Origin of the sequence: Xanthomonas euroxanthea (assembly GCF_900476395.1) — a bacterium.
Classification (GTDB): domain Bacteria; phylum Pseudomonadota; class Gammaproteobacteria; order Xanthomonadales; family Xanthomonadaceae; genus Xanthomonas; species Xanthomonas euroxanthea.
Window position 1 is genome coordinate 57,113 of record NZ_UIHB01000003.1, and the last position, 57,318, is coordinate 114,430.

Consider the following 57,318-nt stretch of genomic DNA (forward strand, 5'->3'; position numbering starts at 1 on the left):
GCCAGCACCAAAGGTCGTCCGCGGACCCATGCCCCATCCTGTCGCCGCGCCCGCGTTTTCGTCCGCTCCCGTGTCCCGTCTTCGCCTCGCCGAGCGTCTGCAGCAAGGTCTGTGGACCTTGACCGGGCTGTATTTGCTGGTCGGCGTGATCTGGCTGCTGCTGGGCAACCGGCTGCTGCACCTGGCCGGCGCCGCCATGCCGGAGCGCTGGTCGGACGCGAGCTTTCTGCTGCTGTCCAGCGTGGTGATCCATCTGGTGCTGCGCCGTTTCGTGGCGCTGATCGTGGAAGAGCACGCACAACTGGCGCAGTCGGAGGCAGTGCTGCAGGCCAAGTTCCTGGCCTTGCCCAGCCCGGCCCTGGTCTACGACCTGGCCACGCTGCGCATCCTGGATGCCAACCCGGCGGCGCTGGAGTTCTTCGGCTGGGAACGCGACGAATTTCTGCAGCAGACGCTGCAGGCGATCTGGCCCAACGCCGATGGCGCGCGCCTGGAGGAAATCATCACCCAGATCCGCGCCAAGGGCGACGCCACCTGCACCTTGCACGAGGATCTGCTGACCCGCAGCGGCTCGCGCCATGTCGAGATCCGCAGCAACCAGCTGCATCTGGCCAGCGGCCCCGCCCGCCTGGTGGTCACCGTGGACCGTAGCGAAGAACGCCAGGCGCAGCATTTGCGCGACGAGGCGCTGCAGCGGTTGGAAGAAGCGCAAGGCATCGCGCGGCTGGGCTCGTGGCAGCTGGATTGCGCGACCGGGTTGGGACGCTACTCGCCGGCGGTGTATCGCCTGCTCGGCCGCAGCGTGCCGATGCATCGGCGCGACCACCGGCTGGAAGAACTGTTGACCGCCTCGGACACCGCCACCCAGACGCGGATCGAACGCATGATCGAGGACATGTGCACCGGCGGCGAAGTGCAGATCGATGTGCTGCTACCGCTGACCGGCGGCGATTCGCAGCCGCGCACCGTCCATCTGCGCGCCGAAAGCGTGGCCAGCCCGAACGGCACCCGGCATATCCATGGCACGCTGCAGGACGTCAGCGAACGCGAGCAATCGCGCCGGTTGCTGCGCGAGCGCGAGGAGCAGTTCCGCGAGCTGGTCAGGGTGCTGCCGGATGGCGTGCTGATCCTGGCCGACGAGCACGTGATGTATGCCAATGCCGCCGGGTCGGTGCAGTTCGGTTTCCAGGGCGAAACCATCCTGGGCGAACCGCTGCAGACCCTGGTGAGCGACAGCGACCTGCCGGTGGTGCGCGAGTACCTGCGCGCGGGCAGCGATCGCAACGAGCCGGTGTCCAGCGCACGGGCGATGCGCCGTCGCGATGGCAGCACCTTCTATGCCGGCCTCTCGGCCGGTGACATCCGCTATGGCGGCCGCAGCTGCAAGTTGCTGGTGGTGCGCGACCTGAGCGAACCCGAACGCATGCGCGATGCGCTGGCCGAGAGCAATGCCGAGCTGCAGGCGATGGCCAAGCGCCTGTTTTCGCTGCAGGAGGACGAACGCCGCGCGATCTCGCGCGACCTGCATGACGACATCGGCCAAGCCATCACCGCGATGAAGCTGTCCGCTCATGCCGCACTGGACGAACCGGACCCGGACGCGCGCCGCGAGGACCTGCTGGAAGTGGTGTCGCTGGCCGACAGCACCGTGACCAAGCTGCGCAACCTTTCGATGCTGTTGCGTCCGCCGCAGCTGGATGCGCTAGGTCTGGAAGCGGCTTTGCGCTGGCAGGCCTCGATGTTGTTTCGCGCATCGCCGGTGCGCTTGGAGCTGGACATCCAGGCACTGGACGTGCGGCCGGGCAACGAGATCGAGCAAGCGTGTTTCCGGATTGCGCAGGAAAGCCTGACCAATGCGCTGCGGCACGCCTGCGCGGGCGAAGTGCGCATGCGCCTGCACTCGATCGACAGCGAGAGCTTTCGCCTGGAAGTCAGCGATGACGGCGATGGCTTCGAACCGGAAGGCCCGCGCGGGCTCGGGCTGATCGTGATGCGTGAGCGTGCGCAAACCGTCGGCGGTGCGCTCGCGATAGAATCAGCCCCCGGAGCAGGCACGCGCGTGACGTTGCGCCTGCCCTATCACCCGGTCGGCGAGTCCGTCCACGACGATGGTGGACGTTAAGTCATGTGGAGCCCCGTAATCCCGCCCGGCCTGGAAATCGTCAAGCCCACCCGCCTGGGCGCGGGCAACCCCGAACTGCTGCATCTGGTGGACGCTGCCGCCTCCGGCGGTCCGCCGTTGATGGTGTTCCATATCGATATCGACCACTTCGCCTCGATCAACGAGAACATGAGCGCCGAGGTCGGCGATCAGGCGCTGACGCTGGTCGCGCGCCGGCTGCAGGACTTCCTCGGCGCGCGTGGCAAGTTGTGGCGCCACGGCAGCGATGAGATGGTGGTGGTGGCGGTGCGGCGCGAAGACACCCCGCTGCCGGAAGATTTTGCCGAAGAAATCCGCCAGCAACTGGAACTGCCGTTGTCGGTGCTGCCGTACACCTTGTTCATGACCGGCAAGGTCGGCATCAGCCTGTGCCCGGAACACTCCACCTCGCTGTCGATCCTGCTCGACTACGCCGAGGAAGCCAGCTACCAGGCCGCACGCGAAGGCGGCAATACGGTGCGGCTGTATACCCGCAACTCGACCACCAACGCGCATAGCGAAAGCATCATCGCGCGCCAGATCGTCGATGCGATCCCGCATGGCGAACTGCGCCTGCGCTACCAGCCGCTGGTGAGCGCGCGCGATGGCCGCATCGTCGGCATGGAGGCGCTGCTGCGCTGGCAATCGCCCACCCTGGGCATGCTGGTGCCGGAACGCTTCATGCGCACCGCCGAGCGGTTGGGCGTGATCGTGCAGATCGGCGAATGGGTGCTGCAGAACGCGGTGCGTCAGGCGCGGCTCTGGCGCGACCAGGGCTTCGACGATTTCAGCATCGCGGTGAACGTGTCCACGCTGCAGTTGCTGCGGCCGGGCTTCTTCAACGAAGTGATGGCGATGCTGCAGACCGCCGGCGTGCCGGCGCAGTTCGTGACGCTGGAGATCAACGAAAGCGCGTTGACCAACAACGTCAACTTCGTCCACGAGACGATGGCCAACCTGCGCAACGAAGGCATCAGCCTGAGCCTGGACAACTTCGGCACCGGCGATTCCAGCCTGAGTGCGCTGGTGCGCTATCCGGTGGACCGGCTGAAGATCGACCGCAGCTTCATCAAGAGCGCGCCGGCCGGCAGCCGCGAGGCGGCGATCGCGCGCGCGATCATCGCGATGGGTCATCAGTTGGGCATGACGGTGATCGCCAATGGCGTGGAATCGCAGGCGCAACTGGGCTTTTTGCGTCGCAACGATTGCGACATCTTCCAGGGTTATCTGTTTGGCGAACCGATGTCGGCCGAGTCGGCCGGCATGGCGCTACGCCGCCGCTATCTGCGCCCGGAATCGTTCGCCGAAAGCCGCCCCGACCGTACGCTGCTGCTGCTGGACGACGAAGAAAACGTGTTGCGCTCGCTGGTGCGCCTGTTCCGCCGCGATGGCTACCGCATCCTGGCCGCCGGCAACGTGCGCGACGCCTTCGACCTGCTCGCCACCAATGACGTGCAGGTGATCCTGTCGGACCAGCGCATGAGCGACATGAGCGGCACCGAGTTCCTGGGCCGGGTCAAGATGCTCTACCCCGACACCGTGCGCCTGGTGCTGTCCGGCTATACCGACCTGGCCACCGTCACCGAAGCGATCAACCGCGGCGCGATCTACCGCTTCCTGACCAAGCCCTGGAACGACGACGAGCTGCGCGAGCACATTCGCCAGGCCTTCCGGACGCACGATGAGCTGCGTAACGGCCGGGAATAGGGAATAGGGAGTGGGGAATCGGTACGGCAGCGCACTGGCTCTGCACGTTTCCCAAGATTTTCACCGCCCGCGTCAAGCGCAAATCACAAGCAAACCCCACTCTACCGATTCCCGATTCCCGATTCCCTACTCCCGATTCCCAGCGCGCCAGCGCTACCGCGGCTGCCGCACCGGCAATACGATCCTGAAACTGGCCCCCTGCCCCGGGACGCTTTCGACATCGATGCGGCCGTGGTGCTTGTTGATGATGCCGTAGGAAATCGACAGGCCCAGGCCGGTGCCGCTGCCGACCGGCTTGGTAGTGAAGAACGGGTCGAAGATGCGTTGCAGCAGGTCCGGGGCGATCCCGGCGCCGCTGTCCTGGAACTGGATCCAGACGTTTTCGGCCTCGTCGCGCCCGGTGGTGACGGTGATCGTGCCGCGCTCGACGATTGCCTGGCCGGCGTTGAGCAGCATGTTCATGTAGACCTGGTTGAGCTCGGACGGCAGGCATTCCACCAATGGCAGCTCGGCGTAGTTGCGCTCCAGCGTCACCTTGTATTTGAGCTCGTTCCAGATGATGTTGATCGTGGATTCGAGCCCGGCATGCAGGTCGACCATCTTCCACGACTCGGAACGGTCCGAATACGAGAAGTCCTTGAGGTCGCGCACGATGCGGGTGACCCGCTCGATGCCTTCGCGCGACTCGGCCATCAACTGCGGCAGGTCGCGGCTGATGAAGTCGATGTCGGCGCGATTGCGGATCTCGTCGATCTCCGGGATCAACGCCTTCGGATCCGGCGCCTGCAGCGCGCGCTCGTAGGCTTCGATCAGCGTGAACAGGCTGCGCAGGTATTCCTGCAGGCTGCCCAGATTGGAGTGCACGTAACCGATCGGGTTGTTGATTTCGTGCGCCACGCCGGCGGCCAGCTGGCCGATGGAGGCCATCTTTTCCGATTGCAGCAGCTTGTCCTGGGCACCGTTCAGACGTAGATAGGCCTGGCGCAGTTCTGCGTGGCGCTGCTGCAGCTCGCGCTCGTAATCCTGCTGGCCTTCGATGTTGTGGAATAGCGCCAGAAAGTGCCCGACGCCCTGTTCTTCGTTGTAGTACAGATGCGCAATGACCACACGATCGGCGACCGGCAGGCTGCCGGTCCAGCTGCCCTTGCTGCGCGCCTGATTCAGCGCATCCGACGGCAGCACCTGCGAGATCCGCTCGCCGAGATTGCGGTCGTCGGCGGGATCTTCCCTGCACAGGCTCTGGCGTGCGATGGCGTTGGCCAGGATCAGCTGCCCGTCTGCGCGGAACAGCAACACGCCCTCAAGCATCTGGTCGCCGAAAGCGCGCAGCATGGCCGAGGACGGTAATAAGGCTTGATTGAGAAAAAACTTGGCAGTCACGGGACAGGGCGGCGTAGAGGACGCTTCAATATACGCCGAACCGCCCAGGCCCCGTATTGCGCGGCGCCACGCTCCTGCACACCGGGCCCGTCAAGGCTCCACCACCACGCCGCCCGCGCGGCCTGTGCGTGCGCTCGGGCACGCTGTGGCGCGTCAGGCCACGGCCAGCGAACGACCGCCGCGCAGCACGCTCGACTGGCCCTTGGCATCGTAGGACGGCGCACTCTCGGTGCGGCCCAGATGGCGCAACGCCCAGTTCACCTCGCGACGCCGGCGTGCCAGCAGCGCGCCGTTGGCGCGGTTGGCTTCGGCCAGTTCGCGCAGCCGCTCTTCTTCGCCCTGGGGCATTGCCGCTTCCAGCGCGCGCAGCGCCGACAGCTTGTCCTGCGTGTGCCGCATCAACCCATCGATGTCGTTCTCGAGTAATGCCTGGCGTTCGCCGGCCAGCGCATCGCTGAGACGTTGCAGGAACTCGTTCACATTCATCCTTTGGGTCGGGAATTAACCCGCCAGTTGCTGATTCAGATCCATCATGCGGCTGGCGATGGCATCCGGATTGATGGAATAGCTGCCGTTCTGCAACGCATCCTTCACGGCCTGGACGCGACCGGTGTCGATCGCCGAGGACTGCGACAGCGTGCGCTGCAAGTTCTGCAGGTTGGTCGCCTCACCAGTCAGCTTGACGCTGTCGGTCGGCGGCAATGCGGCGATCGGGGACGCGCGGTCTTCACCGGCCGAAGCGATCTTGCTGCTCGTGGCCGCGGTGCGAAGGGTGGCAGCGGTCGGTAGATTGCCTTCGATTTTCTGTGTCATGTCAGGAACTCCTCTACAGGTCGTAGGGGATAACGGCATGCCCAAAAAAAACTTTATAGCGAATTTCTATCTGGAGACCAAAACGGTCCCGCTCGCTTCGACAATCCCCTGCACCACCCGGCGCGACGAGGAATTTTCCACCGACACACGCTCGTTCTCACCGGCATCGGACAGCGCGCGACCACTCATGCGCACCTCCAGACCGCCGTTGCGCGACACCAGCGGGACCGTGTCGCCGCGCCGGACCAGCCGCTGCGTCACCAGATCGTTGGCCGAGAGCAGCGAACCGGCTGGCAGGATGCGCCGGGCGCTCTTGCCCACTGCGGCCACCGGATCGGCCAGCACCGCGCCAACGATGCGTGCGGCGTCACGCTTCTCGATACTGATATCGGCCAGCGAAATGACTTCTCCAGCGCTGATGCCGCGTCGCAGCACCAACACGTCCTGATTGCGGCGCACCTTCAGCGGCACGAACAGGCGCCAGCCAGCCGGCTGCGGACAGGCCACTTCCACCGTATTGGTGCCGGTCGGCTGCGCCTGCAGCGCAATCGGGCAGGCCGGCATGCGCAAGCCCGGATCGAGCGTGGCCTCGGCCTCGGCATCCGGGCCAACGGTGGCCAGTGCCGCAGCGCGGATGGAATCGACAGACTGATAGCTCTGGGCCCAGGCCGGAGCGGCAGCCAACAAGATGACAAGCAGGAGCAGGCGCATGGGACCAGATCCGGAGGAAGACGGAATAGGCAGTGCAAGTGGCGTGCCTGTTTTTTGCCGGGATTGGGGAGTCGGGATTGGGGATTGGTAAAAGCGGCTTGGCGGGTGATTCATTTATCCCGTTGGCGATGCCCTTTCACCCGCATCCATCCAGCCAACTGTCGCTGAAGCTTTCATGCACGCAGAGGTAGCTGCAGCGGCCTGACCAACTCGCTCCTGCACCTTTGAGCCAATCCCCAATCCCAGTTCCCCCGATCCCGGCGCTTCTGCGAATCCCCAATCCCGAATCCCAAATCCCGACAGCGCCCCCCCGACCAACCATAAAGCCCTCAAGTTTCCAGCCGGCGCTGTCGATATCTGCCCCATGACCCACGATCTGCTCAACCGCATCGACCAGCGCACGCGTCTGGCTGGCCACAACCGACTGGCACTGCTGCTGTTCCGGCTGGGCGGGCGCCAGCTTTTTGGCGTGAATGTCTTCAAGGTGCAGGAAGTGCTGCGCCGCCCGGAGTTGTTCCAGGTGCCCGGCCTGCCGACCGAGTTCGCCGGCGTTGCCGACGTGCGCGGGCGCTCGGTGCCGGTGCTGGACCTGGGCCTGGCGATCGGCCACCCGGAGCGCGATGCGCACTCGGAGAACGGCCCCGGCTACCTGGTGGTGGCCGAATTCAACCGCTCGGTCCAGGGCTTTCTGGTCAGCGGCGTGGAGCGCATCGTCAATATCGCGGTGGAAGATATCCATCCGCCGCCGGAGCTGGGCGCCGAAGCCACTTATTTGACGGCGGTGACGCGGTTCCAGGGCGAGCTGATCCAGGTCATCGACGTGGAGAGCGTGCTTGCCGACATCGCCAAGGTCAGCAAGGACGTGCAGCTGGATCCTTCGCTGCAGCTGGTCGCCTATGACCGGCAGTTCCAGGTGCTGGTGGTGGACGACTCGCGCGTGGCGCGTCAGCAGATCCGCAGCGTGCTCGACCAGCTCGGCGTGGCGGCAACCTTGTTGTCCGACGGTCGCCAGGCGCTGGACCACCTCTTGCAGGTGGCAGCATCAGGCGAGAATCCGGCCGACCGCTATGCGATGGTCATCTCCGACATCGAGATGCCGGCCATGGACGGCTACACGCTGACGACGGAAATCCGGCGCACGCCGGGGTTGCAGGGCCTCTACGTGCTGCTGCACACCTCCTTGTCGGGCGTGTTCAACAACGCCATGGTCGAACAGGTCGGCGCCAATGCCTTCGTGGCCAAGTACAGCGCGCACGAACTGGCCGATTACGTGCTGGCCCGCCTGAAAGTGGTCGCCGAAGCAGCCTGAGCAGGCCACAAAGCGGCTGCCGGGTCGGAGCCGACAATAGCGATGGGCGCCGCGCTGCAAAGGTGCGGCGTCATGGAAGATCGCGCGGCTGGGGTCGGTGGGTCGACACCTTTTGAGATGACACCCCCGACTTGAAGTGACACCCCGACGCCGGGCTGCGCTTAGGGTCATGCGGGGCCTTCCAGCCTGGCGCGCCTGAGTAAAGCCAACGCTGCGACTTACACAGGTCCACCCTGTATCCCGGACGGCCAAGCTGCCGTTCGTCGGCGGCGCCGATCACCTTCCGAGTTCTCTGACCCGCACCACCCCGATTGGCACAAACATTGCTTTCTCCCTGGCAACACTTCGCGGGAGAGCACCGTGTCCAATTCCATCTCGTCCTTTCTAGGCATCCACGGCGATGCCCTGCCGCTGCGCGAGCAGCGCATGAAGCTCATTGCCAGCAACCTGAGCAATGTGGACACCCCTGGCTACAAAGCCAAGGACATGGACTTCGAGGCCGCGCTGAAATCGGCCGAAGGCGTGCGCGACGGCACCCTGCTGCAGACCACCGACGCCAAGCATTTCGAGATCGGCAGCAGCGGCGGGCTCAACCCGTTCCAGATCACCCGCGAATCCGACCAGCCCAGCCTGGACGGCAATACCGTCGATCCCGATGCCGAACGTGCTGCCTACGGCCGCGCCGCGCTGGAATACCGCGCCTCGCTGAGCTTCCTCGAATCCAAGGTGCGCTCGATGCTCACCGCGATCACCGGCCAATAAGTCATGAGCAATCTTCCCATCTTCGATGTGGCCGGCTCGGCGCTGCACGCGCAGTCGGTCCGCCTGAGCACCATCGCCTCCAACCTGGCCAATGCGGACTCGGTCGCCGGCTCGGCCGAGGCGACCTACAAGCCGATCGAGCCGATCTTCCAGGCCCAGCAAAGTCGCCAGGACCCCAGCCTGACCTCGGTGAACGTCAAGGAGATCACCACCACCAACGCGCCGCCGATCCGTCGCTACGAGCCCGGCCATCCGCTGGCCGATGCCGACGGCTACGTGTTCTCGCCCGACGTGGATCCGGTCTCGCAGATGGTCAACATGATCTCGGCCTCGCGCAACTACCAGGCCGGCGTAGAAATGCTCAACACCGCCAAGGAACTGGCGCTCGCCACCCTGACCATGGGTCGCTGACCCGCCTAGCTGACCCTTCCCTTACGGACCTTTTCACATGAGCACGATCGGTAGTGACCTCTACACCAGCCTCGGGCTGAGCTCCAGCAGCGCCACAGCGACCAAGAAGAAGGAGGAATCGCTCGGCCAGGCCGACTTCCTCAAGTTGATGACCGAGCAGCTGCAGCACCAGGACCCGCTCAAACCGATGGAAAACAGCGCGTTTCTGGGCCAGTTGGCGCAGTTCTCCACCGTGCAGGGCATTGGTGACCTCAATACCAAGGTCAGCAGCTTCTCCGCAGCACAGAGCAGCGATCAGGTGCTGAAGGGCGCCTCGCTGGTCGGGCACAACGTGCTGGTGCCCTCCGCGCAACTGGCCATCGATGCCACCAACTCGGCCAAGGGCGTGGTTGCGGCAACCTCGGCCGGCACCGTCAATTTCGAAATCACCGATGCCAACGGCGCGTTCGTCAAGCAGCTCAGCGTGCCGGCCAGCGCCGCCGGCGAGGTGTCGTTCGCCTGGGACGGCACCGATGCCAACGGCAACCGCATGGCCGCCGGCAAGTACGGCGTGACCGCCACCCAGACCGACACCGCCGGTGCCAAAAGCAAGTTGTCCACCTATGTCGACGCACCGGTGGACAGCGTCACGATCGGCTCGGACGGCCTGTATCTCAACCTGACCGGGCTAGGCACTTCCCCGCTCGCCAACGTGCTCCGCGTCAGCTGAGCCGGCAACCGACACTCAAAGGACCTCATCCATGGCTTTCAATACCTCGTTGTCCGGCATCAACGCAGCCAATGCCGATCTGAACGTCACCTCCAACAACATCGCCAACGTCAACACGACCGGGTTCAAGGAATCGCGCGCCGAGTTTGCCGACATGTTCCAGAGCACCAGCTATGGCCTGTCGCGCAATGCGGTGGGTTCGGGCGTGCGCGTCAGTAACGTGGCGCAGCAGTTCTCGCAGGGCAACATCGATCCGACCGGGCGCAGCCTGGACCTGGCGGTCTCCGGCGAAGGCTTTTTCACCGTGTCCTCCAACGGCGCCAAGATGTATACCCGTGCCGGCAACTTCCAGACCGACGCCAACGGCTATGTGATCAATCCACAGGGCGCGCGCCTGCAGGTCTTCGCCCCCAACCCGAGCGGCAACGGCTTCGACGTCGGTCGCCTGTCGGACCTGCAGCTGCTGACCACCGACAGCCCGCCCAAGTCGACCTCCACGGTCAACCTGGCCTTCACCCTGCCCGGCAACGCCACCGCGCCGGTGGTGACCCCGTTCAGCCCGGCCGACGACAAGACCTACAGCCACTCCACCGGCGGCATCAACGTCTACGATTCGCTGGGCGTCAGCCATGTGCAGACCTCCTACTTCGTCAAGACCGCCAACCCGAACGAATGGCAGGTGCACAACTACGTGGACGGTGCCGCGGTCGGCGCGCCGACCACGCTGCAGTTCTCCGATACCGGCGCACTGACCACCCCGGCCAACGGCATCATCACGATGGACCCGTTCACCCCGAGCACCGGCGCCGGCGTGCTGAGCATGCAGCTCAACGTCAGCGGCTCGACCCAGTACGGCGAGGCCTTCGCGCTGCGCGACACCCGCCAGGACGGCTATGCCAGCGGCAAGCTCAACGAGATCAGCATCGACACCAGTGGTGTGGTGTTCGCCCGTTATTCCAACGGTGCCGACAAGCCGCTGGGCCAGGTCGCGCTGAGCAGCTTCGTCAATCCGCAGGGCCTGCAGTCGCAGGGCAACAACATGTGGGCCGAAAGCTACACCTCCGGCGCCGCCCGCACCGGCGCACCGGACACCTCGGACCTGGGCCAGATCGAATCCGGCTCGCTGGAATCCTCCACGGTGGACCTGACCGAGCAGCTGGTGAACATGATCGTGGCCCAGCGCAACTTCCAGGCCAACTCGCAGATGATCTCGACCCAGGATCAGGTCACCCAGACGATCATCAATATCCGTTAACGGCTGGGAATCGGGATTGGGGAATAGGGAATCGTAAGAGCTGGCATTGCGTGTAGCGGTGCCAGCCTTACCTCTTACTCCCCAGCCCCCCGCAATCCCGCTTTTGCGATTCCCGATTCCCGATTCTCCATTCCCGATTCCCGGTGCCTCATGGACAAAGCTCTCTACGTTGCGATGACCGGCGCCCGCGCCTCCCTGCAGGCGCAGGGCACCGTGTCGCACAATCTCGCCAACGTCGATACGGTGGGGTTCAAGGCTGCGCTGGCCAATACCGAGGCGTTCAAGATCCAGGGCAAGGGTTATCCGTCGCGGATCGATGCGCTGCATGTGGACCAGGGCTTCGACCGCAGCCAGGGCCACCAGAAGGTCACCGGCAACCCGCTGGACGTGTCGCTGCAGCAGGACCGCTGGCTGGCGGTGCAGTCGCCCGACGGCAGCGAGGCCTACACCCGCAACGGCGAGCTGGCGCTCACTGCCAATGGCCAGCTGGTCACCGCCAATGGCCATGCGGTGCTGGATGAGGGCGGCAATCCGATGACGATCCCGCCGCACCAGGCGATGGAGATCGGCAGCGACGGCAGCATCTCGATCATTCCGCAGGGCGAAGGCCCGCAGACCATGGCCATCGTCGGCAAGATGAAGGTGGTCGACGCCCCCGCCGACCGTTTGACGCGGCGCCCGGACGGGCTGATGCGCAACACCAGCACCGACCCGGCGCAGGCGTTTGCGGTGGCCACCGGCAAGACCATCAACAGCGGCATGCTGGAGGGCAGCAACGTGGACGCCGCCGGCGCACTGGTGGAGATGATCCAGCTGCAGCGCCAGTTCGAAATGCAGGTCAAGATCATCAAGAACGGCGACGACAACGCGCAATCGGCCAATTCGCTGCTGCGGGTCAGTGGCTAAGCGCCACTGACGCCCACTGCCGCAGCGCCGGTCGGTTTGCCGCGCTGCCGAGCAGCTGGATGGCGACCGCCCGGGTTCGCTGCAGAGCGGCTGGTTTGTGACTTGGCTGCAGGGCCCTTGCCCGCCCACCCTCGCAGGACACGCCGCAAGTACGTCCGTATAGGCTCTTTCGCGGCATCCATGCCGCGTAAGGTCCTGCGACGGTGGGCGGGCAAGGACCTGTCGAGATGGTCGGCGTGCATGGTGCAAACAATGCCTGACGTGGATTGCTTGGATAACGGCGCGTCCAATGATCTTCTCAATGCAAGCCGAGCAATGGACAAGCTTTAAGAAAGCGACCTTCAAACTCTCTGGTGCGGTGGCCTCGCCGATTGCGGGACCGTGTGGCGGCATGGATGCCGCCACCGAGCCCCCAGGGATGGGTTCACGGCGTGTCCCGCGAGCGGTGAGGCCACCGCGCGCTCGACCAACCAGCCTGTTGACTGCGTCGCAATGCCAGCCGGCAAATCCCGAGAACCCTTCCGCAGGCAGCGCCAAGGGTTCACACGTCGTCGAACACATCGCTGACCGGCGACCGATCTAGCGCGCCTGATCTGCCGCGCAGGTTTCCACCGCTCAGGCCGTCGCGCCCGCTTCGCGTGATCCAGTGCACAGCCGGCAAAAATCCGGCGCGGGTTTGGCACGGCACGTGCATATACCCACCCGTACCCGGAACACATTCCCGGGTCTAACGAGGAATCGGGTCATGAATCAGGCTTTGTGGGTCGCCAAAACCGGACTGGATGCGCAGCAGACGCGCATGTCGGTCATTTCCAACAACCTGGCCAATACCAATACCACCGGCTTCAAGCGCGATCGTGCGGCGTTCGAAGACCTGTTGTATCAACAGGTGCGTGCGCCGGGCGGCTCCACCTCCGCGCAGACGCAGCTGCCGACCGGCCTGCAGCTGGGTACCGGCGTGCGGGTGGTCTCCACCTTCAAGGGCTTCGACCAGGGCAGCCAGCAGCAGACCGGCCGCGCGCTCGACGTGATGGTCAACGGCCGCGGCTTCTTCGAAGTGCAGATGCCTGACGGCACCTCGGCCTATACCCGCGACGGCACCTTCCAGATCAATGCGCAGGGCGAGCTGGTCACCAACAGCGGCTACCCGCTGCAGCCGGGCATCCAGATCCCCGAAGGCGCGCAGTCGCTGACCATCGGCAACGACGGCACCATCAGCGTGACGCTGGCCGGCCAGGCCGCCGCGCAGGAAATCGGTGCCTTGACGCTGACCGACTTCATCAATCCCTCGGGCCTGCAGTCCAAGGGCGAGAACCTGTTCGTCGAAACCACCGCCTCCGGCCCCGCGCAGAACGGCACCCCTGGCCTCAACGGCCTGGGCAACACCGTGCAGGGCGCGCTGGAAGGCAGCAACGTCAATACGGTGGAAGAACTGGTGAGCATGATCGAGACCCAGCGCGCCTATGAAATGAATGCCAAGGCGATCTCCACCACCGACTCGATGCTCGGCTACTTGAACAACAACGTCTGATCGGCCCGCCGGTCGCTGCCCTCTCAGGAACCCACGCCATGTCACGCCTGCCTTCCCTTTCCTCCCTGTGCCTCGCCATCGCCTGCAGCGCGCTGCTGGGCGGCTGCGTGGCGGCCGGCGATGTGCGGCCGTTCGCCGAACTGGCGCCGATCGTGCCGGTGGTCGCGCCGGTGGCGCAGCCCACCGCCGGGGCGATCTACGCCGCCGGCCCGAGCCTGAATCTGTACGGTGACCGCCGCGCCCGCGATGTCGGCGATCTGCTGACGGTGAACCTGGTGGAAAGCACCACCGCCTCGTCCACCGCCAACACCAGCGTCAGCAAGGCCGACACCGTGGACATGAGCACGCCCACGCTGCTCGGCGTTCCGCTCACCGTCAACGGCACCGATGTGCTGCGCAACTCCACCAGCGGCGACCGCACGTTTGCCGGCAAGGGCAACACCGCGCAGAGCAATCGCATGCAGGGCAGCGTGACCGTCACCGTGATGCAGCGCCTGCCCAACGGCAATCTGGTGATCCAGGGGCAGAAGAACCTGCGCCTGACCCAGGGCGACGAATTGGTACAGGTGCAGGGCATCGTGCGCGCCGCCGACATCGGCCCGGACAACACCGTGCCTTCGAGCAAGGTGGCCGACGCCCGCATCGCCTACGGCGGCCGCGGCGCGATCGCGCAGTCCAACGCGATGGGCTGGCTGAGCCGCTTCTTCAATTCCCGTCTGTCGCCCTACTGAGCCTGCGACCATGAATCTGTCTTCCCTGCCCTTCCGTCTGCTGGCTGCCGCTGTGGCGGTCTGCGCGATCGCCGCGCCGGCCTCGGCCGAGCGCATCAAGGATCTTGCCCAGGTCGGCGGCGTGCGCGGCAACGCGCTGGTCGGTTACGGCCTGGTGGTCGGCCTGGACGGCAGCGGCGACCGCACCAGCCAGGCGCCCTTCACCGTGCAGAGCCTGAAGAACCTGCTCGGCGAGCTGGGCGTCAATGTTCCGGCGAACGTCAATCCGCAGCTGAAGAACGTTGCGGCCGTGGCCATCCATGCCGAACTGCCGCCGTTCGCCAAGCCCGGCCAGCCGATCGACATCACCGTGTCCTCGATCGCCAACGCGGTGTCGCTGCGTGGCGGCTCGCTGCTGATGGCACCGCTGAAAGGCGCCGACGGCCAGGTCTATGCGATGGCGCAGGGCAACCTGGTGGTCGGTGGCTTCGGCGCGCAGGGCAAGGACGGCTCGCGGGTGTCGGTCAATATTCCCAGCGTCGGTCGCATCCCCAACGGCGCCACCGTCGAACGCGCCTTGCCGGACGTGTTTGCCGGCAGCGGCGAGATCACCCTCAACCTGCACCAGAACGACTTCACCACCGTCTCGCGCATGGTCGCGGCGATCGATAGCAGCTTCGGTGCCGGGACCGCGCGTGCGGTGGACGGCGTGACCGTGGCAGTGCGCTCGCCGACCGATCCCGGCGCGCGTATCGGCCTGCTGGCGCGGCTGGAAAATGTCGAACTCTCTCCGGGCGATGCACCAGCCAAGGTGGTGGTCAACGCACGCACCGGCACGGTGGTGATCGGCCAGCTGGTGCGGGTGATGCCGGCGGCGATCGCGCATGGCTCGCTCACCGTGACCATCAGCGAGAATACCAATGTCAGCCAGCCGGGCGCCTTCAGCGGCGGCCGCACCGCGGTGACCCCGCAATCGACGATCACGGCCACCTCCGAAGGCAGCCGCATGTTCAAGTTCGAAGGCGGCACCACGCTCGATCAGATCGTACGCGCGGTCAACGAAGTGGGCGCCGCTCCCGGCGACCTGGTGGCCATCCTGGAAGCGCTCAAGCAAGCCGGTGCGCTCACGGCGGAGCTGGAGGTGATCTGACATGCGTATCGCAGCCTCGCCCATTGATCTCAACCCGAGCACCAAGGCCGATCCCGCCAAGATCGACAAGGTCTCACGTCAGCTCGAGGGACAGTTCGCGCAGATGCTGGTCAAGAGCATGCGCGATGCGAGCTCCGGCGACCCGATGTTTCCGGGCGAAAACCAGATGTTCCGCGAGATGTACGACCAGCAGATGGCCAAGTCGCTGACCGACGGCAAGGGGCTGGGCCTGTCGGCGATGATCTCCAAGCAGCTGAGCGGCGACACCAGTGGCCCGGCGTTGAATACCTCGCTCAGCACCGCCGATGCCGCCAAGGCCTATGCGCTGGTGGCCGGCAAGCGCGACGCCTCGTTGCCGCTGCCGGCCCGTGATGGGGCTGCGGGCAGCGTCGGTGCAGGCATTGGCAGCGCGGCAGGCATCGGCGCAGGCGGCCTGGGCGGCATCGGCATGAGCCAGGTGCTGGATCTGATCGCCGGGCGTACCGGCAGCAGCGAAGCCGGCAGCGACGATGCGGCCGCGCTGAGCTGGCCCTCGGCCAACGATCGCTGGGCCGACGTGGCCGCCAGCGACGCCGCCGATGCCAACGCCGCGGTCAATGCGAGCGCGGCGAGCAGCGCCGCTGCGAGCCTGGGCGAGCGCACCCCGGAAGGCTTCGTGGCCAAGATCTGGACGCATGCGCAGAAGGCCGCGCGCGAACTGGGCGTGGATCCGCGTGCACTGGTGGCGCAGGCAGCGCTGGAAACCGGCTGGGGCCGGCGCGGTATCGGCAATGCCGGCAGCTCCAACAACCTGTTCGGCATCAAGGCCACCGGCTGGAGCGGCGACAAGGTCACCACCGGCACCCACGAATACGTCAATGGCGTCAAAACCACCGAAACCGCCGATTTCCGTGCCTACGGCTCGGCCGAGGAAAGCTTTGCCGACTACGTGCGGCTGCTGAAGAACAACAGTCGTTACCAGCCCGCGCTGCAGGCCGGCACCGATATCAAGGGTTTTGCACGCGGCTTGCAACAGGCTGGATACGCCACCGATCCGGGCTACGCAGCCAAGATCGCGGCGATCGCCAACGGTCCGACCATCGACCGTGCGGTAGCCGCGATCGGCAACGCGGCGGCCGACCTGTCCAACCGCTATGCCAGCACCGCCGAGCCTGCCGGGCTCGGCACCGTCCGTCGTTGAGGTAAACGCCCATGTCCATCATGTCCACCGGGACCAGTGCGCTGATCGCCTTCCAACGGGCGTTGTCGACCGTTAGCCATAACGTCGCCAACATCAATACCGAAGGCTACAGCCGCCAACGTGTGGAATTTGCAACGCGCACGCCTACCGACATGGGCTACGCGTTCGTGGGCAATGGCGCCAAGATCACCGACGTCAGCCGGGTGGCCGACCAGCTGGCCACCTCGCGCCTGCTCGACAGCGGCGGCGAGCTCTCGCGGCTGCAGCAGCTGTCCTCGCTGTCCAACCGCGTCGACAGCCTGTACTCCAACACCGCCACCAATGTGGCCGGGCTGTGGTCGAACTTCTTCGATTCCACCAGCGCGGTGTCGTCCAATGCCTCGTCCACGGCCGAGCGGCAGAGCATGCTCGACAGCGGCAACTCGCTGGCCACGCGTTTCAAGCAGCTCAACGGGCAGATGGACAGCCTCAGCAACGAGGTCAACAGCGGCCTGACCTCCTCGGTGGACGAAGTCAATCGCCTGACCCAGCAGATCGCCAAGATCAACGGCACCATCGGTAGCAGCATCGACAGCGCCTCGCCCGACATGCTCGACCAGCGCGACGCGCTGGTGTCCAAGCTGGTCGGCTACACCGGCGGCACCGCGGTGATGCAGGACGGCGGCTTCATGAATGTTTTCACCGCCGGCGGCCAGGCCCTGGTGGTGGGAACCACCTCGTCCAAGCTGACCACCGTCGCCGACCCGTATCAGCCGACCAAGCTGCAGGTGGCGATGCAGACCCAGGGCCAGAATGTCAGCCTCAGCACCAGCTCGCTGGGCGGGCAGATCGGCGGCCTGCTGGAGTTCCGGACCAGCGTGCTGGAACCGACCCAGGCCGAACTCGGTCGCCTGGCCGTGGGCATGGCCAGCACCTTCAACGCCGGTCACGCGCAAGGCATGGACCTGTACGGCGCGATGGGCGGCAACTTCTTCAACATCGGCACGCCCACCACTGCCGCCAATCCCAGCAATACCGGCAGCGCGTCGCTGAGCGCCAGCTTCAGCAACATGTCGGCGGTGGATGGGCAGAACGTCACGCTCAGCTTCGACGGCACTGCGTGGAAGGCCACCAACGCCAGCACCGGGTCGGCGGTGCCGATCAGCGGCGCCGGCACCCCGGCCAATCCGCTGGTGCTCAACGGCGTCAGCCTGGTGGTGGGCGGCACGCCGGCCAACGGCGACAAGTTCCTGCTGCAGCCCACCGCAGGGTTGGCCGGCAGCCTGTCGGTGGCCATCACCGACCCCTCGCGGATTGCCGCGGCCACCCCGGTCAAGGCGACCGCCACGCTCGCCAACCTGGGCACCGGCAAGATCAGCGACGTCAAGGTCACCAACGCGCAGAACCCGGCGCTGCTGACCCCGGCCTCGGTGGAGTTCATCGACGCCAACCAGTACACCATCGATGGCAGCGGCCCGTTCGCCTACACCGCCGGCCAGACCATCAGCGCCAATGGCTGGAGCTTTGCGCTGGACGGCGCGCCCAAGGCCGGCGACACCTTCGGGGTCGGCCCCACCGGCGCCGGTTCCAGCGACAACGGCAACGTCAAGCTGCTGGCCAAGATCGACGACGCCAAGGCGCTCAGCGGCGGCACGGTCACGCTCAACGGCGCGCTGTCGGGCCTGACCACCTCGGTCGGCTCGGCTGCGCGCGCGGCCAGCTACGCCTCGGATGCGCAGAAGGTCATCAACGACCAGGCGCAGGCCAGCCGCGACTCGATTTCCGGCGTCAACCTCGATGAGGAAGCCGCCAACATGCTGAAGCTGCAGCAGGCCTACCAGGCCGCCGCACAGATGATTTCCACCGCCGACACCATCTTCCAAGCCATCCTGGGCGCCGTACGCTGATGACCGACCGTATCTCCACCAGCATGATGTACAGCCAGTCGGTGTCGTCGATGACGGCCAAGCAGTCCCGGCTGAGCCAGATCCAGGCCCAGCTCGCCAGCGGGCAGCGCCTGGTCACCGCCAAGGACGACCCGGTCGCCGCCGGCACCGCGGTCGGCCTGGATCGCGCGCTGGCGGCGATCACGCGCTTTGGCGAGAACGCCAACAACGTGCAGAACCGGCTCGGCCTGCAGGAAAACGCCCTGTCGCAGGCCGGCGACAAAATGGCGCGCGTCACCGAATTGGCGGTGCAGGCCAACAATTCCTCGCTCAGCCCCGACGACCGCAAGGCGATCGCCTCGGAACTGACCGCGCTGCGCGACAGCATGGTCAGCCTGGCCAACAGCACCGACGGCACCGGGCGCTATCTGTTCGGCGGCAGCGCCGATGGCAGCGCACCGTTCATCAAGAGCAATGGCGGCGTCACCTACAACGGCGACCAGACCCAGAAACAGGTCGAGGTGGCGCCGGACACCTTTGTCAGCGACACCCTGCCCGGCAGCGAAATCTTCATGCGTATCCGCACCGGCGACGGCACCGTGGATGCACACCCCGACAACGCCAATACCGGCACCGGCCTGCTGCTGGATTTCAGCCGTGATGCCAGCACCGGCAGCTGGAACGGCGGCAGCTACAGCGTGCAGTTCACCGCCGCAGACACCTACGAGGTGCGCGACAGCACCAATACGGTGGTCGGGACCGGCACCTACAAGGATGGCGAAGACATCAACGCGGCCGGCGTGCGCATGCGCATCAGCGGTGCACCGGCGGTGGGCGACAGTTTCCAGATCGGCGCCTCCACCACCAAGGACGTGTTCTCCACCATCGACGACCTGGTCGGCGCGCTCAATTCCGACACCCAGACCCCGCCGCAGAAGGCGGCGATGATCAACACGCTGCAGTCGTCGATGCGCGACATCGCACAGGCCTCGTCGAAGATGATCGATGCGCGCGCCTCCGGCGGCGCGCAGCTGTCGGCGATCGATAACGCCAACTCGCTGCTCGAATCCAACGAGGTCACCCTCAAGACCACCCTGTCGTCGATCCGCGACCTGGATTTCGCCTCGGCGCTCGGGCAATACGAACTGGAGAAGGCCTCGTTGCAGGCCGCCCAAACGATTTTTCAGCAGATGCAGTCGTCGTCGTTGTTTAACCTGATCCGCTGATTTTCCGCAGAAAACCCACATTTTCTGCACGCCTGCGCGCGCGCACCTGCGCAGGCCGACGGAGTTTATTCGTCAAAAGTTATACCAACGCTAAAGATCGACGGGGTGCTGCCGAATAAACCAAACCCCTTGCTACACAACGCTTCCGTATTTCGTCCTGCAGCAGAAAGACAGCAAAAAAACACTGGATTTCGCTAAAGGTTCCCGACGCAACGCCGTTATTCATCTCAGCAGCGGCAACGGCCAACTTGATGGCCCCCCTGCGGAGGCTCCGGGCAAGTCCCCCTTGCCGGAAAAATCGCTTAGGAGAAATCAAAATGGCACAGGTAATCAACACCAACGTAATGTCGCTGAACGCTCAGCGTAACCTCAACACCAGCAGCGCGAGCATGTCGACGAGCATCCAGCGTCTGTCCTCGGGTCTGCGCATCAACAGCGCCAAGGACGACGCCGCAGGTCTGGCGATCTCCGAGCGCTTCACCACGCAGATCCGCGGCCTGGACGTTGCCTCGCGCAACGCCAACGACGGTATCTCGCTGGCCCAGACCGCCGAAGGCGCGATGGTCGAAATCGGCAGCAACCTGCAGCGTATCCGCGAGCTGTCGGTGCAGTCGTCCAACGCCACCAACTCGCCGACCGACCGTGACGCGCTGAACTCCGAAGTCAAGCAGCTCACCGCCGAAATCGACCGCGTCGCCAACCAGACCAACTTCAACGGCACCAAGCTGTTGAACGGCGACTTCTCCGGCGCGCTGTTCCAGGTCGGCGCCGACGCCGGCCAGACCATCGGCATCAACAGCATCGTCGACGCCAACGTCGATTCGCTGGGCAAGGCCAACTTCGCTGCCGCCGTTTCCGGCGCTGGCGTGAGCGGCACCTCCACCGCCTCCGGCTCGATCAGCGGCATGAGCCTGTCGTTCAAGGACGCCAGCGGTGCGGCCAAGAGCGTCACCATCGCGGACGTCAAGGTCGGCGTCGGCGAGAGCGCTGCCGACGTCAACAAGAAGGTGGCTGCCGCGATCAACGACAAGCTCGACCAGACCGGCATGTACGCCTCGATCAAGACCGACGGTACGGTGCAGATCGAATCGCTGAAGGCTGGCCAGGACTTCACCTCGCTGACCGCCGGTACCTCCAGCGCCGCAGGCATCACCGTCGGCGCCGGCATCACCACCGCCTCGGCCGCTTCCGGCTCCACCGCTTCGACCCTGAGCACCCTGGACATCTCCACGTTCTCCGGCGCACAGAAGGCCCTGGAAATCGTCGACAAGGCGCTGACCGCGGTCAACTCCTCGCGCGCCGACATGGGTGCGGTGCAGAACCGCTTCACCTCCACCATCGCCAACCTGAGCGCAACCTCGGAAAACCTGTCGGCCTCGCGTAGCCGTATCCGCGACACCGACTACGCCAAGGAAACCGCCGAGCTGACCCGCACGCAGATCCTGCAGCAGGCCGGTACCGCGATGCTGGCCCAGGCCAAGTCGGTTCCGCAGAACGTGCTGAGCCTGCTGCAGTAACCGGCAGCGCGTCGCAGCAGGTCCAAAGCCCCTCTCCGGAGGGGCTTTTTTGTGGTCGCAGATATTTACAGCCGCAGGGATTCGACACGATCGCGCAGCACGGGTTTCTGGCGCGGGTTTCTTGACGCATCGTCGGCATGGAAATTGCATCACCCAACCTCGTGAGCGAGACGGGCTCGCCGCCGCTAAAGTCCTCGCCGAGGCGGCCGATACCCGTCTCGTAATCCCATGCGTCCATCCTTGCTTGGACGCCCAGACGAGGAATGCAACATGGCATCGGTGATCAGCACTTCCGGCTCCGGTCTGGACATCCCCACCGTGGTGTCCACCCTGGTTTCCCGGCAGAAAGACCCGGAGCAGGCGCGCATCAACAAGGCCGGAGCCGCTGCGACGACGCAGCTGTCGGCGATCAGCCAGATCAAGAGCAGCATGACCACGCTCAAGTCTGCGCTGGACAAGGTCATCAGCAGCGCCGACACCAATGCCTACAAGGCAACGGTGCCCACCGATGCCGGCTTCACCGCCACCACCACCAGCTCGGCCGCGCCGGGCAACTACTCGGTGGAAGTGGTCTCGCTCGCCAGCGCGCAGAAGCTCGCCTCCGGCGCGTTCGTCGCCGATGCCACTGTCGGCAGCGGCACGCTGACGATCGGGTATGGCGACAAGAAGATCACCGTTGACATCAGCGGCACCGACAAGCTCACCGACATCGCTGCGGCCATCAACAAGGCGGCCGGCGGCAAGGGCGTCAACGCCAGCGTGGTGACCGCCAACGACGGCCAGCACCTGGTGTTCAACGCGGTCGACTCCGGGACCAAGGGCGCGCTGACCGTCAGTGCCAGCGACCCGAGCCTGAGCAGCCTCACCTACGGCCCCGGCGTCAGCGGCGGCCTGACCCAGTCCGTGGCCGCAACCGATGCGTTGGTGCGCGTGGACGGCTTCGAACGCACCTCCAGCTCCAACACCGTCACCGACATCGTGCCGGGGGTGGTGCTCAACCTCACCAAGGCCGCCGAAGGCACCAAGGTCACGTTGGGCGTTGCGGCCGACACCAGCAGCCTCAAGGCCAATCTGACTGCGTACGCCGCCGCCTACAACACCGCCAACACCTTGCTGGCCAAGAGCAGCGCCTACGACGCCACCACCAAGACGGCCGCGGCACTCACCGGCGACTCGCTGGTGCGCGGCCTGCAGCAGCAGCTGCGCGGCCAGGTCAGCGGCAACCTCATCGAACTCAAGGGGCTCGGCCTGACCATCGACAAGGATGGCGTGATGAGCTTCGATGGCGGCAAGTTCGATACCGCCATCGCCGAGGACGGTGGTGCCGCCGCCGAGGTGTTCGGCAAGGACAGCAAGTTCGGCTCGGCCATGACCAAGCTGCTCGACAGCAACGTCAACGCCAACGACGGCACCCTGACCATGCGCTCGGACAGCCTGAACAAGCAGATCAAGGGCTACGAGTCTGACCTGGACGACCTCGACGCGCGCATGACCAAGCTCAGCGATCGCTACACCGCGCAGTTCACCGCGATGGAAACCATGATCAGCAAGCTGCAGAGCAGCACCAGTTCGCTCAGCAGCCTGCTGACAGGCTGATTTTCGTGATCACGATCCTCAAGTCCCGCAATGGTCTTGCCGATACAAGAAGGGCCTATCGTGATATCGGCCTTGCCTTCCGGCAGGAGCGTCGTCGCCCGAGCGCAGCGCTCCGGGACCCGCGAAGGTCAGCCCATTGAGGAGTCATCCATGTACGGTTCCAATCGTCAGTATGCCGAGCAATACCGCAAGGTCGGCGTGTCCACCAGCGTGACCGAAGCCGACCCGCACAAGCTGGTGTCGCTGCTGTTCGCCGGCGCCTGCCAGCGCATCCGCCTGGCCCAGGCCTGCCTGGCGCAGGGCGACCAGGCGCGCAAGGGCAAGGCCATCGGCGAAGCCTGCGCGATCGTCGGTCACTTGAACGGTTCGCTCGATCACGAAGCCGGTGGCGAGATCGCTGGTAACCTGTCGGCGCTCTACGACTACGTGATGCAGCGGCTGACTGCCGCCAACCTGCACAACGACGAAACCGCGTTGACCGAAGCGCTGGAGTTGCTCAGCGAAATCGACTCGGCGTGGAATTCCATCCCCCTCGATCAACGCGGCCTTTCTGCCGTTTCGTGAGCCAGACCATGCATAGCGCGCAGAGCCTTCAGGCCGAAATCGCCGACATCCGCCTGGCCATGGCGCAGGAGGAATTCGAGGTGATGCCGTTCATGCTGGACACCCACGATCTGCACCTGCGCGAGTACGCGCAACAGGCGGACCTAGACCAGGACCGCGAAGCACTGCAGGCGCTGCAGGCCATGCAGCAGGATCTGATGCGGATGATGCTCGAGCGCCGACGCAAGTTGCTGGACCTGATCCGCGCGCAGCGGACGTCCTCCTCGGCCAGCCGCGCCTACGCCCGGGTCGGGCGGATCTGATGCCCCCGCTCGGCACACTCGCGCCATCGGCCGATGCCGCGCTGTTCGCCGACACGCTCAGCTGCGAAGTGCGTCTGCCGGCCGGCTTCCGCGCCGGCAGCGATGCCGGCCCGCACGGCGCTGCGGAAACCCTGCTGCGCAGCCTGGGCCAGGTGGAAGACCTGCGCAGCGAAGACACCAGCGAAGACCGTGGCGAGCTGCCGCTGCTGGTGCAGCGCATGGACGCCAAGCTCGACCTGATGCTGGCCCTGATCGGCCGTCTGGTGCAGCAGGGCGACAGCGGACTGATCCAGGCGAACGTGCAGTGGTCGGTGCGCGGAATCCGCCTGAGCTGCGCAAGCAGCCATCCGCCGGGCACGTTGGGGAGTGTTTGCCTGCAACCGTCCGACTGGCTTCCTGAACTGGTACAGCTTCCTGCCGAGGTCCTGGCAAGCGCAAGTGATGGTCACGACCATTGGCTTTGGCTGCGGTTTGCGCCGCTTTCGCCAGGCTTGCAGGAGGCGCTGGAACGTCATCTGTTCCGTCTGCATCGCCGTCAGATCGCCGACGCCCGCCGCCAGCGCTGATACCACCTGTTGGCGCGGGGCGCCGGGTCGGCTAAGGTGCCCTTTACTGAAAAAGGTCTCTTCTGCGCCGTGCGAGTCATCATCGTCGACGATCACACCCTTGTCCGTGCCGGCTTGTCCAGGCTGCTGCAAACCTTCGCCGGCATCGATGTCGTGGGTGAGGCCAGCAACGCACAGCAAGCCCTGGACATGACATCCCTGCACCGGCCTGATCTGGTGTTGATGGATCTGTCCCTGCCCGGCCGCAGCGGCCTGGATGCCATGACCGATGTGTTGCGCGCTGCGCCGCGTACGCACGTGGTGATGATGTCGATGCACGACGACCCGGTGCACGTGCGCGATGCGCTGGATCGCGGCGCGGTCGGCTTCGTGGTCAAGGATGCCGCGCCGCTGGAGCTGGAGCTGGCACTGCGTGCAGCAGCGGCCGGCCAAGTGTTCCTGAGCCCGCAGATTTCGTCCAAGATGATCGCGCCGATGCTGGGCCGCGAAAAACCGGTCGGCATTGCCGCCTTGTCGCCGCGCCAGCGCGAGATCCTGCGCGAGATCGGCCGCGGCCAGAGCAACAAGGAAATCGCCGCCGACCTCGGCATCAGCGTCAAGACGGTGGAGACCCACCGCGCGCGCATGATGGAATCGCTCGGTTGCCGGCGTGCCAACGATCTGGTGTTGCTGGCGGCCAAGCATCACAACGAACTGGTCTGAGGGCCGGCCGCCGGGCGATGACCGGAGGCGGCCGCCAGCGACCAAAACAGTGACGGGATTCCGGCGAGCACGCTTGGGTCCGTCTTGTACGTCAGGGAATTCCCCACGCGCTGTCAGGAAAATCACGAATTGCCTCACGCGATTCCCTGATTAGAAACCCGTCGCCTTGTCCTGCAAGATGCGTTCCATCGCTGCCACGTGCGGCGCCTTCCGGAAGCGCTTCGATGAAGACGACCATTTCCGCCCAGCTTGGCCAGCAACTGCACCTGACCCCGCAGTTGCTGCAGTCGATCCGTCTGTTGCAGTTGGACGGCATGCAGTTGGAACTGGAAATCCGTCGCGCGCTGGAAACCAATCCACTGCTGGAGCTGGAAGAGCTGGCCGACAGCGACGCCGTCGCGAGCAGCGACGATGGCGCCTCCGACGTCGCCGCCTTCGACGAACTGCCGGAAAGCACGATGTGGGACGTGCCGAGCAGCAGCTGGAACGATGGCGACGACGACCGCATGCAGCGCGTGGCAGCCGGCGAATCCACCGACCCGCACGTGCGCATCCTGCGCGAGCTGGCACTGGACCTGGACGAGGCCGCATTGGGGGCCGCCGCGTTCTGGCTGGAGCAGACCGACGACGCCGGCTATCTGACCGAGGCCCTGGCGACGCTGCAGCAGCTCGGCGCGACCCGTCTTGGTATGACCGTGCAGGCAGTGGAAGCGGTCCGTCAGCGCCTGCTGCACGGCGACCCGGCCGGCCTGGCCGCCTGCGACCTGCGCGAGTGCCTGCAGGCCCAGCTGGGCGCCCTGCCCGGCCGCGTGCCGGCGCGTCATCTGGCCGCGCGCATCCTTGCCGGCGACCTGGACCTGCTGGCCAGCCACGACTATCCGCTGCTGGCGCGCGCGCACGATGCCGAAGTGGACGATGCACGCGAGGCGGTCCGGCTGATCCTGTCGCTGCAACCGCGCCCCGGCGATGACCTGCTGCAGGAAAGCAACGCCAGCGTGATTCCGGACGTGCTCGCCTGGCATGCCGACGGCAGCTGGCGGGTGGCATTGAACCCGGCCACAACCCATCGGGTGAGCATCAACCCCGTGCATGAGCGTGCACTGGCCGAGGCCGGCGACGCCACCCAGCCGCTGCGCGACATGCTGCAGGAAGCGCGCTGGCTGACCCGCGGGCTGTCGATGCGCTACGAGACCCTGCTGCGTGCCACGCGCGCCATCGTCGAGCGCCAAGCCACGTTCCTGGTGCGCGGTGAGGAAGCGATGGCACCGCTGACGCTGAAGGAAATCGCCGATGAGATCGGCATGCACGAATCGACGATTTCGCGCATTACCACCGGCAAATACATCCAGACCCCGCGCGGCACCTTCGAGCTCAAGCACTTCTTTGCGGTGCGCCTGGAAGGCGCCAGCGTTTCCGGTCAGGCGGTCAAGGCGATGGTGCGCCGGCTGATCGAAAGCGAGCCGGCCGGCCGGCCGCTGGCCGACGAAGCCATCGCCGGGCTGTTGTCGCGCCAGGGCGTTAACATTGCCCGTCGCACTGTGGCCAAGTACCGCGAACAACTCGACATCGCCCCGGCACGCGAGCGCCGCCGCACCAACAAACCGCCGCTTGCCCGGGCAGGATAAGGATTACTATGAGCAAACTCACCGTGCTGCTGGTCGACGACCACGAGGGCTTCATCAACGCTGCGATGCGTCATTTTCGCAAAGTGGAGTGGCTCGATATCGTGGGCAGTGCCGCCAATGGACTGGAAGCGATCGAGCGCTCTGAGTCGCTGCGCCCCAATGTCGTGCTGATGGACCTGGCCATGCCGGAGATGGGCGGGCTGCAGGCAACGCGTCTGATCAAGACGCAGGACGATCCGCCGTATATTGTCATCGCGAGCCACTTCGACGATGCAGAGCATCGTGAACACGCTCTTCGCGCGGGTGCTGACAATTTTGTTAGCAAGCTGTCCTATATCCAGGAAGTCATGCCAATCCTGGAGGGCCTGACGGTAAGGAGCCAGGAATGAGTGAGTCCCGCATTCTGTTGATCGACAGCGATGCCGTGCGCGCCGAGCGCACCGTCTCGTTGCTCGAGTTCATGGACTTCAATCCACGCTGGGTCACCGACGGCGCCGACATCAATCCTGGCCGCCATCGCCATGACGAGTGGATGGCGGTGATGGTGGGCTCGGCGCAGGATGCCGCACAGGCCGACAAGTTCTTCGACTGGCTGGCCGATGCCAAGCTGCCGCCACCGGTGTTGCTGATGGAAGGCAGCCCGAGCGCGTTTGCGCAGGCCCACGGCCTGCACGAAGCCAATGTCTGGACGCTGGACACGCCGCTGCGGCATACACAGCTGGAAGCCTTGCTGCGCCGTGCCAGCCTCAAGCGCCTGGATGCCGAGCACCAGGCCGGCGTGCAGCAGGACACCGGCCCAACCGGCAACAGCGAGGCGGTGACCCGCTTGCGCCGCCTGATCGACCAGGTGGCCGCCTTCGACACCACGGTGCTGGTGCTGGGCGAATCGGGGACCGGCAAGGAGGTCGTGGCACGCGCCATCCACCAGCATTCGCCACGGCGCGACGGACCGTTCGTGGCGATCAACTGCGGTGCGATCCCGCCGGATCTGCTGGAAAGCGAGCTGTTCGGCCACGAAAAAGGCGCCTTCACCGGCGCGCTGAGCACCCGCAAGGGCCGCTTCGAAATGGCCGAGGGCGGCACCCTGCTGCTGGACGAGATCGGCGACATGAGCCTGCCGATGCAGGTCAAGCTGCTGCGCGTGCTGCAGGAGCGCAGCTTCGAGCGCGTCGGCGGGGGCCAGACCATCCGTTGCAACGTGCGCGTGATCGCCGCGACCCACCGCAACCTGGAAACCCGCATCAGCGACGGCCAGTTCCGCGAGGACCTGTTCTATCGCCTCAACGTGTTCCCGATCGAGATGCCGGCGCTGCGCGAACGCGTCGACGACCTGGCCATGCTGGTGCAGACCATCGCCGGGCAACTGGCACGCACCGGACGCGGCGAAGTGCGCTTTGCCGACGAGGCCCTGCAGGCGCTGCGCAGCTACGACTGGCCGGGCAACGTACGCGAGCTGACCAATCTGGTGGAGCGCCTGGCGGTGCTGCATCCAGGCGGTTTGGTACGCGTGCAGGACTTGCCGGCACGCTACCGCGGTGATTTTGCCTCGGCCATTGCGGTCGAGCCCGTGCCGGAGCCGGCACTGGTTGCCGCCCCCGTCGAAGCCGTCGCGCTGCCGGGCAATGTCGTGACCCTGCAGCCTGCGACTGCCGATGCCGAGCCGGCGACCAGCTCCAGCCTGCCCGACGATGGCATCGACCTGCGGGGCCACATGGCCAACATCGAGCTGGCGCTGATCAACGAGGCGCTGGAACGCACCCAGGGCGTGGTGGCGCATGCAGCGCAGCTGCTCGGCCTGCGCCGCACCACGCTGGTGGAAAAGCTGCGCAAGTACGGCATCGATCGCGAGCAGACCGAGCTGGCGAACTGAGCGGGGCGCATTCCTGGCCCCGCTTGCTGGCACGGCACTTGCTTCAGCAGGATCACACCGTCCGCAGCCGTCGGCTGCGGCGCAATCCCGACATTCACCAGCACCTGCCGAGGCATTGATGCCCATCCCCGTCACCAGCCCGCTGCTGCCGCCGCTGGAAGAATTTCTGCCCTACCTGGAGCAGATCTGGGACAGCCGCATTGTCAGCAATGGGGGTGACATGCATCGCGCCTTCGAACGCGCGTTGTGCGAGTACCTGGGCGTGCCGCACCTGGCCCTGCTGACCAACGGTACCACCGCGTTGATCACCGCCCTGCAGGCGCTGCGCATCACGGGGGAGGTGATCACCACGCCCTACTCGTTCGTGGCCACTGCGCATTCGCTGTTGTGGAAAGGCATCACGCCGGTGTTCGTGGATATCGACCCGGTGACGCTCAACATGGATCCGTCCAAGATCGAGGCGGCCATCACCCCCCAGACCACCGCCATCATGCCGGTGCACTGCTACGGCACTGCCTGCGACACCACCGCCATCACCCGCATCGCCGACATCTACAACCTCAAGGTGATCTACGACGCGGCGCATGCGTTCGGGGTGCGCGACGAGGGTGGCTCGATCCTGCGCCACGGCGACCTGAGCGCGTTGAGCTTCCACGCCACCAAGGTATTCAATACCTTCGAAGGTGGCGCCATCGTCTGCCCAGACGAACGCACCTACCAGCGCATCGGGCATCTGAAGAATTTCGGCTTCGTCGATGAGACCACGGTGGTGGCACCCGGCATCAACGGCAAGATGAATGAGATCAGCGCGGCCTTCGGCCTGCTGCAGCTCAAGCACATCGACCATGCCATCGCCCAGCGCAGCGCCATCGACGCGCAGTATCGGCAGCGCCTGAGCGATATCCGCGGCGTGCGCTGCGTGGCGCGGCCAGATCATGCCAGTGCCAACTACGCGTACTTTCCGATCCTGGTGCAGGACGACTACCCGTTGTCGCGCGATGCGCTGTATCAGTTGATGCGCGAGCACGGCATCCTGGTACGGCGCTATTTCTATCCGTTGATCAGCGATTTTCCGATGTATCGCGCCCTGCCCTCCTCGGCGCCGGCACGGCTGCCGGTCGCGCGCTCGGTGGCCGCACAGGTACTGTGCCTGCCGATCTTTCCTGGCCTGACCCGCGACCAGGTCGATACCATTGCCGATCTGATCGCCAGGCAACAGGCGACATGACGGCAACCCGCTGCACGCTTTTTTCAGACTCCCGCATCTTCAACAGGCAACCAGGCGAGATCGCATGACCCAGGCAACGTTTATCGAGAACTTCATCGCCGCCACCGACTTCCAGGAGCCGGTCGAGGTCACCGCCGACACCGTGCTACTCGAACTCCCGGAATGGGATTCGCTGGCCGCACTGGGCGTGATCGTGATGTTCGACATGGAGTACGGCAAGACCATCACCGGCGAGGACCTGACCGCCGCCGTCACCGTCGGCGATCTCTACAAACTGACCGAGGCGTAAGCAGCATGCCGACCTCCACGCTGCACAACGTCCGCTTCGCCGGCATGGCGACCTGCGTGCCGAAGCGGGTCGTGTCCAATCTCACCGATTGCCGGCCGCAGATCCGCTCCGAGCGCGAGCGGCTGGTGCGCAACATCGGCATCGAGACGCGCCGCATGGCGTCGGAGTGGCAGTGCTTTTCCGACATGGCCTTCGATGCGACCGAGGTGCTGCTGGAAAAGCTGCAGTGGAAGCGCGAAGAGATCGATGCGTTGATCGTGGTGACCCAGTCGCCGGATTATCCGATCCCGGCCACCGCGATCATCCTGCAGGACCGGCTGGGGCTGTCGCACGCCACGGTTGCCTTCGACGTCAACCTGGGCTGCTCGGCCTACCCGTTCGGCATCAACCTGCTCGGCTCGATGATCGCCGCCGGCGGCGCCAAGAAGGGCCTGCTGCTGGTCGGTGACCGCAGTGCCACGCTGGAAGATCCAATCTTCTCGGATTCCGGCACCGCCACCGCGCTGGAGTTCAGCGCCGACGCGCCGCCGATGCATTTCGACCTCAACAGCGATGGGAGCGGCTACAGGGCGATCATCCTGCCGGTGGGCGGCCACCGTGAACCGGTCGGCATCCAGCACTTGGTGCCGTACCGCGACGAGGCGGATGGTGCCTGGAAGCGTGGCGTGGACCTGATCCTGGACGGCGTGGCAGTGCTGAGCTTCTCCACCCAGCGCATCCCGCCGGCAGTGCAGAAGCTGCTTGAGTATGCGGGCGTGTCCAAGGAGGAGATCGACTATTTCGTGTTCCACCAGGCCAACCGCATGATCAATGAGACCATCCGCAAGAAGCTCGGCCTGCCGGTGGAAAAGGTGCCCTCGACGTTGCGCGACTTCGGCAATACCAGTGGCGCCTCGCTGCCGGTGACCATGACCGCACGCATCAACAAGGACCTGGAATCAGGGCGCAAGCGCGTGCTGCTATGCGGCTTCGGCATCGGGCTGTCGTGGGGCACCTGCCTGCTCGACATCGAAGGGGCCACTTTTCCAGATCTCATCGAATCGTGAGCATTGCTCCCGACCCCTTCGCGCTTGCCGGCAAACGCATCCTCGTCACCGGCGCTTCCTCGGGTATCGGCCGCCAGATCGCGATTTCCTGCGCCGAGCTGGGTGCCCAGCTGGTGATCAGCGGACGTGACCGTGTGCGGTTGACGTCGACCCTGGAGGCGTTGCCAGGCGACGGGCACATGGCAATCGCGGCAGACCTGGACCGGCAGGAGGACATCGACCGTCTGGTCGCCGAGGTCGGCGTGTTGGACGGGATGGCACATGCGGCCGGGATCTCCCGGCTGGTGCCGCTGCGCCTGGTCAACCGGGCGCATCTGGACACCATCTTCTCCAGCAACACGTTCGCACCGATGCTGCTGACACGCGGCCTGCTGGCAAAGAAGCGCATCGCCGCAAACGGCTCGCTGGTGTTCGTCGCTTCGGTCGCTTCGCACATCGGGCCAATGGCGAGCAGCGCGTACGCGGCCAGCAAGAGTGCCCTGCTCGGCATGGTGAGATCGCTGGCGCAGGAAGTTGCCAAGAACGGAATCCGTGCCAACTGTATCGCCCCGGGCTACGTGCGCACACCGCTGCTGGACGGCCTGCAGGGCAGCGGCGGCAACATGGAAGGGCTGTTCGAACTGACACCGCTGGGTATGGGCGAGCCGGAGGATGTCGCTTACGCCGCCACGTTCCTGCTGGCCGATGCGAGCCGCTGGATCACGCGTACCTATTTCGTGGTGGACGGCGGCCTCACGGTGCCGATGGATATCTACGCATGACTACCCCGGCACGCACTGCGTTCTCGCTCGAGGGCAAGACGATCCTGGTGACGGGAGCGTCGTCGGGGCTCGGCCGGCAGATCGCCATTGCCTGCGCACAGCGAGGCGCCCGCATCATCCTGGCCGGCCGCGACACGGACCGCCTCGCGCAGACCCGGGCGCAGTTGCAGGGCACGGGCCATGTCGGCGTGCTCGGCGACCTGACCAGCGCCGCCGACCGCGAGGCGCTGGTTGTCTCGGCAGGCGCGGCGGTGCATGGCGTGGTGCACTGCGCAGGCATGCAGAAGCATTGCCCGATCCGGCAGCTGACCGAGGCGGCGATGACCGAGATGTACACGGTCAATTTCCTCGCTCCGGTAATGCTGACGCAGCGCCTGCTGCAGGCAAACGCCATCGCCCCGCAGGGCTCGATCGTGTTCATGCTGTCCACTGCCGCGCACCTTGGCACGCGCGGCGTGGGGCCGTATTCGGCGATGAAGGCCGGCCTGATCGGCATCATCAAGTGCCTGGCGCTCGAACAGGCAAAGCGCAGGATCCGGGTCAACGGCATTTCCCCCTCGGCCGTGGTCACGCCGATGTGGGGCGCCGCCCAACTCGAGGCGCAGAAGGCGCGGCATCCGCTGGGCCTGGGCGAGCCGCAGGACGTCGCCAACGCCGCGATCTACCTGCTGGCCGACGCCAGCCGCTGGGTCACCGGGACCAGTCTGGTCATGGACGGCGGCTCGATCCTATGACCCATCCGGTCTTGATCATCGGTGCCGGCGGATGGGGTCGCGAGGTCTTGGCGCAGATGCAGGGCGATCCGGCGTGTGGAACGCAGTGGCGTCCGGTGGGCTTCCTCGACACGCGCCCGCAGATGCTGGACGGTCACGGCTGCGATCTGGCCATCGTCGGCAGCCCGCTCGCGTACCAGCCGCGGGACGAAGAGCGCTTCGTCTGCGCGATCGGCGATCCGCATGCGCGCCAGCGCTATGCGCAGCCGCTGCTGGCGCAAGGCGCGCAATTCATTCCGGTCCTCACCGGTGCATTCCTGAGCCCGCGCGTGCGCATCGGCCAGGGCTGCTTCCTGTGCCATCGCGTGCAGCTCAGCCCCGACGTGTGGCTGGGCGACTTCGCCAATGTGCATGCCAACACCATGCTTGGGCACGACGTCCATGTCGGTGACTACGCGCAGATCGGTGCGATGACCTTCATCGGCGGCGGCGCGCGGATCGGTGAGCGTGCCATCGTGCACCCGCACGCCACCATCCTGCCCGGCATCCACATTGGCGTCGGCGCCGTGGTCGGTGCCGGCGCGGTCGTGGTCAAGGACGTGCCGGCCGGCGCCAGCGTGTTCGGCAACCCGGCCCGGATCATCTACCACAAGGATTCCTGAGGAAGCCGCGCCGATGCGATCGCGAATGCACCCCAGCTACTACCTGTCGACGGACATCTTCGCCCGCGAACAGCGCAAGATCTTTCGCAAGGCCTGGCTGTTTGCCGGGCTGAAGACGCTGCTGCCCGACAACAACTGCTTCATCACCCGCAGGGTCGCTGGCATTCCGGTGCTGATCCAGAACTTCCAGGGCCGCCTGCGCGCGTTCGAGAACGTCTGCCTGCACCGCAGCGCGCTGCTGCAGACCACTGCGGTGGGAAAGCGCCCGTTGGTCTGTCCCTACCATGCATGGAAGTACGACGCAGACGGTCGGGTTGAGAACATCCCCGAATGCGCGGCTGTGTATGGCTTCGACGAGGAAGAAAGACGCGGCCTGAAATTGCGGGAGTTCGCCCTGCGCGAGGTGGGCAACCTGCTGTTCGTCAACCTCGATCCCGACCCGATGCCGATCGAGGAGCAGTTTTCGGCAGACTTCATCGCCTTGCTGGAAAGCAGTTCCAATGCCTATGACACCGAGGTCATGGTGACCACGTGGCGTGGCCGGTACAACTGGAAACTCGCTTACGAAAATCTTCGCGATGCCAATCACCCGCGCTTCGTCCACCCCAAGACACTGGCCAAGAGCGTCAGCTTCACTCCCGAGGTAAACGAGGAACAAGCCAGGGAGTCCATGGAAGCGTTGCGAGACAGCTCGCCCGCTGCCTTGAGGCGTGAGATGCGCCGCTTCAGTTTCGGCGGCCCGGAAGCCGCCATCCCCAGCCTTCAGCATTTCGGCTGGCACGAGAAAGTGGAACGCTGGGGCAAGCAGGACGCCTATTTCAATTGGCTTGCCTTCCCAAACCTGCATATCGCCAGTGCTAACGGCGGCTATTCCTTCACCCTGGAACACCACATTCCCGTCGCGCCGGACCAGACCGACCTGGAAATCTACTGGTTTAGCGCACGCAGGAAACAGCCTTACGGTTCCTCCAGCCAAGTGCTACTGGCACAGATGCACGGCAGCAAGGTGGTGGTAGGCGAAGACGTGGACATCATGGAGCGGGTGCAGGCGGCCTTGCACACAGACGCTCCGCTACCTACCCAGGGAGCCTATGAATCCATGAATCGCCTGGTCGAACGCTGGTACACGACGCTGATGGAGACCGAACATGAAATCTAGGTGGATCATCGGCAGCAGCGACTACCTCGACCTGGCCTTTCATGCCTGGAAGCAGACGCGGCAGGACGAGACGGTCATCAGGGTCGACGTGCCACAAGACGCGGGACACGAGTTCGATCTTGGCGTGCTGGATGGGCTGAATCCGACCGAAGGGGCCATGTTTGTGGCTTTCGACGAACGCTTCGGCAACTTCAAGCGCATGGAACTGATGCAGGCAGCAATGGAACGTGGCTTCAAGCTGGAGCCCTTCATCCACCCCAGCGCAGCCATCGGCGCTGACACGATCATCGGACTCAACGCATTCGTGGGTGCCCATGCCGTCGTCGGGCACGGGTGCAGGATCGACTACAACACCGTCATCCATGCCGGCGCGCACCTCGGACCGGCATGCCGCGTCAAATCGTCATGCTGGATAGAGAACGGTGTGCACGTCGGCGCGGGCGTCGAGATCGGCGGCAATAGCATCCTGCGGACCGGCGCCATCGTGCGCGGTGGCGTCAAGGTGGGACGAAGCTGCGAACTTGGCTGGCCGCGCGTCTACTGCGAGGACGTACCTGCCAAGACCTATTTCGACGCCCGCTACGACGCCCCTATTCACACCTACGAGAGATGACGTTCATGAGCTCAAGAAATGAGCAGCTTCGCCAACAGATTCTCCAAATTGCGGAGCAGGAGCGCCCCGTACTCGAAGATGTCATCGCGCGCCTGCCCGCGATTGCCGGCCGCCCTGCATTCCTCATCGCTCCCGAGTCTTATGCTGGCGTGGTGCATGGCCCCAGCGTCGTTGCCGACCTGCGCCATGTGGTTGCCGCGATTGATGACCAAAGCATCCACCTGGACCGCATTCACGGCGCACCGCGCTGGAGTAGTCAGGAGTTCCTTGCCAAGGCAGGGCAGTACGCCGATGCGATCGCTATCGATTTCTCTTGCAGCCCGCGCGGTCGGGCGTTTGCAAATGACCTCTGTACCAGCGCGGGCATCGAGCAACTGAGCATTGCGCCTTGCCTGGATCCGCTGATCCCACGCTTCGAGCAACGCCCCCTCTTTCTGCTCCATCCGCGCTCGGGCATTGGCGAGATTTATGGCCCAAAGATCGTCCAGCGCTCCAGCCATGTCATTGCCGCCGTCGACGACCAGCCAAGCGACAGCGACACCGTTCATGGCGTGCCGCGTTGGAGCTCGCGCCAGTTCATTGAACAAGCGGCCCAGCATCCCCAGGCATTGGCCATCGATTTTTCCTACAGCCCTGGAGAATCGGGCCTTGCCCGCAAGCTCTGCGAACAAGCAGGCATTGAAAGGGTGGATGCCTGCCTGGCCGTTGCGCACTGTGGACTGCCCGCCGTATACGAGCCTGCCCGGGTATACCGTCAGCGGACGCTTGCGCGCCTGGACGAATTCCTGCGTCTTGCCGATCGACTGGACGACGATCTCAGCGTCTTTACCCTCTACAGCAACCTGTTGTTCCGCCTGACCTACAACTCCAGCCTCCTGTTGGATTGCTGGGCGACACCGATCAACGAGTACTTTTCAACATACGCCGATAGCAGCACATTCCAGTTGGGTCGGCGTGAACATTTCTGCGATGGCGGTGCCTTCCAGGGCCCTATCGTGCACAAGTTTCTAGAAGCATCCCGCCATCATTATGAAAGCATCACCGCCTTTGAACCCGATAGCATCAACTTCCAGAAATTGGAGGGCATCGCCAGCGCCCTCCCCCTTCCCCCGCACAACTTCAGGGCCATAAAAAAAGCCATCTCCAACGAACATACGACGCTGCGCTTCGAGCAGACCGGCACCGTTTCCAGCCATGTATCGCCAAATGGCGGAATCTCCGTGGCTACGACACGCCTGGACGACGAGCTGGAAAAGCTGACGCTACTGAAGTTGGACATCGAAGGGTTCGAGGCCAGGGCACTGGAAGGCGCATCTCACCTCATCCGTACCCAGCGCCCCCGCATGGCCATTTGTGTATACCACTACGCCCAGGATCTGCTGGATATCGTGGAGCAACTGGACAAACTGGTCGATGGCTATCACTTCCGTCTACGCCAGCACTCTCCCGGCCACTACTACGACCTCGTTTTGTATGCATCGCCCGTGGCCGGTGCCGCACCGCCGCCCTGGGCGGAGTAAGCCCGGGAAACTCACGACTTGAGAGATGGAGCGATGACTGACGCCCGCAACGCGGGGGGCTTGAAAAAAATCGTCGCGATGTGCACGGCCCGCTTTGTCCGACGATGACCGCCTACGCCGCACCCGTCAGGCGCCCAGCGCCATGTCGCCGACTCGATCGTGACATGGCGCTGGATGATCGCAATCGCAATCGGCGCGATGCTGCTCGACGAAGAACAACAGCATCTCCGAATTCAATGACACTGATAAGACCAGCAAAGTACATAAGGAAGCCCTGTCATGGCGTTAGCAGTCGGCTCGATCGAGCGAGCCACGATCAAATATCCAGGACTGAATCTGCGCAACACCAAGTTGATCGGCTGGGGGGCAGGACAGTTTTTCCGTGATTTCTATCCAGCCATCGCCCAGCAGTTGAACTTGCAGTACACCATCTGCCCGCGGCCGGAGAATCAGGGCACAACTGTCCATGGCCTGCCGGTCAGACCACCTTCGGCACTGGAGGAGGAATCGGTCGACGATGTGCTGATCGTCATCTTCTCCAATCACGCCGCAGAGGTGATGAACCAGATTGCAAAGGCACATGGCCGTTTCCGCACGGTACGTGCCGTCGAATACGGCCAGGGCAGCGTTGCACTGTTGCAGGAATTGCAGGATTTCTCGCGCTTGTTGCCCGAGCTGCAACTGTCCCGACAACTGACCAAGCCGGATACCGGCATCTTCGTGCAGGGGCTAGCGTTCGACTTTACGCCCCTGGTGCTGGCCTGGAATCGTTTGCGTTTCCCTTGGGCGTACCAGTGCATGGTGACCTGGGACCACCAACCAAGTGCGCTGCTGGACCGCTGCAGGCCCTGGCTGGACAAGCTGATTCTGGTGCCTCAGCCGGACAACCTGGGCCTGCACTACCGCAATGCGGTGCTGCGTTCCGCACGTCTGGGCGTGGAGCATCTGGCCGAGCAAGGCATCGCGTTTGCGGTGCGTTGCCGTAGCGACAACGTGCTGACCGGCTCAACGCACGACGCCATCAATGTCCATTTCAGAGGTAAACGCAATCAAGGAAAAATCGCAATTTCTTTGGGAGCAGGGTTTCGAAACATCCCGTTCCTTTTCACCGAGAAAGCCATGCTTGGCAGGACGCAGGACATGCTGGCATTGTGGTCGATGCCAGAGGATCCGCGACCGGCGAATTATGCGGACGACGAGTTTTCTCCAATGAACGAACTTGCACCCGATCGGCATTTTCAACAGCTGAGCCAATACGCCTTCGAATCGTCGTTGTGGAAGAGCTACGCACGCCAGCTCGGATTCCCGGCCGAGACCCTGGTCGATAGCTACCGTTTTGCAAAGTCCCGTCTGCTGGCATTGGAGCCACAGATGAGCTGGACGTCATTGAAGCTCGTGTCGTTGTTCAATGTAGCGCGCGACAATAGCTACGGTTTCTCGACGGACTTGTGGAACCGGCTGTTCACTGACACCGATGCGGTACTTGAGGCTGCCGAGGCAGTCAGCCGGCTGGAGCTCAACTCCACCGATTTTTGGCAAGGTAGAGTTGGCTGAGCCGCCCTCGCCACTCAACGCCATCGGTTGCCAGGAGGCTTCTATGACTTACGCCATCATCATCCCCGCGCGCCGCGACTCTTCGCGCCTGCCCGGAAAACCGTTGATCGAGCTGGGCGGTGTGCCCATGATCGTGCGCACCTATCAGCAGTGCGCCAAGGCGGCGCCGGCCGGGCAGATTCTGGTCGCCACCGACTGCGATGTGATTCAACGTACCTGCGAGCAGGCCGGCATCCGCACCTTGCTGACATCCAGTGCCTGCCTGACCGGCACCGATCGCGTTGCCGAAGTTGCACAACAGCTCGACGTGGACACCTACATCAATGTGCAGGGTGACGATCCGCTATTCAATCCACAAGACCTACGCCTGCTGATAGACGCTGCGACAGCAGCGCCGGGTGATGTGATCAACGGTTACTGCCCGGTCGCCAACATCGACGAGTTCCGTAATCCGAGCGTGCCCAAAGTGGTCGTTCGCCCGGATGGGCGTTTGCTGTACATGTCGCGCGCGGCAATCCCGGTCACCAAGCAAGGCGAGTTCCGGCACGCCTGGCGGCAGGTCTGCGCCTATGCGTTTCCCAGGCAGGCATTGCAGGCGTTTGCATCGGTGTCTTGCAAGACGCCCCTGGAAGAAATCGAGGATATCGAGATCCTGCGCTTTCTCGAACTGGGCTTCGAAGTGCGCATGGTGCAGATGAGCAACCAGTCGATCGCGGTGGATACGCCGGCTGATGTAGTGCGGGTGGAAGCGGCACTGCGCATGATGCAGCTCGGCGAGCAGAACGCGCCATGAGCCAGGATGAGACGTCCGACACGCAGCCCGGCATGCATTCGCCCATCTGCGGCACATCCGATCTCAGAAACCAGGCGCATGCCCAGGCGTATTCGCCACGTCGCTTCTTCGACCAGTTTCTGAAGACCGACGCGCCGGTGGTGCTGGACGTGGGTGCGCATCGCGGCGAGTCGATCCAGCACTTCAAGTCGATCTATCCGGATTGCCAGATGTATTCGTTCGAGCCAGATCCGCAGAATTTTGCCGAGCTGGAAAAAGTGGCTGCACAGTTCGGCACGACCACCATGTGCGTTGCATTGGGCGAGAAGGAAGAAGTCGGTCATTACTACCGGCAGAGTATCTCGCACCTGGGCGGGTTGCTGCCGATCAACGCGGATTCCACCGACTCGCTCGGCTATGCGCGGCAGGCGACGAACGAGGAAATTGTGGTCAGCAAGACCACCCTCGACAATGCCTGCGTCTTGCTGGGGATCGCCCAGGTACATATTCTCAAGATCGATGTGCAGGGGTTCGAGCGACAGGTGCTGGAGGGTGCAACTGCGATCCTGCAGCACACCGACTGCGCAGTGATCGAGATCGGCCTTTACGATTTCTACGGCAAGACCAACAGCTTCGTCGACGTGGTCAACCTGATGCAGGCGGCCGGCTTTTCGTTGTGGGACATCGCCAAACTGTCGAAGAACCCAAAGAGCTTGCGTACCGATTGGATCGAGGTGGTGTATCGCAAAGACTCAGCACAACCGCGAGATCGTCCTCAGCCCTAAGGGCGACTGCGTGCCGCTGCCGGTCAGGTTGCCACCGCACCACCGACGGCACGCTTATTGCATGACCGGCCAGGTTGAACCCCACCCAGGTGCGCTATCTACTGGCGCACGATGGGGCGCTCCGCCCTCCCCCGTTCCGCGCCTTGGATCCACCTGTGACTGTTCAAGCCAATCGATCGCCGATGACGCCCAACGCCCTGGTGAGCATCGTCATGCCGGCCTACAAGCCGCGCTATGTCGCGCAGGCGCTGGACAGCGTGCTGGCGCAGACCTACACGGCGTTGGAGCTGGTGATCTGCGACGACAATGGCGATGGCGCGATTGAGGCTGTGCTGGCGCCGCGCCTGGCGAGCGCTCCCTTCCCGATCCGCTACCACCGCAACCCGGCGCGACTGGGCGAACTCGGCAGCACCATCAAGGGCATCGGCCTGGCGCAAGGCGAGTACGTCAAGTTCCTGCATGACGACGACGTGCTGCAGCCGGACTGCATTGCGCAATTGGTGTCGGCGATGGAACGCAACCCCGGCACCGCGCTGGCATCCTCGCGCCGGCTGCGGATCGACGATGACGGTGCGCCGTTGCCGGACATCCTGGCCACCAGCTTCCCGTTTACCGACGATGTGCTGATCGACGGGCCGGAGCTGGTGTCGTTCCTGGCCGACCATGCCATCAACTTCATCGGCGAGCCGAGTTGCGTGCTTGCACGGCGCGCCGACCTGGTGGCGCTGGGCAATGAGCTGATGATGTTGAACGGCAAGGCCATCCACTGGGTGGGCGACCTGGCGATCTACGTCAAGCTGCTGCGTCACGGCAACCTGGCCTTGCTGTCCAGCCCGCTCACGCATTTTCGCGTGTCCAGCGTGCAGTTCAGTCAGGCCGGCCGCGATCAGGTCGGGGTCGGCGACCAGGGCCACGAAGACCTGCGCCAGGGCATCCGCCAGTTGGGCTGGCGGCGCGAGAGCGGCGACAACCGCCAGGTGCGCGTCGCCCCGCTCAGCCCGCACAAGGCACGCGTGTTCAAGTCGGTGGATCTGGTCAACGCGTTGATGCAGAGCGCAGGAATGGCCGAGCGCGTGTCGCCGGCCACCTGGTTGGGTGTGCGGCATCCGAGCATGGTCCAGCGCGCCTTGATCGATGCGCGTTTGCAGGCGCATGCGGGCGGCCCGCGGATCGCAGTGATGCTGATCGACGACACTGGCGACGCGGCGGCGGTGGCCGCAACCCAGGCCAGCCTGGCAGCGGTGGCGTGTTATCCGAATCAGCAGACCTGGGTGCTCAGCAGCTCCCCGCAGCAGGCCGCCGAGCACGGCGAGCGCGGTGTGCTGGTCGGCCCGGACGGGCTGGTGTCCACGCTCAACCGGACCATCGCCGCACAACAGTCCATCGACTGGGTACTGCTGGTCGAGGCCGGCAGCCTGTTCACCGCCAGCGGCCTGCTAGTCGTGGCGCTGGAGATGCTTGCGCTGCCGGACACCTGTCAGGCCATCTACGCCGATGAAGTGGTCGCGTTGGACGACGGCCAGCTGGGGCTGGCGATGCGGCCGGCGCTATATCTGGACATGTTGCTGAGTGCGCCGTCGACGATGTCGCGGCACTGGCTGTTCCGGCATCCCACGCTGGTTGCCGATGGCGGTTTTCCGGCTGGAGCGGGCGACGCCTTCGAACTGGATTACCAGCTGGGGCTGGTCGAGCGCTACGGCCTGGCCTGCATCCAGCACATCGCCGAACCCTTGCTGGTGGCATCGGCCAGCACGCGGCATGGCGACGAAGACCAGCAGCGCGCCATCAGCCGCCATCTTGCCGCGCGCGGATACGTGGACGCGGTGGTGGACAGCAACGGCCCCGGCCGGCACGCGGTGGATTACCGCCATGCACAGCAGCCGCTGGTCAGCATTCTGGTGCTGGTGGATGGACGCCTACCGCAGCTGCAACGCTGCCTGGAAAGCGTGCTCGCCAATACCGGCTACCCGCATTACGAGCTGCTGTTGCTGGATCGCGGCGACAGCGCCGAGCCGGCCCTGCGCGACTGGCTGGCGGGCATCGACAACCTTGGCCTGCAGCAGATCCGCGTGCTGCGCTTCGACGGTGCGCCCTCGCGCGAGGCGGCCTGCAATGCCGCGGCCGGGCAGGCGCGTGGGGAGCTGCTGTTGTGGCTGGCAGCGGGCGCCGCGGCGATCAAGTCCGATTGGCTGGCGCAGCTGCTCAACCACGCGCTGCGCCCGGAGGTCGGCGCGGTGGCCGGCAAGCTGCTGCGCGGTGACGGCACCGTGCATCACGCCGGCTTGCTGCTGGGCCTGGGGGCACCGGCAGCACGCGCGTTCGAAGGTGCCGCGTTCGACGACTCCGGCTATCTGCAACGCCTGCAGCTGGATCAGAACTACAGCGCGCTCAGTGGCGAATGCCTGATGCTGCCGCGCCAGCTGTTCCTGGACGCCGGCGGCTTTGCGCAGGAGCCGGCGCTGGCGCAATGGAGCGATGTCGATTTGTGCCTGCGCCTGCAGCAGGCCGGCTATCTCAATGTCTACGCCGCGCGCGCGCAGCTGCTGATCGATCCTCCCGACACAACGCCCGCCACCGCACTCGACGAAGAAGCGATGTATGCGCGCTGGCTACCGGTGATGGCCAACGACCCGGCCTACAACCCGGGCTTCTCGCTGGATCCCGGCGCCGGCTTCCAGCTGGCCGACCCGCGCGCCAGTTGGCGGCCATTGCAGTCGTGGCGACCGCTGCCGACGATGATCGCGCTGCCCGCCGATGTCGAAGGCTGCGGCCACTATCGGGTGATCCAGCCGCTGCGCGCCCTGCGCGAGGCCGGCATGGTCGAAGGCGTGCTGTTCAACGGCTATCTGGAGATCAGCGAGCTGGCGCGTCAGGATCCCGACGTGGTGATCCTGCAACGCCAGGTCGGCGAGCCGCGACTGGAAGCGATGCGGCGGATGCAGGCGCTGTCGCGCGCATTCAAGGTTTATGAGCTGGACGACTATCTGCCCAACCTGCCCCTGAAGAATGCGCATCGCGAGCACATGCCCAAGGACATTCTCAAGACAGTGCGGCGTGGGCTGGGCATGGTGGACCGCTTCGTGGTGTCCACCCAGGCGCTGGCCGAGGCATTCGTCGGGTTGCACAGCGACATCCGCGTGGCCGAGAACCGCCTGCCGCCGCATTGGTGGGAACACCTGCCCGCGCGGTCCGACCGTAAGGAACGCCAGGGCGGCAAGCCGCGCATCGGCTGGGCCGGCGGCGCCAGCCACACCGGCGACCTGGAACTGATCGCCGATGTGGTGCGCGAGCTGGCCGACGAGGTCGAATGGGTGTTCATGGGGATGTACCCGTTCGCGCTGCGCCAGCACATTCATCAGTTCCAGCCCGGCGTGCCGATCGACCACTACCCGGCCGCACTGGCGGCGCTGGATCTGGACCTGGCGCTGGCGCCGGTGGAACAAAACCTGTTCAACGAGTGCAAGAGCAATCTGCGCCTGCTGGAGTACGGCGCCTGCGGCTACCCGGTGATCGCCAGCGACGTGCGCTGCTACCAGGGCGGCCTGCCGGTGACCCTGGTGAAGAACCGCTACCGCGACTGGATCGGCGCGATCCGTGAGCATCTTGCCGACCCGGCCGCTTCGGCGGCAAAAGGCGCGGCATTGCGTAACGTGGTGCGCCGCGACTGGATGTTGCGCGGCAGCAACCTGGACACCTGGCGGGCGGCCTGGTTGCCCGACTAGCGCGGGCACGCCGCTTCAGCGTTTTCCCGCTTGCGGTAGAACGGATGCCTGGCTGCGCGTAACCTCTCGGTCGCCCTGCCGCTGGTCGCCTGCCGGCTCCCTTTCCCCGCGTGCGGGGGAAGGTGCCCGAAGGGCGGATGGGGCATGCGACCACACGCCAGTCCGCGCGTTGCCATGCATGCAGCGGCGTGGCAATTGACAGTGCCGCCCTCATCCGGCGCTACGCGCCACCTTCTCCCGCCCGCGGGAGAAGGGAAAGCATTGGCTGCGCGTGACGGGGGAAGGGAAAACCTTGGCTGCGCGTGATCTGTCGGTGCACTGCAGCTGACCACCATCGGCTCCCTTCCCCCGCGTGCGGGGGAAGGTGCCCGAAGGGCGGATGGGGGCCGGAATCGCTGCGACGTGCTCGTGACAGGCGCCCCAGGAACGTCCCGCGCCGGAATCCCGGCGCAGTTTCGGCACGCCGCTTGCATTGGTGTGGATGCCTCCCTGGCTGACCGCACCCATGAGCGACTCCGTTACCTCCATCCTCTCGCAGATCCGCAGCTACCAGACGCAGATGGGCCAAGGCCCGATGGGTGCGGTGGGCGATGCGGCGCGCGGCAACCAGATCCAGGGGCTGGCCGGCACGCAGGGAACACCGGCCACCCAGGCCCCGAGCTTCAGCGAGACCTTGCGCGGCGCCATCGGCGGCGTGAACGAGGCCCAGCAGAAGTCCGGTGCGTTGGCCAAGGCCTTCGAAATGGGCGACCCCAGTGCCGATCTGGCACGGGTCATGGTCGCCTCCCAGCAGTCCCAGGTGGCCTTCCGCGCCACCGTGGAAGTCCGCAACCGTCTCGTCCAGGCTTATCAGGACGTCATGAACATGCCGCTGTAAGGGTTGACGACACATGGCACTCGCGATCACCAAAGAAAACATGAACCAGAACGCCGAAAAGGCGGGGCAATGGTTCGACCGTGTCCGCAGCCTGCAGATCACCCGCAAGCTGACCATGATGGCGATGATCGCCGTGGCGGTGGCGGCCGGTCTGGCGGTGTTCTTCTGGTCGCAGAAACCCGGTTACCAGTCGCTGTACACCGGCCTGGACGACAAGGGCAATGCCGAGGCGGCCGACCTGCTGCGCACCGCGCAGATCCCGTTCAAGATCGACCAGGACACCGGCGCCATCTCGGTGCCGCAGGACCGTCTGTACGACGCCCGCCTGAAGCTGGCCGGCTCCGGCCTGACCGGCAAGGAAACCGGCGGCGGCTTCGAGCTGATGGAAAAGGACCCGGGCTTCGGCGTCAGCCAGTTCGTCGAAAACGCCCGCTACCAGCACGCCCTGGAAACCGAGTTGTCGCGCACCATCGGCACCCTGCGCCCGGTGCGCGAAGCCCGCGTGCACCTGGCCATTCCCAAGCCCAGCGCCTTCACCCGCCAGCGTGACGTGGCCAGCGCCTCGGTGGTGCTGGAGCTGCGCGGCGGCCAGGGCCTGGAACGCAACCAGGTCGACGCCATCGTCAACCTGGTCGCCTCCAGCATCCCGGACATGACCCCCGAGCGCGTCACCGTGGTCGACCAGAGCGGCCGCATGCTCTCCATCGCAGATCCCAACAGCGACGCCGCCCAGCACGCCGCCCAGTTCGAACAGGTGCGTCGCCAGGAAAGCTCCTACAACCAGCGTATCCGCGAGCTGCTCGAGCCGATGACCGGCCCGGGCCGGGTCAACCCGGAAGTCAGCGTTGACATGGACTTCTCGGTGGTCGAGGAAGCCCGCGAGCTCTACAACGGCGAGCCGGCCAAGCTGCGCAGCGAGCAGGTCAGCGACACCAGCACCAGCGCCACCGGCCCGCAGGGCCCGCCGGGCGCCACCAGCAACAGCCCCGGCCAGCCGCCGGCGCCAGCTGCAAACGCCACTGCCGGCGCACCGGGCACCCCGGCCGCTGCCAATGGCCAGGCCGCCGCAGCGGCCGCGCCGACTGAAAGTTCCAAGAGCGCCACCCGCAATTACGAATTGGACCGGACCTTGCAACACACCCGCCAGCCGGCCGGCCGCATCAAGCGGGTGTCGGTGGCGGTGCTGCTGGACAACGTCCCGCGTCCCGGTGCCAAGGGCAAGATGGTCGAGCAGCCGCTGACGGCCGCCGAGCTCACCCGCATCGAGGGCCTGGTCAAGCAGGCGGTCGGCTTCGACGCGGCCCGTGGCGACACGGTGTCGGTGATGAACGCCCCGTTCGTGCGCGAAGCGGTCGCTGGCGAGGAAGGTCCGAAGTGGTGGGAAGACCCGCGCGTGCAGAACGGTCTGCGCCTGCTGGTCGGTGCGGTGGTGGTGCTGGCGCTGCTATTCGGCGTGGTGCGCCCCACCCTGCGCCAGCTCACCGGCGTGACCGCGATCAAGGAAAAGCAGGCCAAGGGCGGCAACGATGGCACTCCGCAGAGCGCCGACGTGCGGATGGTCGACGATGACGACTTGATGCCGCGCCTGGAAGAGGACACCGCCCAGCTCGGTCAGGACCGCAAGACCCCGATCGCGCTGCCGGACGCCTACGAAGAACGCATGCGCCTCGCACGCGAAGCAGTCAAAGCCGATTCAAAACGTGTCGCACAAGTCGTGAAGGGATGGGTCGCCAGTGAAGCCTGATACACCACCGATGACCGGCGTACAGCGCGCCGCCGTGCTGCTGCTGTCGCTCGGGGAAAGCGACGCCGCCGAAGTGCTCAAGCACATGGACCCCAAGGAGGTGCAGAAGATCGGCATCGCCATGGCCACCATGACCGGCATCTCGCGCGACCAGGTCGAGAAGGTCATGGACGAGTTCAACGGCGAACTGGCCGGCAAGACCTCGCTGGGCGTGGGCGCCGACGACTACATCCGCAACGTGCTGATCCAGGCGCTGGGCGCCGACAAGGCCGGTGGCCTGATCGACCGCATCCTGCTCGGCCGCAACACCACCGGCCTGGACACCCTGAAGTGGATGGACCCGCGCGCGGTGGCCGACCTGGTGCGCAACGAGCACCCGCAGATCATCGCCATCGTCATGGCGCATCTGGACAGCGACCAGGCCGCCGAGGCCCTGAAGCTGCTGCCCGAGCGCACCCGCGCCGACGTGCTGCTGCGCATCGCCACCCTGGACGGCATCCCGCCCAATGCGCTGAGCGAGCTCAACGACATCATGGAGCGCCAGTTTTCCGGCAACCAGAACCTCAAGTCGTCCAACGTGGGCGGCATCAAGGTGGCCGCCAACATCCTCAACTTCCTGGACACCGGCGCCGACCAGGGCGTGCTGGGCGAGATCGGCAAGATCGACGCCGACCTGGCCGGCAAGATCCAGGACCTGATGTTCGTGTTCGACAACCTGGTGGACCTGGACGACCGCGGCCTGCAGACGCTGCTGCGCGAAGTCTCCGGCGAGCGCCTGGGGCTGGCCCTGCGCGGCGCCGACGTCAAGGTGCGCGAGAAGATCACCCGCAACATGTCCCAGCGCGCGGCCGAGATCCTGCTCGAGGACATGGAAGCGCGCGGCCCGGTGCGCCTGGCCGACGTGGAAGCGGCGCAGAAGGAAATCCTCACCATCGTCCGCCGCCTGGCTGACGAAGGCGCCATCAGCCTGGGCGGCGCCGGTGCGGAGGCGATGGTATGACCGACATCGTCACCCGCTGGCTGGCCCCCGACCTGCACCTGGAGCCGGCCCCGCCGGAGCCGGAATTCGACGAACCAGCGGTGTACGAGCCGGTGCTGCGTCCGCCGACCCTGGAAGAGATCCAGGCCATCGAAGACGCCGCCCAGCAGGAAGGCTTTGCGCGTGGACATGCCGACGGCTTTGCCCAGGGCCAGTCGGAGGTGCGCCGCCTGACCGCGCAGATCGACGGCATCCTGGACAACTTCACCCGCCCGCTGGCGCGGCTGGAGAACGAAGTGGTCGGCGCGCTCGGCGAGCTGGCCGTGCGCATCGCCGGTTCGCTGGTCGGGCGTGCCTATCAGGCCGACCCGCAGCTGCTGGCCGAGCTGGTGCACGAGGCCATCGACGCAGTCGGCGGGGCCGGCCGCGAGGTGGAAGTGCGCCTGCACCCGGACGACATCACCGCGCTGCTGCCGCATCTGGCGCCCAGCAGCACCACCCGCGTGGCCCCGGACCTGAGCCTGAGCCGCGGCGACCTGCGCGTGCACGCCGAAAGCGTGCGCGTGGACGGAACACTGGACGCGCGCCTGCGGGCCGCGCTGGAGACGGTCATGCGCAAATCCGGAGCGGGCCTGTGAGCGACCTGTTGGGCACCACCCCGGCCCCGGCCGACTGGCTGGACGCGCGCAACCTGCGCCTGGCCACCCGCCTGGGCGGCCTCGGGCTGGAACCCACGGCCGGGCGCACCCTGATCCGCGAAGGCATCCTGCGTCGCGCGGTCGGCCTGACCCTGGAAGCCACCGGCTGCGAGGCGCCGATGGGCGCCACCTGCAAGGTCGAGGTCGACGGCGGCTGGGTCGATGCCGAAGTGGTCGGCTTCGCCGGCGAACGCACCTACCTGATGCCCAGCGCCGAACTGCATGGCCTGCTGCCGAACGCCCGCGTGGTGCCCTCGCGGCGCCGCGGCGGCGTGGAAGTGGGCGAAGGCCTGCTCGGCCGCGTCATCGACAGCGACGGCACCCCGCTGGACGGCAAGGGCCCGATCCGCGGCGAAGGCAGCGTCAGCATGGCCGGCGTGTCGATCAACCCGCTGGCGCGCGAGCCGATCACCACCTCGCTGGATGTCGGCGTACGCGCGATCAACGCGCTACTGCCGATCGGCCGTGGCCAGCGTGTCGGCCTGTTCGCCGGCTCCGGTGTCGGTAAATCGACACTGCTGGGCATGATGACCCGCTTCACCTCGGCCGACGTGATCGTGGTCGGGCTGATCGGCGAACGTGGCCGCGAAGTGCGCGACTTCGTCGAAACCACCCTGGGCGAAGAAGGCCTGCGCCGCGCCGTGGTCGTGGCCGCCCCGGCCGACCGCCCGCCGTTGGCGCGCCTGCATGGCGCCTACCGCGCCACCGCCATTGCCGAATGGTTCCGCGACCAGGGCCTGAACGTGCTGCTGCTGATGGACTCGCTGACCCGTTTCGCCCAGGCGCAGCGCGAGATCGGCCTGTCGGTCGGCGAGCCGCCGACCACCCGCGGCTACCCGCCGTCGGTGTTCGCCAAATTGCCGGCGCTGGTCGAACGGGCCGGCAACGGCGCCAAGGGGCGCGGCTCGATCACCGCCTTCTACACCGTGCTGACCGAAGGCGACGACCCGCAGGACCCGATCGCCGACGCCGCGCGCGCCATTCTCGACGGCCACATCCTGCTCTCGCGCCGGGTTGCCGACAGCGGCCTGTACCCGGCCATCGACGTCGAATCATCGGTCAGCCGTGTGGTGCAGGACATCGCCGACGACACCTGGCGCCTGCGCATCCGCAAGCTCAAGCGGCTGCTGTCGGCCTACACCGCCAACCGCGACCTGATCGCCATTGGTGCCTACCAGCGCGGCAGCGATCCGGCCACCGACGAAGCATTGGCGCGCTGGCCGGAGATCGTCGAATTCCTCGGCCAGGACGTCCACCGGGCCGCCGACCTGCCCGACAGCCTATCCGCGTTGCAGCGGCTGGTCGAACCCGAGAACTAATCCATGATGCAATCCAAACGGATCGACCCGCTGCTGCGCCGCGCCCAGGAACAGGAAGACAAGGTGGCGCGCGACCTGGCCGAGCGTCAGCGCGCCCTGGACACCCACCAGTCGCGCCTGGAAGAGCTGCGCCGCTACGCCGAGGAATACGCCAACAGCCACATGGCCGGTACCAGTGCCGCTGCGCTGAGCAACCGCCGCGCCTTCCTGGACCGGCTCGACAGCGCGGTGCTGCAGCAGGCGCAGACGGTGGAAAACAACCGCAACAAGGTGGAAGCCGAGCGCACCCGGCTGCTGCTGGCCAGCCGCGAGAAGCAGGTGCTGGAACAGCTGGCCGCCAGCTACCGCGCACAGGAGAACAAGGTGATCGAACGCCGCGACCAGCGTGAGATGGACGACCTCGGCGCGCGTCGTTCGCGCCTGGCCCGCAGCGAAGATACCCACGGAGAATCCGCATGAATCCCTTGTCCGCCTTTGCAGCCGGCCTCGGCGCCCTCGCTAGCACCGGTAAGAAATCCAGCTACAGCGATCCCTCGTCCGAGCCAGACGCCGGCCAGGACCAGTTCGCGCGCATGCTCAACCCGGCCAACACGCCGAACCAGGCCCCGCCGCAGGCGCCCGAGCGCGTGCCGGCCAAGCAGGCCGCGCCCAAGCCCAGCCAGCCCGACAGGCAGCGCAGCGACGACGACCACGGCGACGATGCGCCCGGCGATGCCACCGCACGCCCGCGCGCGCAGGATGGCGATGCCAAGGCCGCCAAGGCCGGCGCCAAGGAACCGGCTGCCGCCGACGGCAGCAGCGCCGCCGGCTCCGCCAAGACCGGCAAGACCACAACCAACGACGAAGACGCGCCGGCCGACGCAGCCACCGCCACCGACACCGGCTGGCCACCGCCGGGCCTGGGCGGCTTCGGTATGGGCCTGCTGACGCAGGCACTGCCCGGTGGCGATGTACTCGCCGCCGCGGCCGCGGCACTGGCGGCCGGCGTGACCGCTGCCGCCGGCACCACGCCGACCGCAACCGCGCTGCCGACCGATGCAGCCGCATCCGCTGCACCCACGACCGCCGGCACCGCCCTGCCCGCGTTGGGCGCGCTGGCACCGGCTGCCGCCGCGGGCGCCAAGCCCACGTCCGTCACCGCCTTGAGCGGCGACGCCCAGACGGCCGCGCTGATGGGGATGGCGTCCAAGGCCCTGGAGCCGGGCGCCGACGACAGCGCCGGCCCGGCCGCGCCGGACGCCCCGGCGTTCGTGCTGCCGACCACCACCGCGACCGCGCTCGGCCGCCTGCAGGACCCGGCGCCGGTGTTCAGCGCCTCGCCAACCCCGACCCCGGACATGGGCAGCGACAGCTTCGACGACGCCATCGGCGCGCGCATGAGCTGGCTGGCCGACCAGAAAATCGGCCATGCGCATATCAAGGTGACCCCGAACGAGATGGGCCCGGTCGAGGTGCGGCTGCACCTGGACGGCGACAAGGTCAATGCCAGCTTCAGCTCCGCCAATGCCGACGTGCGCCAGGCGCTGGAGCAGAGCCTGCCGCGCCTGCGCGAAATGCTCGGGCAGAACGGCTTCCAGCTCGGCCAGGCCGATGTCGGCCAGCAACAGCAGAGCCAGTCCGGCAACCGCAACGGTGGCGGCAGCGACGGCAACGGCCTCAGCCTGGACGACAGCCCGCCCGTCGGAATTCCGTCGGTGGTGCTGCGCCAGCGTGGATTGCTGGACGCCTACGCCTGAGCCCGCGCGCCGGGAACGTCCCGGCGCGGCCGAAAACCGCGTATCGGCAAGCGCCGGCACCGTCCGCAGACCCTCGCAGCGCAAGGCTTGCGGGGGTTTTGTCGTTGAACCTGCACGTGCGCCAGGAAACCGTCGCGCCATTGGCATGCCAATTGCATCCATTGGGTGAGCATTCCCCTGGAGCAGACTGTGGCAGCCGCTGAAAAACCCAAGAAGACCGAAGACAAAGACGACAAGGGCGACAAGAAGAAGGGCGGCAAGAAACTTCTGCTGATCGCCGTCGGGGTCGTGGTGCTGGCCGCGGCCGGCGGCGGCGCCTGGTTCTTCTTCGGCCACAAGGGCGAGGAGAAAGGCGGCAAGCACGACGCGCCCAAGGTGGCCGAGGTGCCCAAGCCGGCGCAGTACTTCCCGATGGACCCGGCGATCGTGGTCAACCTGGCCGACCCCGGCGACGGCCCGCAGTACCTGCAGGTCGAAGTGCAGCTGGTCACCCGCGACCCGGAAGACCTCAAGCTGATCACCGAAAACGCCCCGGCCATCCGCGCGCATCTGCTGATGCTGCTGTCGCAGGTCAAGGCCGCCGATGTGGCCGACCAGGTCGGCAAGCAGAAGCTGCAGAAGGCGGCCCTGGCCGAAGCGCAGAAGGTCATGACCGGCGAGACCGGCAAGAAGTGCGTCGAAGAACTGCTGTTCACCAGTTTCGTCACCCAGTAAGGCCTGCCCCATGAGCGTCAGCGATCTGCTTTCCCAGGACGAAATCGATGCCCTGCTGCATGGCGTGGATTCGGGTGCGGTCAACACCGAGCCGGAGCCGCTGCCCGGCGAGGCGCGCCAGTACGACCTGTCCAGCCAGGACCGCATCATCCGTGGCCGCATGCCGACCCTGGAGATGGTCAACGAGCGCTTCGCGCGGCTGTGGCGCATCGGCCTGTTCAACCTGATCCGGCGCTCTGCCGACCTGTCGGTGCGCGGCATCGACCTGGTCAAGTTCAACGAGTACATGCACTCGCTGTATGTGCCCACCAACCTCAACCTGATCCGCTTCAAGCCGCTGCGCGGCACCGGCCTGATCGTGTTCGAACCCACGCTGGTGTTCACCGTGGTGGACAACTTCTTCGGCGGCGACGGCCGTTACCACACCCGTATCGAAGGCCGTGAATTCACCGCCACCGAGATGCGCGTGGTGCAGCTGATGCTCAAGCAGACCTTCGCCGACCTGAAGGAAGCCTGGGCGCCGGTGATGGAAGTGGACTTCGAGTACATCAACTCGGAGATCAACCCGCATTTCGCCAACATCGTCACCCCGCGCGAGTACGTGGTGGTGTGCCGTTTCCATGTCGAACTGGAAGGCGGCGGCGGCGAGATCCACATCACCCTGCCGTATTCGATGCTGGAGCCGATCCGCGAACTGCTCGATGCCGGCATCCAGAGCGACCGCAACGACCGCGATGACTCCTGGAACGTGATGCTGCGCGAGCAACTGGACACCGCCGAGGTGACCCTGTCCAGCGTGCTGGCCAGCAAGCGCATGAGCCTGCGCCAGCTCACCGGCCTGAAGGTCGGCGACATCCTGCCGATCGACCTGCCCGCACAGGTGCCGCTGTGCGTGGAAGACATCCCGTTGTTCACCGGCGAATTCGGCGTTTCCAATGGCAATAACGCCGTCAAGATCACCGCCGTACGCCCGCCCGGCGTGCAAGCCCCACGCGCCGTTCCCTCCCAGGACTCCAGCAAATGATCAACTCCGACACCCTCGACGCCGCGCCCGCCACCTTCGACAGCCTGCAGGCCGAGCACGACCAGAACGCCACCGACCTCAACCTGGACGTCATCCTGGACGTGCCGGTGACGCTGTCGCTGGAAGTGGGCCGCGCGCGCATCCCGATCCGCAACCTGCTGCAGCTCAACCAGGGCTCGGTGGTGGAGCTGGAGCGCGGCGCCGGCGAACCGCTGGACGTGTACGTCAACGGCACCCTGATCGCGCATGGCGAAGTGGTGGTCATCAACGACCGCTTCGGCATCCGCCTGACCGACGTGGTCAGCCCCAGCGAACGGATCCGGAGGCTGCGGTGATCGGCCTGCTGGCCGCTGCCGCGCCGGTCGCGGCCAAGGCCACCCAGGTCGGCGCGCAGGCGCCGTCCTCGCCCAGCCTGTTTGGCGCGGTCTTTGCATTGCTGCTGGTGCTCGCGCTGATCGTCGGCCTGGGCTGGTTGCTCAAGCGCATGCCCGGCAGCGGTTTCCGCAATACCGAGGGCCTGCGGTTGGTGACCAGCCTGGCGGTGGGTGCCAAGGAACGCGTGGTGGTGGTGGAGGTCAACGGCCAGCAGTTGTTGCTCGGCATCACCGCCGGCGGCATCAACACCTTGCACACCCTGTCCGAACCGCTGCCGCCCGCGCCCGCCCCCACCCTGCCCAACTTCAAGCAACTTCCCAATTTCGCCCAGCTGCTGGCACAGAAGCTGCGCAAGGACCCGTGACATGTTGAGTCGTTGGAATCGCTGGGGGCGCAGCCTCCGCCTGGTGCTGATCCTGCTGGTGATGAGCTGCCCGCTGCTGGCCGCGGCCACGCCTGCCGCATTGCCGGCCATGGCCCAGGCCGCCGCTCCCGCCGCAGCGCCGGCGGCCGCGCCCGCCGGTGCCAATCAGCTGCCGTCGTTGCCCAATGTCAGCGTCGGCCGCATCGGCGACCAGCCGGTGAGCCTGCCGCTGCAGACCCTGCTGCTGATGACGGCAATCACCCTGCTGCCGTCGATGCTGCTGGTGCTGACCGCCTTCACCCGCATCACCATCGTGCTGGGCCTGCTGCGCCAGGCACTGGGCACCGGCCAGACCCCGTCCAATCAGGTGCTGCTGGGGCTGTCGATGTTCCTGACCGCGCTGGTGATGATGCCGGTGTGGCAGAAGATGTGGGGCGCCGGGCTGTCGCCGTACCTCAACAACCAGATCGATTTCCAGACTGCCTGGACGCTGACCACCCAGCCGCTGCGCGCCTTCATGCTGGCGCAGATCCGCGAGACCGACCTGATGACCTTCGCCGGCATGGCCGGCGACGGCAAGTACGCCGGCCCGGACGCGGTGCCGTTCCCGGTGCTGGTGGCCTCGTTCGTGACCAGCGAGCTGAAGACCGCGTTCGAGATCGGCTTTCTGATCTTCATTCCGTTCGTGATCATCGATCTGGTGGTCGCCAGCGTGCTGATGTCGATGGGCATGATGATGCTGTCACCGATGCTGATCTCGGCACCGTTCAAGATCCTGCTGTTCATCCTGGTGGACGGTTGGGTGCTGGTGGTCGGCACGTTGGCGGCGAGCTTCAACGCGTCGTAGCCGCGCGGTTGCACACGCGCCGCCCGCCGGCGTGTCCACCCGGTTTGCCGGCGTCGGTGTGCAGTCCCAAGGCCGAGCAGCAAACGCCGACGCAACCGCAGAGCAAACAACGACCGCGATAGCCAGTGCAGCCAACAGCGGCCGAAGCGCACAGCTGAGCAATGCCCCAGCCGAGCCACCCAACACGCGTGGCGAGGCGTCGCCTCGTACCCCCACCCCAACCCCTCTCCCGCTGGAGAGGGGCCAGCTTCTGCAGACCGCACCTTCGTCAGCCCATACCCCGTCGCACCAGCTCAAATCTCCTCCCCCTATTCACACTCCCGATTCCCGATTCCCGATTCCCGATTCCCGATTCCCCAATCCCCAATCCCCAATCCCATCCTTTGGCACCCCACTTGCATCACCACACCCATGAGCCCTGAAATCGCCCTGACCGAATTGCGTGGTGGCCTGGTCACCGTCCTGTGGATTGCCGGACCGATGTTGCTGGCGGTGCTGGTCGTCGGTGTCGTGATCGGTGTGGTGCAGGCCGCCACCCAGTTGAACGAACCGACCATCGCCTTCGTAGCCAAGGCGGTCGCGCTGACGGCCACCTTGTTCGCCACCGGCAGCATGCTGCTGGGGCATCTGGTGGAGTTCACCATTGCGCTGTTCCAGCGCATTCCGCATCTGATCGGCTAGCGGACCAGCGCGGATGGATGCTGCCACCCAGATGGTGATCGACGGCCAGCGCGCGTTCGCGATGGTCGGGGCGATCATGTGGACGATGCTGCGCACCGGTGCGTTGCTGACCGCGATGCCGTTGATCGGCACGCGCGCGGTGCCGGGACGGGTACGGGTGATGCTGGCCGGCACCTTGTCGATGGTGCTGGCGCCGCTGCTGCCGCCGGTGCCGGACTGGGACGGATTCACCGCGCAGGCGGTGCTCAGCGTCGCCCGTGAGCTGGCGGTCGGCGCCAGCATGGGCTTCATGCTCAAGCTGATCTTCGAGGCCGGCGCGATGGCCGGCGAGCTGGTGTCGCAGTCCACCGGCCTGTCGTTCGCGCAGATGTCCGACCCGCTGCGCGGGGTGACCTCCGGGGTGATAGCGCAGTGGTTCTACCTGGGATTCGGCTTGCTGTTCTTCGCGGCCAACGGCCATCTTGCGGTGATCGCGCTGCTGGTGGACAGCTACAAGGCCCTGCCGATCGGCACCGCCATCCCCGACGCCGCCGCATTCGCCGAGGTGGCGCCCACCCTGTTCCTGCAGATCCTGCGCGGCGGGCTCACCCTGGCATTGCCGATGATGGTGGCGATGCTGGCGGTCAACCTGGCCTTCGGTGCGCTGGCCAAGGCCGCGCCGGCGTTGAACCCGATGCAGCTGGGCCTGCCGTTGACGGTGTTGCTGGGGCTGTTCCTGCTGTCCAGCTTCGCCAGCGAATTCGCCCCGCCCGTGCAGCGCATGTTCGATACCGCCTTCGACGCCGCCAGGGAATTGACCGCCTAGCGGGCACATCCGTAACTGTGAACTGCCTCAAGTTTCGCCCTGGCCAGCCGTCAACGCCACAGGACGATTGACACCGCCAGTCGCCATCACTCACCCACGCCAACGCCCGCGGGAACCGATGCCCAACGTGTCTGCGCTGTTCGCTCCGATTGCGTCACGAGGCGGCCACTGGTGGGCCCGGGCCTGCGTCTGGATGCTGGGGATCGTGGTGTGCGGGCACGCCCAGGCACAGACCTACAGCTTCCGCGACTACGCCCAGGCCGATGGCCTGCAGGGCATGACCGTCAATAGCCTGCTCGAAGACCGCCAGGGCGTGGTCTGGGTGGGCACCGAGCTGGCCCTGCACCGCTTCGAGCGCGAGAGCTTCATACCGGTCGGCCAGGAAAGCGGCCTGGATGCACGCTACATCCGCGCATTGGCGCTGGATGCGGCAGGACGGCTCTGGGTGGCCAGTGCCAACGGCGTGTTCGTCCGCGACGGCGGCGCATTCGTGCAACTCCTGCATGACGGCAAACCGATCCGCGCCGACAGCGGCAACGTGCTGGCCGCCTACGCCGACGGCATGGTGGTGGTCAGCGAGAACGCCTTGCTGCGCCTGTCGCCGGAGCACGCGGGCGGCTGGTCGGTGCGCCCGCTGCCGTTGCAGCTGGCCGATGGCACCTCCCTGCCCGCCGGCAAGGCACTGCTGGCCGATGGCACGGCGCTATGGACCAGCTGCGGACAGCACGTCTGCCGGATCGACGCGAACGGGCGCAGCGAGCTGCTCGGGCAAGCCGACGGTGTGCCGGAGCGGCAGTGGCGGGCGATCTTCCGCGACCACCAGGGCACCGTGTGGCTGCGTGGCGGTGGGCTGGTGCTGGCGCGCGCGCCGGGCGAGCGCGTATTCCGCAGTCATGCGGCGCCGGCAGGCACCAGCTTCGACACGCTCTCGGCGGCCACCACCCTGTCCGAAGACGCACAGGGCCGCCTGCTGACGCGTTCAGATCGCGGCCTGGTGCGCTGGGAAGGCGATCACTGGCGCTATTTCGGCCATGACCAGGGGCTGCCGATCAGCCCGATGGTCGGCCCGCTGATGATGCAAAGCACCGGCCAGCTATGGATCGGCACCCGTGGCCTGGGCGTACAGCGCTGGCTGGGCTACGGCAACATCGAGCACTGGGACGAGCAGCAGGGGCTGGCAGAAGCGCCGACCTGGATGATCCAGCGCCTGCCCAGCGGGGAACTGCTGGTCGGCGGCGATGCCGGCTCCAACATGCTGGATCCGCGCAGCGGGCGCATGCAACCCTGGACGCTGGACGACGGGCAGCCGCTGCTGCAGTCGATCTCCATGGCGCTCTCGCCGGCAGACGGCGCGGCCTGGGTGGCGCGCTCGTCCGGCGCACTGGCGCGGCGCGATCCGCACAGCGGCAGGACCGTCGACGTGCTGCAGCTGGGCCTGCCGATCAACAAGCTGCTGTTCGACGCCACCGGCACCTTGTGGATCACCACGCCGCGCGGCCTGTATCACATGCCGCCGGGCGCGCCGTATCAGGCCACCCGCGATGCGGGCGTGCCGGCCGCGTTCATAGGCGATGTCGATCTCGATCCCCGGGGCCGGCTCTGGGCCAGTACCCGCGAGGGGCTGTACAACCGGCGGGCGGACGGCACCTGGCAACGCGTGCAGGTGCGTGGCGCGCTGCCCAGCCAGGATTTCTTCCTGATCGATTTTGCCTCCGATGGCGAGCTGTGGATCTCGCTGCGCGATACCGGGCTGTGGCATGGCCGCCTGCAGGCCGATGGCGTGCTGGCGCTGCGCGCGGTCGACGACCCGCTGGTGGCGCGGGT

55 protein-coding genes (2 of these 55 only partly in view) are annotated in these 57,318 nt (G+C 65.9%); 51 read left to right on the top strand and 4 right to left on the bottom strand.

The window, feature by feature from the left end:
* Positions 1–2,122: the 3' portion of a sensor histidine kinase gene (locus tag CPBF1521_RS11980; RefSeq protein WP_164739794.1), read on the top strand. The gene continues 11 nt to the left of window position 1, outside the view; the window shows 2,122 of its 2,133 coding nt (coding positions 12–2,133); its start codon lies off the left edge, out of view; its stop codon occupies positions 2,120–2,122.
* Positions 2,123–2,125: 3 nt separating this feature from the next.
* Positions 2,126–3,847, top strand: coding sequence for an EAL domain-containing protein (locus CPBF1521_RS11985; RefSeq protein WP_039521514.1), 1,722 nt, complete (start codon positions 2,126–2,128; stop codon positions 3,845–3,847).
* A gap of 153 nt (positions 3,848–4,000) precedes the next feature.
* Here CPBF1521_RS11985 and CPBF1521_RS11990 read toward each other — a convergent pair whose 3' ends face one another.
* The 4 genes from CPBF1521_RS11990 to flgA all read right to left on the bottom strand — a co-directional run bounded on the left by CPBF1521_RS11990 (position 4,001) and on the right by flgA (position 6,751).
* Positions 4,001–5,227: an ATP-binding protein gene (locus CPBF1521_RS11990; protein WP_104582670.1), complete on the bottom strand. Its 1,227-nt coding sequence runs from the start codon at positions 5,225–5,227 to the stop codon at positions 4,001–4,003.
* A 153-nt stretch (positions 5,228–5,380) separates the two neighbouring features.
* A complete protein-coding gene (locus tag CPBF1521_RS11995; RefSeq protein ID WP_024939614.1) occupies positions 5,381–5,713 on the bottom strand; it encodes a hypothetical protein in 333 nt (110 codons plus the stop codon).
* Positions 5,714–5,728: 15 nt separating this feature from the next.
* On the bottom strand, positions 5,729–6,040 hold the full coding sequence (gene flgM, locus CPBF1521_RS12000) for a flagellar biosynthesis anti-sigma factor FlgM (RefSeq protein WP_104582672.1): 312 nt from the start codon (positions 6,038–6,040) through the stop codon (positions 5,729–5,731).
* 66 nt (positions 6,041–6,106) lie between these two features.
* Positions 6,107–6,751 carry a flagellar basal body P-ring formation chaperone FlgA gene (gene flgA / locus CPBF1521_RS12005; RefSeq protein ID WP_104648710.1) on the bottom strand — a complete coding sequence of 215 codons (645 nt, stop codon included), beginning with the start codon at positions 6,749–6,751 and terminating at the stop codon, positions 6,107–6,109.
* Positions 6,752–7,115: 364 nt separating this feature from the next.
* Here flgA and CPBF1521_RS12010 point away from each other — a divergent pair, with 364 nt between their 5' ends.
* The 49 genes from CPBF1521_RS12010 to CPBF1521_RS12255 all read left to right on the top strand — a co-directional run.
* Positions 7,116–8,060 carry a chemotaxis protein gene (locus tag CPBF1521_RS12010; protein WP_104582674.1) on the top strand — a complete coding sequence of 315 codons (945 nt, stop codon included), beginning with the start codon at positions 7,116–7,118 and terminating at the stop codon, positions 8,058–8,060.
* A 360-nt stretch (positions 8,061–8,420) separates the two neighbouring features.
* Positions 8,421–8,822, top strand: a complete 402-nt coding sequence (gene flgB, locus CPBF1521_RS12015) for a flagellar basal body rod protein FlgB (RefSeq protein WP_104533384.1) — start codon at positions 8,421–8,423, stop codon at positions 8,820–8,822.
* Between the two features lie 3 nt (positions 8,823–8,825).
* On the top strand, positions 8,826–9,233 hold the full coding sequence (flgC, locus tag CPBF1521_RS12020) for a flagellar basal body rod protein FlgC (RefSeq protein WP_005914451.1): 408 nt from the start codon (positions 8,826–8,828) through the stop codon (positions 9,231–9,233).
* Positions 9,234–9,270: 37 nt separating this feature from the next.
* Complete coding sequence (locus CPBF1521_RS12025) at positions 9,271–9,942, top strand: flagellar hook assembly protein FlgD (RefSeq protein WP_115677159.1); 672 nt, start codon at positions 9,271–9,273, stop codon at positions 9,940–9,942.
* Between the two features lie 31 nt (positions 9,943–9,973).
* Positions 9,974–11,197, top strand: coding sequence for a flagellar hook protein FlgE (gene flgE / locus CPBF1521_RS12030; RefSeq protein WP_104582676.1), 1,224 nt, complete (start codon positions 9,974–9,976; stop codon positions 11,195–11,197).
* Between the two features lie 150 nt (positions 11,198–11,347).
* Positions 11,348–12,103, top strand: coding sequence for a flagellar basal-body rod protein FlgF (gene flgF, locus CPBF1521_RS12035; protein ID WP_005921307.1), 756 nt, complete (start codon positions 11,348–11,350; stop codon positions 12,101–12,103).
* 745 nt (positions 12,104–12,848) lie between these two features.
* A complete protein-coding gene (gene flgG / locus CPBF1521_RS12045; RefSeq protein WP_016901723.1) occupies positions 12,849–13,634 on the top strand; it encodes a flagellar basal-body rod protein FlgG in 786 nt (261 codons plus the stop codon).
* Between the two features lie 38 nt (positions 13,635–13,672).
* Positions 13,673–14,365, top strand: coding sequence for a flagellar basal body L-ring protein FlgH (flgH, locus tag CPBF1521_RS12050; protein ID WP_104582678.1), 693 nt, complete (start codon positions 13,673–13,675; stop codon positions 14,363–14,365).
* Positions 14,366–14,375: 10 nt separating this feature from the next.
* Positions 14,376–15,494, top strand: coding sequence for a flagellar basal body P-ring protein FlgI (locus CPBF1521_RS12055; protein WP_104582679.1), 1,119 nt, complete (start codon positions 14,376–14,378; stop codon positions 15,492–15,494).
* Between the two features lies 1 nt (position 15,495).
* Positions 15,496–16,674 carry a flagellar assembly peptidoglycan hydrolase FlgJ gene (flgJ, locus tag CPBF1521_RS12060; RefSeq protein WP_115677161.1) on the top strand — a complete coding sequence of 393 codons (1,179 nt, stop codon included), beginning with the start codon at positions 15,496–15,498 and terminating at the stop codon, positions 16,672–16,674.
* 11 nt (positions 16,675–16,685) lie between these two features.
* Positions 16,686–18,560 (top strand): flagellar hook-associated protein FlgK, encoded by a 1,875-nt coding sequence (gene flgK / locus CPBF1521_RS12065; RefSeq protein WP_104648709.1) that lies wholly within the window; start codon positions 16,686–16,688, stop codon positions 18,558–18,560.
* Positions 18,560–19,765, top strand: coding sequence for a flagellar hook-associated protein FlgL (flgL, locus tag CPBF1521_RS12070; protein WP_115677162.1), 1,206 nt, complete (start codon positions 18,560–18,562; stop codon positions 19,763–19,765). Before flgK ends, flgL begins: the two co-directional genes overlap by 1 nt.
* A gap of 317 nt (positions 19,766–20,082) precedes the next feature.
* On the top strand, positions 20,083–21,282 hold the full coding sequence (locus CPBF1521_RS12075; RefSeq protein ID WP_104648707.1) for a flagellin: 1,200 nt from the start codon (positions 20,083–20,085) through the stop codon (positions 21,280–21,282).
* 270 nt (positions 21,283–21,552) lie between these two features.
* On the top strand, positions 21,553–22,878 hold the full coding sequence (fliD, locus tag CPBF1521_RS12080) for a flagellar filament capping protein FliD (RefSeq protein WP_104582684.1): 1,326 nt from the start codon (positions 21,553–21,555) through the stop codon (positions 22,876–22,878).
* Between the two features lie 150 nt (positions 22,879–23,028).
* A complete protein-coding gene (gene fliS, locus CPBF1521_RS12085) occupies positions 23,029–23,442 on the top strand; it encodes a flagellar export chaperone FliS (protein WP_104537438.1) in 414 nt (137 codons plus the stop codon).
* 8 nt (positions 23,443–23,450) lie between these two features.
* Positions 23,451–23,744: a hypothetical protein gene (locus tag CPBF1521_RS12090; protein WP_115677197.1), complete on the top strand. Its 294-nt coding sequence runs from the start codon at positions 23,451–23,453 to the stop codon at positions 23,742–23,744.
* Positions 23,744–24,310: a PilZ domain-containing protein gene (locus tag CPBF1521_RS12095; RefSeq protein WP_115677163.1), complete on the top strand. Its 567-nt coding sequence runs from the start codon at positions 23,744–23,746 to the stop codon at positions 24,308–24,310. Before CPBF1521_RS12090 ends, CPBF1521_RS12095 begins: the two co-directional genes overlap by 1 nt.
* Positions 24,311–24,379: 69 nt before the next feature.
* Complete coding sequence (locus CPBF1521_RS12100; RefSeq protein ID WP_003482986.1) at positions 24,380–25,012, top strand: response regulator transcription factor; 633 nt, start codon at positions 24,380–24,382, stop codon at positions 25,010–25,012.
* Between the two features lie 224 nt (positions 25,013–25,236).
* On the top strand, positions 25,237–26,637 hold the full coding sequence (rpoN, locus tag CPBF1521_RS12105) for an RNA polymerase factor sigma-54 (RefSeq protein WP_115677164.1): 1,401 nt from the start codon (positions 25,237–25,239) through the stop codon (positions 26,635–26,637).
* Between the two features lie 8 nt (positions 26,638–26,645).
* Positions 26,646–27,026: a response regulator gene (locus CPBF1521_RS12110; RefSeq protein ID WP_104582687.1), complete on the top strand. Its 381-nt coding sequence runs from the start codon at positions 26,646–26,648 to the stop codon at positions 27,024–27,026.
* On the top strand, positions 27,023–28,507 hold the full coding sequence (locus tag CPBF1521_RS12115) for a sigma-54 dependent transcriptional regulator (protein ID WP_104582688.1): 1,485 nt from the start codon (positions 27,023–27,025) through the stop codon (positions 28,505–28,507). Before CPBF1521_RS12110 ends, CPBF1521_RS12115 begins: the two co-directional genes overlap by 4 nt.
* A gap of 118 nt (positions 28,508–28,625) precedes the next feature.
* Positions 28,626–29,735, top strand: coding sequence for a DegT/DnrJ/EryC1/StrS family aminotransferase (locus tag CPBF1521_RS12120; protein ID WP_104582689.1), 1,110 nt, complete (start codon positions 28,626–28,628; stop codon positions 29,733–29,735).
* Between the two features lie 64 nt (positions 29,736–29,799).
* Positions 29,800–30,024 (top strand): acyl carrier protein, encoded by a 225-nt coding sequence (locus tag CPBF1521_RS12125; protein ID WP_104582690.1) that lies wholly within the window; start codon positions 29,800–29,802, stop codon positions 30,022–30,024.
* A 5-nt stretch (positions 30,025–30,029) separates the two neighbouring features.
* Positions 30,030–31,070 carry a ketoacyl-ACP synthase III gene (locus tag CPBF1521_RS12130; RefSeq protein ID WP_115677165.1) on the top strand — a complete coding sequence of 347 codons (1,041 nt, stop codon included), beginning with the start codon at positions 30,030–30,032 and terminating at the stop codon, positions 31,068–31,070.
* Complete coding sequence (locus CPBF1521_RS12135) at positions 31,067–31,831, top strand: SDR family NAD(P)-dependent oxidoreductase (RefSeq protein ID WP_104648702.1); 765 nt, start codon at positions 31,067–31,069, stop codon at positions 31,829–31,831. Before CPBF1521_RS12130 ends, CPBF1521_RS12135 begins: the two co-directional genes overlap by 4 nt.
* Entirely contained in the window at positions 31,828–32,565 is a 738-nt protein-coding gene (locus tag CPBF1521_RS12140; protein WP_104648701.1) for an SDR family NAD(P)-dependent oxidoreductase, read from the top strand. Before CPBF1521_RS12135 ends, CPBF1521_RS12140 begins: the two co-directional genes overlap by 4 nt.
* Positions 32,562–33,206 carry a NeuD/PglB/VioB family sugar acetyltransferase gene (locus tag CPBF1521_RS12145; RefSeq protein ID WP_104582694.1) on the top strand — a complete coding sequence of 215 codons (645 nt, stop codon included), beginning with the start codon at positions 32,562–32,564 and terminating at the stop codon, positions 33,204–33,206. Before CPBF1521_RS12140 ends, CPBF1521_RS12145 begins: the two co-directional genes overlap by 4 nt.
* 13 nt (positions 33,207–33,219) lie before the next feature.
* Entirely contained in the window at positions 33,220–34,365 is a 1,146-nt protein-coding gene (locus CPBF1521_RS12150) for an aromatic ring-hydroxylating oxygenase subunit alpha (RefSeq protein ID WP_115677166.1), read from the top strand.
* Positions 34,355–34,978: an LbetaH domain-containing protein gene (locus CPBF1521_RS12155; RefSeq protein WP_115677167.1), complete on the top strand. Its 624-nt coding sequence runs from the start codon at positions 34,355–34,357 to the stop codon at positions 34,976–34,978. Before CPBF1521_RS12150 ends, CPBF1521_RS12155 begins: the two co-directional genes overlap by 11 nt.
* Complete coding sequence (locus CPBF1521_RS12160) at positions 34,975–36,498, top strand: FkbM family methyltransferase (protein ID WP_115677168.1); 1,524 nt, start codon at positions 34,975–34,977, stop codon at positions 36,496–36,498. Before CPBF1521_RS12155 ends, CPBF1521_RS12160 begins: the two co-directional genes overlap by 4 nt.
* 279 nt (positions 36,499–36,777) lie before the next feature.
* Entirely contained in the window at positions 36,778–38,052 is a 1,275-nt protein-coding gene (locus CPBF1521_RS12165) for a hypothetical protein (RefSeq protein WP_115677169.1), read from the top strand.
* Entirely contained in the window at positions 37,982–38,845 is an 864-nt protein-coding gene (locus CPBF1521_RS12170) for a 3-deoxy-manno-octulosonate cytidylyltransferase (protein WP_235858444.1), read from the top strand. Before CPBF1521_RS12165 ends, CPBF1521_RS12170 begins: the two co-directional genes overlap by 71 nt.
* On the top strand, positions 38,842–39,609 hold the full coding sequence (locus tag CPBF1521_RS12175) for an FkbM family methyltransferase (protein WP_115677171.1): 768 nt from the start codon (positions 38,842–38,844) through the stop codon (positions 39,607–39,609). The genes CPBF1521_RS12170 and CPBF1521_RS12175 overlap by 4 nt, the downstream gene beginning before the upstream one ends.
* Positions 39,610–39,791: 182 nt before the next feature.
* A complete protein-coding gene (locus CPBF1521_RS12180; RefSeq protein ID WP_478212767.1) occupies positions 39,792–43,331 on the top strand; it encodes a glycosyltransferase in 3,540 nt (1,179 codons plus the stop codon).
* A 505-nt stretch (positions 43,332–43,836) separates the two neighbouring features.
* Positions 43,837–44,208, top strand: coding sequence for a flagellar hook-basal body complex protein FliE (gene fliE, locus CPBF1521_RS12185; protein WP_006449786.1), 372 nt, complete (start codon positions 43,837–43,839; stop codon positions 44,206–44,208).
* 13 nt (positions 44,209–44,221) lie between these two features.
* Positions 44,222–45,952: a flagellar basal-body MS-ring/collar protein FliF gene (fliF, locus tag CPBF1521_RS12190; protein WP_104582701.1), complete on the top strand. Its 1,731-nt coding sequence runs from the start codon at positions 44,222–44,224 to the stop codon at positions 45,950–45,952.
* Positions 45,953–45,962: 10 nt separating this feature from the next.
* Complete coding sequence (gene fliG, locus CPBF1521_RS12195; RefSeq protein ID WP_016904678.1) at positions 45,963–46,952, top strand: flagellar motor switch protein FliG; 990 nt, start codon at positions 45,963–45,965, stop codon at positions 46,950–46,952.
* Positions 46,949–47,569 carry a FliH/SctL family protein gene (locus tag CPBF1521_RS12200; protein ID WP_104582702.1) on the top strand — a complete coding sequence of 207 codons (621 nt, stop codon included), beginning with the start codon at positions 46,949–46,951 and terminating at the stop codon, positions 47,567–47,569. The genes fliG and CPBF1521_RS12200 overlap by 4 nt, the downstream gene beginning before the upstream one ends.
* Positions 47,566–48,948 carry a flagellar protein export ATPase FliI gene (fliI, locus tag CPBF1521_RS12205; RefSeq protein ID WP_104648693.1) on the top strand — a complete coding sequence of 461 codons (1,383 nt, stop codon included), beginning with the start codon at positions 47,566–47,568 and terminating at the stop codon, positions 48,946–48,948. Before CPBF1521_RS12200 ends, fliI begins: the two co-directional genes overlap by 4 nt.
* 3 nt (positions 48,949–48,951) lie before the next feature.
* Positions 48,952–49,407 carry a flagellar export protein FliJ gene (gene fliJ / locus CPBF1521_RS12210; RefSeq protein WP_104582704.1) on the top strand — a complete coding sequence of 152 codons (456 nt, stop codon included), beginning with the start codon at positions 48,952–48,954 and terminating at the stop codon, positions 49,405–49,407.
* Positions 49,404–50,684 (top strand): flagellar hook-length control protein FliK, encoded by a 1,281-nt coding sequence (locus CPBF1521_RS12215; RefSeq protein WP_115677172.1) that lies wholly within the window; start codon positions 49,404–49,406, stop codon positions 50,682–50,684. Before fliJ ends, CPBF1521_RS12215 begins: the two co-directional genes overlap by 4 nt.
* 165 nt (positions 50,685–50,849) lie before the next feature.
* Positions 50,850–51,398 (top strand): flagellar basal body-associated FliL family protein, encoded by a 549-nt coding sequence (locus CPBF1521_RS12220; protein WP_181901216.1) that lies wholly within the window; start codon positions 50,850–50,852, stop codon positions 51,396–51,398.
* Between the two features lie 10 nt (positions 51,399–51,408).
* Entirely contained in the window at positions 51,409–52,422 is a 1,014-nt protein-coding gene (fliM, locus tag CPBF1521_RS12225) for a flagellar motor switch protein FliM (protein WP_104582707.1), read from the top strand.
* Complete coding sequence (gene fliN / locus CPBF1521_RS12230; RefSeq protein ID WP_104582708.1) at positions 52,419–52,757, top strand: flagellar motor switch protein FliN; 339 nt, start codon at positions 52,419–52,421, stop codon at positions 52,755–52,757. The genes fliM and fliN overlap by 4 nt, the downstream gene beginning before the upstream one ends.
* On the top strand, positions 52,754–53,161 hold the full coding sequence (fliO, locus tag CPBF1521_RS12235) for a flagellar biosynthetic protein FliO (RefSeq protein WP_115677173.1): 408 nt from the start codon (positions 52,754–52,756) through the stop codon (positions 53,159–53,161). The genes fliN and fliO overlap by 4 nt, the downstream gene beginning before the upstream one ends.
* Before the next feature lies 1 nt (position 53,162).
* Positions 53,163–54,008: a flagellar type III secretion system pore protein FliP gene (gene fliP, locus CPBF1521_RS12240; protein ID WP_039521458.1), complete on the top strand. Its 846-nt coding sequence runs from the start codon at positions 53,163–53,165 to the stop codon at positions 54,006–54,008.
* A 411-nt stretch (positions 54,009–54,419) separates the two neighbouring features.
* Positions 54,420–54,689 (top strand): flagellar biosynthetic protein FliQ, encoded by a 270-nt coding sequence (locus CPBF1521_RS12245; RefSeq protein WP_005917968.1) that lies wholly within the window; start codon positions 54,420–54,422, stop codon positions 54,687–54,689.
* Between the two features lie 13 nt (positions 54,690–54,702).
* A complete protein-coding gene (gene fliR, locus CPBF1521_RS12250; RefSeq protein ID WP_053051291.1) occupies positions 54,703–55,494 on the top strand; it encodes a flagellar biosynthetic protein FliR in 792 nt (263 codons plus the stop codon).
* A 193-nt stretch (positions 55,495–55,687) separates the two neighbouring features.
* Positions 55,688–57,318, top strand: partial view of a diguanylate cyclase domain-containing protein gene (locus CPBF1521_RS12255; RefSeq protein WP_115677174.1) — the 5' portion only. 1,246 nt of this gene lie beyond the right edge of the window; the window shows 1,631 of its 2,877 coding nt (coding positions 1–1,631); its start codon is at positions 55,688–55,690; its stop codon lies off the right edge, out of view.

What these genes read in the sequence shown, in the direction of transcription:
- fliN (WP_104582708.1), top strand. Translation starts at nt 52,419, where the DNA reads ATGATCAACTCCGACACCCTCGACGCCGCGCCCGCCACCTTCGACAGC.
- CPBF1521_RS12180 (WP_478212767.1), top strand. Translation starts at nt 39,792, where the DNA reads ATGACGCCCAACGCCCTGGTGAGCATCGTCATGCCGGCCTACAAGCCG.
- CPBF1521_RS12145 (WP_104582694.1), top strand. Translation starts at nt 32,562, where the DNA reads ATGACCCATCCGGTCTTGATCATCGGTGCCGGCGGATGGGGTCGCGAG.
- flgM (WP_104582672.1), bottom strand. Translation starts at nt 6,040, where the DNA reads ATGACACAGAAAATCGAAGGCAATCTACCGACCGCTGCCACCCTTCGC.
- CPBF1521_RS12160 (WP_115677168.1), top strand. Translation starts at nt 34,975, where the DNA reads ATGACGTTCATGAGCTCAAGAAATGAGCAGCTTCGCCAACAGATTCTC.
- fliF (WP_104582701.1), top strand. Translation starts at nt 44,222, where the DNA reads ATGGCACTCGCGATCACCAAAGAAAACATGAACCAGAACGCCGAAAAG.
- CPBF1521_RS12010 (WP_104582674.1), top strand. Translation starts at nt 7,116, where the DNA reads ATGACCCACGATCTGCTCAACCGCATCGACCAGCGCACGCGTCTGGCT.
- CPBF1521_RS12125 (WP_104582690.1), top strand. Translation starts at nt 29,800, where the DNA reads ATGACCCAGGCAACGTTTATCGAGAACTTCATCGCCGCCACCGACTTC.
- CPBF1521_RS12095 (WP_115677163.1), top strand. Translation starts at nt 23,744, where the DNA reads ATGCCCCCGCTCGGCACACTCGCGCCATCGGCCGATGCCGCGCTGTTC.
- fliM (WP_104582707.1), top strand. Translation starts at nt 51,409, where the DNA reads ATGAGCGTCAGCGATCTGCTTTCCCAGGACGAAATCGATGCCCTGCTG.
- CPBF1521_RS12075 (WP_104648707.1), top strand. Translation starts at nt 20,083, where the DNA reads ATGGCACAGGTAATCAACACCAACGTAATGTCGCTGAACGCTCAGCGT.
- CPBF1521_RS12110 (WP_104582687.1), top strand. Translation starts at nt 26,646, where the DNA reads ATGAGCAAACTCACCGTGCTGCTGGTCGACGACCACGAGGGCTTCATC.
- fliD (WP_104582684.1), top strand. Translation starts at nt 21,553, where the DNA reads ATGGCATCGGTGATCAGCACTTCCGGCTCCGGTCTGGACATCCCCACC.
- CPBF1521_RS12200 (WP_104582702.1), top strand. Translation starts at nt 46,949, where the DNA reads ATGACCGACATCGTCACCCGCTGGCTGGCCCCCGACCTGCACCTGGAG.
- CPBF1521_RS12130 (WP_115677165.1), top strand. Translation starts at nt 30,030, where the DNA reads ATGCCGACCTCCACGCTGCACAACGTCCGCTTCGCCGGCATGGCGACC.
- fliP (WP_039521458.1), top strand. Translation starts at nt 53,163, where the DNA reads ATGTTGAGTCGTTGGAATCGCTGGGGGCGCAGCCTCCGCCTGGTGCTG.
- CPBF1521_RS12120 (WP_104582689.1), top strand. Translation starts at nt 28,626, where the DNA reads ATGCCCATCCCCGTCACCAGCCCGCTGCTGCCGCCGCTGGAAGAATTT.
- CPBF1521_RS12140 (WP_104648701.1), top strand. Translation starts at nt 31,828, where the DNA reads ATGACTACCCCGGCACGCACTGCGTTCTCGCTCGAGGGCAAGACGATC.
- CPBF1521_RS12165 (WP_115677169.1), top strand. Translation starts at nt 36,778, where the DNA reads ATGGCGTTAGCAGTCGGCTCGATCGAGCGAGCCACGATCAAATATCCA.
- flgE (WP_104582676.1), top strand. Translation starts at nt 9,974, where the DNA reads ATGGCTTTCAATACCTCGTTGTCCGGCATCAACGCAGCCAATGCCGAT.
- flgK (WP_104648709.1), top strand. Translation starts at nt 16,686, where the DNA reads ATGTCCATCATGTCCACCGGGACCAGTGCGCTGATCGCCTTCCAACGG.
- fliG (WP_016904678.1), top strand. Translation starts at nt 45,963, where the DNA reads ATGACCGGCGTACAGCGCGCCGCCGTGCTGCTGCTGTCGCTCGGGGAA.
- CPBF1521_RS12025 (WP_115677159.1), top strand. Translation starts at nt 9,271, where the DNA reads ATGAGCACGATCGGTAGTGACCTCTACACCAGCCTCGGGCTGAGCTCC.
- fliS (WP_104537438.1), top strand. Translation starts at nt 23,029, where the DNA reads ATGTACGGTTCCAATCGTCAGTATGCCGAGCAATACCGCAAGGTCGGC.
- flgL (WP_115677162.1), top strand. Translation starts at nt 18,560, where the DNA reads ATGACCGACCGTATCTCCACCAGCATGATGTACAGCCAGTCGGTGTCG.
- CPBF1521_RS12175 (WP_115677171.1), top strand. Translation starts at nt 38,842, where the DNA reads ATGAGCCAGGATGAGACGTCCGACACGCAGCCCGGCATGCATTCGCCC.
- flgC (WP_005914451.1), top strand. Translation starts at nt 8,826, where the DNA reads ATGAGCAATCTTCCCATCTTCGATGTGGCCGGCTCGGCGCTGCACGCG.
- CPBF1521_RS12150 (WP_115677166.1), top strand. Translation starts at nt 33,220, where the DNA reads ATGCGATCGCGAATGCACCCCAGCTACTACCTGTCGACGGACATCTTC.
- flgF (WP_005921307.1), top strand. Translation starts at nt 11,348, where the DNA reads ATGGACAAAGCTCTCTACGTTGCGATGACCGGCGCCCGCGCCTCCCTG.
- flgJ (WP_115677161.1), top strand. Translation starts at nt 15,496, where the DNA reads ATGCGTATCGCAGCCTCGCCCATTGATCTCAACCCGAGCACCAAGGCC.
- fliE (WP_006449786.1), top strand. Translation starts at nt 43,837, where the DNA reads ATGAGCGACTCCGTTACCTCCATCCTCTCGCAGATCCGCAGCTACCAG.
- flgH (WP_104582678.1), top strand. Translation starts at nt 13,673, where the DNA reads ATGTCACGCCTGCCTTCCCTTTCCTCCCTGTGCCTCGCCATCGCCTGC.
- CPBF1521_RS12055 (WP_104582679.1), top strand. Translation starts at nt 14,376, where the DNA reads ATGAATCTGTCTTCCCTGCCCTTCCGTCTGCTGGCTGCCGCTGTGGCG.
- fliJ (WP_104582704.1), top strand. Translation starts at nt 48,952, where the DNA reads ATGATGCAATCCAAACGGATCGACCCGCTGCTGCGCCGCGCCCAGGAA.
- CPBF1521_RS12215 (WP_115677172.1), top strand. Translation starts at nt 49,404, where the DNA reads ATGAATCCCTTGTCCGCCTTTGCAGCCGGCCTCGGCGCCCTCGCTAGC.
- CPBF1521_RS12155 (WP_115677167.1), top strand. Translation starts at nt 34,355, where the DNA reads ATGAAATCTAGGTGGATCATCGGCAGCAGCGACTACCTCGACCTGGCC.
- flgA (WP_104648710.1), bottom strand. Translation starts at nt 6,751, where the DNA reads ATGCGCCTGCTCCTGCTTGTCATCTTGTTGGCTGCCGCTCCGGCCTGG.
- fliR (WP_053051291.1), top strand. Translation starts at nt 54,703, where the DNA reads ATGGATGCTGCCACCCAGATGGTGATCGACGGCCAGCGCGCGTTCGCG.
- CPBF1521_RS12115 (WP_104582688.1), top strand. Translation starts at nt 27,023, where the DNA reads ATGAGTGAGTCCCGCATTCTGTTGATCGACAGCGATGCCGTGCGCGCC.
- CPBF1521_RS11995 (WP_024939614.1), bottom strand. Translation starts at nt 5,713, where the DNA reads ATGAATGTGAACGAGTTCCTGCAACGTCTCAGCGATGCGCTGGCCGGC.
- CPBF1521_RS11985 (WP_039521514.1), top strand. Translation starts at nt 2,126, where the DNA reads ATGTGGAGCCCCGTAATCCCGCCCGGCCTGGAAATCGTCAAGCCCACC.
- CPBF1521_RS12245 (WP_005917968.1), top strand. Translation starts at nt 54,420, where the DNA reads ATGAGCCCTGAAATCGCCCTGACCGAATTGCGTGGTGGCCTGGTCACC.
- CPBF1521_RS12090 (WP_115677197.1), top strand. Translation starts at nt 23,451, where the DNA reads ATGCATAGCGCGCAGAGCCTTCAGGCCGAAATCGCCGACATCCGCCTG.
- flgG (WP_016901723.1), top strand. Translation starts at nt 12,849, where the DNA reads ATGAATCAGGCTTTGTGGGTCGCCAAAACCGGACTGGATGCGCAGCAG.
- rpoN (WP_115677164.1), top strand. Translation starts at nt 25,237, where the DNA reads ATGAAGACGACCATTTCCGCCCAGCTTGGCCAGCAACTGCACCTGACC.